The following is a 57,671-nucleotide window of genomic DNA, read 5'->3' on the forward strand; positions in this document are numbered from 1 at the left end:
GGGTTGCAGTATTTCCGTTCATACATATCCTCCTCCTCCTCCCCTACTAGAGGAAGTTCAATGAGTACCTTTTGATCACGAGGATTATTCTTAAGGAGCGGATTCGACATCGAATCTTGAATTCAGCCGGGCCTTCCGGTGCTCACGTACCCAAAACGTACGCTCCGCTTCCTCAGACCCTGCTTCATCCAACCTTCTCGGTGCTGAAAAGTCACTCATTGAACCTTGAAATTGTTTCATTACATTATTGTGGTGAGGTGCGTTATGAAGAAAATTGCGATTATCGGCTCGACGGGTTCGATCGGGACGCAGACCTTGGATGTTGTTCAGCAGCATCCTGAGCAGTTTAGCGTTGAAGGACTAGCTGCCGGAAGCAATGTGGACTTATTCGTTCAACAAGTGAATCGGTTCCGGCCGAAGAGGGCTTCTATAGGGACCAAGCAATTGGCGGAACGGGTTCGCCCTTTGATTCCGGCTGATGTAGAGCTTAGCTACGGAGACGAAGGCTTGATCGAGGTCGCAGCCGGGACTGAGGCCGATACCGTAATCACAGCTGTTGTCGGCAGTGCAGGCTTGCCAGCTACCTTAGCGGCTATCTCTGAGGGCAAGACGGTCGCCCTGGCGAACAAGGAGACGCTCGTCACAGCAGGCCATCTGGTAATGGCTCTGGCCAAGGAGAAGGGGGTTTCCATTCTTCCGGTCGACAGTGAACACTCGGCGATTTTCCAGTGCCTGAATGGCGAGAATATGGGGGATGTAGCAGGGATTACTCTGACAGCCTCCGGGGGTTCTTTCCGCGACTATACTAGGGATCAGCTCGTAGATGTTACGGTGGAGGATGCCTTGAAGCATCCGAACTGGTCTATGGGAGCCAAGGTGACGATTGATTCAGCCACGATGGTCAACAAAGGATTGGAAGTGATTGAAGCCCACTGGCTATTCGGACTCGAATTTGAGCGGATCGGAGTTCTGCTTCATCCTGAGAGCATCGTCCACTCTTTCGTTGAATATCGTGATGGGAGCATTATCGCTCAGCTGGGTACGCCGGATATGCGCGTCCCGATACAATATGCGCTATCGTATCCGCAACGCTGGACTTCGGCTTCACAGCGCCTTTCTCTGGCAGAGGTCGGCAAGCTGCATTTCAGAGAGATGAGTTTTGAGCGTTTTCCATGTTTAAGACTGGCTTTTGAGTGTGGTAAAATAGGAGGTACGGCACCGACAGTGTTTAACGCAGCCAATGAAGTGGCAGTGGCTCGTTTTCTGAATAGAGATATTTCATTCCTCAAAATTGAATATCTTATCGAGACCGTGCTTTCCAGACATGTTGCTCTGGCCGATCCAAGTCTTGAAGCAATCAAGGATGCTGACCAGTGGGCGAGAGAGGTTGCTGAATCACTGTAAATTCCTCGCAGGGCTGCTGACGTCATACTGGAAAAGATTCATTCTTGTATTCTCTTGTGCCTGATCGGAGAATAATGATAATCTAAAAAGAACTTGGACGATCCGTGGCCAAAAGGAGGATGCTTTCGATTGGAACTACTGAAGATTATTTTTTTGACAGTGCTCATGTTTTTCGTCATTGTGGCGGTGCATGAATGGGGGCACTATTTCTTTGCAAAACGCGCCGGTATATTAGTACGGGAATTCGCTATCGGTTTTGGGCCTAAATTATTCGCCTATAAGCGAGGCGAGACGCAGTTCACATTCCGTCTGCTGCCCTTCGGCGGGTATGCCCGTATGGCCGGAGAGGATCCTGAGCTGATCGAGATTTCGAACGGTCAGACGATAGCCCTCCGCCTGGAAGAGAATAAGGTGCGTAAGATCTACCTGGATCGTCTGGATAGCCGCAAGAATGTAATTCGCGGTGAGGTGCAGCAAATCGATCTCGTCGATGATCTGTCCGTCACGCTGGATGTTGACGGAGAGCAAGTGAGATATGAGGTGCATCCGCAGGCGATGCTCGTCGTCAAGGGCAAGGAGACGCAAATCGCACCGCGGGATCGCCAATACGGCAGTAAGACCGTAGGTCAGAGGGCGCTGTCGATTTTTGCCGGGCCGCTGATGAACTTTATTCTAGCCTTTGTATTGTTTGCAGTGTATACACTGATGGCTGGAATTCCGCTTGATCAGCCGAGCCACCTGCAGATCGGTGAACTGGTGAAGGGAATGCCTGCGATTGAGGCTGGAGTTCAGGAAGGCGATATCATTGAGAAAATCAATGGTCAGCCGGTTGGAACTGATGCGAACAAGATGATTGAGGCGATCCAAGCTTCCAAGGATAAACCGATGGTTTGGACGGTGAAACGCGGAGAACAGGAATTGAACTTCACGGTAACTCCCCGTGCGGAAGGTAATGAGCAGTCAGGGAAAGTAGGCAGCACCATTATTACTTTTTTCCCGATGCGTAGCGCTTCTATCGGCGAATCGATCACCAGAGCCGGAACGGATATGGTTGATACGACGAAGCTGATCTTCCTGGGATTCAAGCAGTTGATTAACAAGTTCTCGATGGATGATCTCGGCGGACCGGTAAGAACCTTTGAGGTAACGGGTCAAATTGCCAAGCAAGGGATTGTGCAGCTTACGAGATGGACGGCGATTCTCAGTCTCTATCTAGGCATATTCAACTTGTTCCCGATTCCGGCGCTGGATGGTAGCCGTCTGATCTTCCTGGGGATTGAGACGCTGCGCCGCAAACCGGTAGATCCCAATTACGAAGGATTGGTTCATTTTATCGGCTTTGCTATGCTGTTCCTGCTAATGATAGCAGTCACCTATAACGATATACTTCGATTATTTGGATAATTATGAGGTTTTTTACGGGAGGACAAGAGTTTTTATGGCAAACGAGGAGAAACAATTTGTAACGGAAATTACCCCGCAGAAAGAGGATTTCTCGCGCTGGTATATCGATGTCATCAAGAAAGCGGATCTGATGGATTACTCGCCAGTACGTGGCTGTATCGTGTTCAAGCCGGACGGCTATGAAATCTGGGAGCATATTCAGGCTGAGCTGGATCGCCGCTTCAAGGAAACGGGGCATCGCAATGCTTATTTCCCGCTCTTCATACCGGAGAGCTTCTTCCAAAAAGAGAAGGAGCATGTCGAAGGCTTCAATCCTGAGCTTCCTTGGGTCACTGAAGCAGCTGGTGAGAAGCTGGAAGAGCGCTTGGCGATCAGACCGACCTCGGAGACGATGATCGGCCATATGTACGAGAAATGGATTCAATCCTATCGCGATTTGCCGGTGCTGATCAATCAGTGGGCTAACGTGGTTCGCTGGGAGAAGCGTACGCTTCCGTTCCTGCGCACGAGCGAATTTCTGTGGCAGGAAGGTCATACCGCCCACGAGAATGAACAGGAAGCCCGGGAAGAGACGATGCGGATGCTGGAAATCTACCGCGATTTCGTAGAGAATTTCCTGGCGATTCCGGTCATTACTGGACAGAAGACACCTTCCGAGAAATTCGCCGGAGCGGTGGATACCTTCTCGATCGAAGCGATGATGAAGGATGGGCGCGCCGTTCAGGCGGGAACATCGCATTATTTGGGCACCAATTTTGCCACTGCGTTCAATATCCAGTATTTGAATCGTGAGAATGAGCATGAATTCGTGCATACCACCTCTTGGGGAGTCAGCACTCGCTTGATCGGTTCATTGATCATGGTGCATGGTGATGACCGTGGGCTGGCCTTGCCACCTAAGGTAGCGCCGAAGCAGGTTATGATCATCCCGATCGGGCCGCCGAAGACACGTGATATGGTGATTGCCCGTAGTGATGAATTGTTCACTGAGCTGAAGAAGGCTGGCATTCGTGTAGGCATCGATGATCGTGCGGATGTTCGTCCGGGCTGGAAGTTCAATGAGTATGAAATGCGCGGCGTTCCTGTGCGGCTTGAGATTGGCCCTCGTGACATGGAGAATGGCGTCTGTGTACTCGTATCGCGTATTAGCGGCGAGAAGAAGATCGTACAACAGGATCGTCTAGTGGAAGAGGTACAAATGATGCTCGAACAGGTGCATCAGGAAATGTTCAACCGTGCCAAGACATTCCGTGACGAGCACTTCTATTCCGTTGATACTTTGGATGAGATGAAGGCTAGCATGGAGGAGAAGCGCGGCTTCACACTTGCGGGCTGGTGCGGTTCCGAGGCTTGTGAGCATCAAGTCAAAGAGGAGACTGGAGCAACTAGTCGGAATATCCCGTTTGAGCCAGAGGTTCATAAGACGAAATGCCTCGTCTGCGGCGAACCGGCCAAGCATACCGTCGTTTTTGCCAGAGCCTATTAATTAGTCCTGCCGCAAGAACCGTGTAAGGATGAACTGGACTAGAGTTCAGTAGATATAAAGTTATTAAGGCTTTCCGGCAGAAACGGCCACGACAGGTAATCTTTGCTTCAAGCTCCTGTCCGGCTGTTTCGCGGAGGCCTTAATTTTTGCACCGATGTGCCACTATTTGAGTATGGGGGAGGAAGACATGACCGACGTCAAGGGAAAAAGAACCAGACTTGAACTGTTGATGAAGCAGGCGGAAGTACCGGCTTCACTGATCGATCCCTATTTTCTGGATGGGTATATCGATCAGGTAGAAGTAAGTCGCAGCAACCGCGAGTGGAAAATAACGATCTGCAAACAGACGCTTGTGCCAGCCCAGATGTATAGGACATTCTGCCTGCGCATCCAGGAACGGATGCAGCATATCGCCCGGATTACTTTTGTTTTTCACTATGATCAGGGGTTGACTGCAGAACAGATCGTGAAGGAATACTGGAAGCTGTTCCTGGAATGGGTACAGCGTGAGGTGCCTTCCGTTAACGGATGGATGACCAGGGCGGGCTATGAGGTCGAAGACGATTTTGTTACGGTGTCGCTTAGCGATGCGATGGCGCTGGAACTGGCCCGTAAGAAGAATATAGACCGGGCGATAACCACCTTCTATGAGACTTATTTTGGCCTCGAATTGAGGGTCAAGCTGCATGTTGCTGAGAATAATGAAGAGGCTCTTGAGGAGTTCCAGCAGCGAATCGTAGAAGAAGAGCGTGAAGTGATTCAGCGGATGATGGAGAGTATGGCCGCAGAGACTCCGCCGGAGGAAGACAATGGAGAAGCGGTTAAACTACAGATCGGCTATGACATCAAAGATCAGCCGATTTCGCTGCAGGAGCTTCAGGATGAAGAGAAGCGGGTAACCGTGCAAGGGACGATCTTTGGTCTAGACAGTAAGGAATTGCGTAATGGCAATACTCTATTCATGTTTAATATCACGGATTTCAGCGATTCCTTGCAAATGAAGCTGTTTGCGAAGAATAAGGAAGATCTGAAGATCATGGGGCAATTGGCGAATGGCAAATGGATCAAAGCTCGCGGTAGAGTAGAAATGGACCGCTTCATGAGCATCCCTGAGCTCGTCATGATTCCTTCTGATCTATGTGAGGTTAGCGCTCCGCCAGCTCGGAAGGACAATGCTGCTGAGAAGCGCGTTGAGTTCCATTTGCATTCGACGATGAGTACGATGGATGCGGTAACTCCCATCGGAGATTATGTGAAGACGGCGGCCAAATGGGGGCATAAAGCGATCGCCATTACCGACCATGGTGGAGTGCAGAGCTATCCCGATGCGGCGAAGGCCGCGAAGAAGAACGGGATCAAGATGATCTATGGGGTCGAGGCCAACGTAGTTAATGACAATGTGGCCGTGGTGCTTAACCCGCGTCCTGATGATTTGAAGACGACGACCTATATCGTATTCGATATTGAAACCACCGGGTTATCGGTAACACAGAATAAAATTATCGAAATCGCCGCGGTTAAAATGCAGGAAGGCAAGGAAATCGACCGCTATGCCACCTTTGTCGATCCACATGAACTTATTCCCTATCATATTCAACAGTTGACTAACATAAATGATGACATGGTCAAAGGCGCGCCAGAGGTAGACCAGGTGCTCGAGGAATTTGTGAAATTCGCCGGGGATGCGGTGCTGGTTGCCCATAATGCCCGATTTGACGTCGATTTCGTGAATGCGAAGCTGAAGGAACTGGGCAGACCGACGATGGACAACCCGGTGCTGGATACGCTGGAACTGGCACGGATGATACACCCAAGTCTGAAAAATCACAGATTGAACACACTCGCGGCAAAATACAAGGTTTCGCTGGAGAATCATCACCGTGCGATCGATGATACGATAGCGCTAGCCGGTGTATTACTCGGGCTGATTGAGGACGCTGTTACCCAGGAGAGGATGACTACGCTCGATCGCTTGAACGATAGGGTCGGCAAGGATCTATCCAATACCCGTCCGTTCCATTGCGGAATCTATGCTTTGAATATGACCGGTAAGAAGAATCTGTTCAAGCTGATCTCTATGTCGCATACGGAGTATTTCAAGCGGGTCCCATGTATCCCAAAATCGAAGCTGACTGAAATGCGCGAAGGACTGCTCGTCATCTCAGGCTGTGAGAAAGGTGAGTTCTTCGAGGCTGTACTGAATAAGACGGTCGAAGAGGCTGAGGAAGTTGCTGGATTCTATGATGTGCTGGAGATCCAGCCCATAACCTTCTATATGCATCTGGTTGACAAGGGTCTGGTCGGCAGTGTTGAAGAATTGAAGACGGCGATTCGCAAGGTGGTCGAGATCGGCTTCAAGCTTGGTAAGCCGGTGATCGCTACCGGGAACGTGCATTATCTTGAGCCAAGGGATAAAATTTTTCGCGATATTACGATCCATGGCATTACCGGATTCAGTCCCTTGAAGGATATTCGCAAGCCGGATGCTCATTTCCGCACGACGGATGAGATGCTGGCAGAATTTGAATTCCTCGGTGCAGACAAAGCGTATGAGGTCGTAGTCACGAATACCGCCAATCTGGCCGACTCCTTCGAAGAGATTGAGCTGTTCCCGGACAAGCTGTTCACACCGATTATTGAGGGGGCTGACGAGGAGATTCGCTCGACCTGCTATAATACGGCTCGCTCTATGTATGGAGAAGACTTGCCGGAGGTCGTAGTCAAGCGGTTGGAAAAAGAACTCGAGCCGATTATCAAATACGGGTTCTCGGCCAACTATCTGATCTCGGCAAAACTCGTCAAGAAATCCAATCAGGACGGCTATCTCGTAGGTTCACGGGGCTCGGTCGGCTCCTCGATCGTGGCTACCTTCCTCGGTATATCCGAGGTTAATCCGCTTCCGGCTCATTACATGTGCCGGAATCCGGAATGCAAGTATAGTGAATGGTTCCTGGATGGTAGTGTACCGAGTGGCTTCGACCTTCCTGCGAAGGATTGTCCGAAATGCGGCCAGCCGCTGAAGGGAGAGGGACAGGATATTCCGTTCGAGACCTTCCTGGGCTTTAAAGGCGATAAGGTCCCCGATATAGACCTTAACTTCTCCGGGGAATACCAGCCGGAAGCTCACAATTTCACGAAGGTCATCTTCGGCGAGAAGAATGTATTCCGCGCCGGTACGATCGGTACCGTGGCGGAGAAGACGGCATTCGGCTTCACGAAGAAATACGAGGAAGAGCATCATCAGCATTGGCGCGGAGCTGAGCTGAGCAGGCTGGCGGCTGGATGTACCGGCGTGAAGCGCAGCACCGGCCAGCATCCAGGCGGGATCGTCGTCGTACCTGACTACATTGAAGTCGAAGATGTTACACCTGTACAATATCCGGCTGATGATACGAGCGCGGAGTGGAAGACGACTCACTTCGATTATCATGCTTTTGAAGCCAACTTGCTCAAGCTTGATATTCTCGGCCATGATGATCCGACGATGATGCGGATGTTGCAGGATTTAACCGGGGTTGATCCAACGACGATCCCGATGAATGATCCGAAGGTGATGAGCATGTTCAACTCCACTGAATCGCTAGGGGTTACTCCGGAGCAAATTCGGACACCGGTTGCGACTTATGGGGTTCCCGAGATGGGAACCAAGTTCGTACGCCAGATGCTCGTCGAATCACAGCCATCTTCGTTCGCGGATTTGCTGCAGATTTCCGGATTGTCCCACGGTACTGGCGTTTGGCTGGGTAATGCCCAGGAATTGATCAAGAACGGCACATGCAACATTAAGACGGTGATTGGCTGTCGGGATGATATTATGTTGTTCCTGATCTACAAGGCGGGAATGGATGCTGGACTCGCCTTTAAAATTACAGAAAGCGTTCGTAAGGGTAGAGGCCTGACACCGGAATGGATCGATGAGATGAAGAAATGCAAGGTGCCACAGTGGTACATTGATTCCTGTCTCAAGATCCAGTACATGTTCCCGAAGGCGCATGCGTCCGCTTATGTTATTTCGGCGGTGCGTACCGCTTACTTCAAGCTATATCATCCGATCGAGTTCTACGCGACTTATTTCTCGGTCCGTGGGGAAGATTTCGATATTGAGTTATGCTGTCAGGGATATGAAGCAATATACCGCAAGATCGAGGAGATCGAGCAGAAGGGCTTCCAGGCGCTGCCGAAGGAGAAGGCGATGCTGCCGATTCTGGAGATGGCATTGGAGATGACGGCACGCGGTTTCCGCTTCAAGACGATCGATCTGTATCGTTCCGATGCGACCCGCTTCATCGTGGACGGCGATGCTCTGATTCCTCCGTTCTCTGCCTTGGCAGGGATCGGGGAGAATGCGGCGCGGAACATTGCTGCAGCCAAGGAGGATGGAGAATTCCTCTCGGTGGAGGATTTCCAGCAGAGATCCAAAGCAAGTAAGACGATCATCGAATTGCTCGGCGCGCTGGGCTGCTTCCGTGATTTGCCAGAGAGTAACCAGCTCTCCCTGTTCTGATCCCATTCCTGCAAGTGGCCGTTCAGGTCTGCGGCGGGATGCGAATAAGGACGGTAAAGGTGTTTTACTTGTCACTATTACCAGACTATGTTATAATTTTTTTGGTAATCATGGAGATAGAACCGTTGTCTAAAGAGTGGGGAAACCCACTCTTTACTCTTTGGTATACAGGAAACAATTGATGGAGGTAATGTACTCTTGAGCACACCGAAGATCAAAGCAGCCGTTGAACAGATGGTTATGCCTTATTTAGAGGAGAACGGCTTTGAATTGGTTGATATCGAATATGTAAAAGAAGGAAGCAACTGGTTTCTGCGCGTCTTCGTCGACAAGGATGGCGGCATTGACATTGATGATTGCGGACGGATCAGCGAATATCTTAGCGAGAAGCTGGATGAGAAAGATCCGATCCCTTCCGCCTATTTTCTTGAGGTGTCCTCGCCTGGTGCGGAGCGCCCACTGAAGAAAGCGGAGGATGTTGCCAAGGCTGTCGGCAAGGATGTGTTTGTGACTACATACGAACCGGTGAATGGCTTGAAGGAATTTGAGGGACGTCTTCTCTCTTTTGAGAATGATGAGCTTATCATTGAGATTGGCAAGCAGAAACATATCGTATCGTATAGTAAAGTTGCTAGCGCCAGATTGGCGATTATTTTTTAACAACACTTATTTAGGATTATGAAAGGGGGAACTCGAGGCAAATGAGTATGGATTTTATCGAAGCCTTGAATGATTTGGAAAGGGAAAAAGGGATCAGCAAAGATATACTATTTGAAGCCATTGAAGCAGCACTGATCTCCAGCTATAAACGGAATTTTAATACGGCGCAGAACGTTCGTGTAGATATGAATCGCCATACGGGCTCTATCAAAGTGTTCGCGCGTAAGCTCATTGTTGAAGAAGTTCTCGATCCTCGCACGGAAATTTCACTTCACTCCGCACGCGAGATGAATCCCAACTTTCAGCTGGATGACATCGCAGAGATTGAAGTTACTCCTCGAGATTTCGGACGGATTGCAGCGCAAACGGCGAAGCAGGTCGTAACCCAACGCATTCGTGAAGCAGAGCGCGGACTGATCTATAACGCTTTTGTCGAGAAGGAAGAGGATATCGTTACTGGGATTGTGCAGCGTCAGGATATGCGTAATGTATATGTTGACCTTGGCAAGATCGAGGCCCATCTTCCACTGAACGAATTAATGCCTGGAGAGAAATTCAAGCACGGTGACCGCATCAAAGCGTATATTACAAAGGTTGAAAATACAACCAAGGGCCCGCAAATTTTGCTGTCCCGCACCCATCCGGGCTTGCTCAAGCGCTTGTTCGAGCTGGAAGTGCCGGAAATATTCGACGGGGTCGTAGAAATTCGCTCTGTTGCACGCGAGGCGGGATTCCGTTCGAAGATCGCTGTCTTTTCCCGCAATAGTGAGGTTGACCCGGTCGGTTCCTGCGTAGGTCCTAAGGGTACCCGCGTTCAGACGATCGTAACCGAGCTGCATGGCGAGAAGATCGACATCGTGCGTTATTCTGATAATATCGAGGAGTATGTAGCCAACGCATTAAGCCCTTCCAAGGTGCTTGAAGTGCAGGTATTCGAGGCTGAGAAGATGGCTCGCGTCATCGTGCCGGATTACCAGCTTTCCCTGGCCATTGGTATCAAGGGTCAGAATGCTAGGCTCGCTGCCAAGCTGACAGGCTGGAAGATCGATATTAAGAGTGAGACCCAGGCAGAGGAAGAATTCGGCAGAGAGAGAACCGAGCAGGATGAACTGCCGCAAGACTCCGTATCTATAGACTAGAGACTAGTATTTGATGGAACATAAACAACCTCTTTTGAAGAGAAATAGGCATAACCGGGAGTATGTATGGGGGGCTTGAAATGAAAGCTAAAAAAATACCAATGCGCAAATGCGTGGCTTGCCAGCAAATGATGCCCAAGAAATCGTTGATCCGTGTGGTACGTTCACCAGAAGGTGAAGTTTCGATCGATCTGACTGGCAAAAAATCGGGACGTGGTGCTTATCTTTGCGGACAGGTTGCTTGCTTTAAGCTCGCCCATAAGAACCGCGCGCTGGACCGTGCCTTGAAGGCAACGGTTGGGGCCGAGGTCTACGAACAGTTGGCCCATGATTTCCTGGCGGTGGAGGATGAATTCCTGCTAAGCCAGGAGCGCGAAGAGGAAGATAGCGATGAGTAAAATGTTGTCCCGACTTGGCCTGGCGATGCGGGCTGGCAAGTTAGTGACCGGCGATGAGATCGTAATGAAAACCATCCGGTCCAAGGAGGCCAAGCTGTTTATCGTTGCGGGGGACGCTTCAAATAATACCCACAAGAAATTCCGCGACAAATGCGGCACATACAAAGTCCCTTTGATCATTGGACCAGGCCGGATCAGCCTGGGTTCGAGTATAGGAAAGCCGGAACGGGTTGTAATAGCACTGACGGATCAAGGGTTTGCCGATATGATTCGAGAAGAAGTCGAGAAAACGCCGGAGGTGGAGTATATTGAGTAAACAAGAGAACAAAGATAAACTCAGAGTCTATGAATATGCGAAATCACTTAATATGAGCAGCAAGGAAATTATAACGATTCTTAAACGGCTTAATATCCCGGTTAACAACCATATGAGCGTCATGGAGAATGAATCTGTCACGAAGGTGGAGCAATTCTTCAAGGATATTAAGAGCAACGCTGCAGCCAAGCGTGAAGGCGGCGGGCGCGCAGAAGCGCCGGCTAAGCAGGCTTCGGTCAGCGTGAAGACGGAGACTGCGAAGAAGGGCTCCGGGCAGCAGGAGCAGGGCCAAGCCACTGCTTCCAATCAAGCAACAGGCAGTAACAAAAATCAACAGGAAAAGCAGGTAAGCATGAATAATAAAACAAATTCCAACAGACCATCTGCCACAGGCAGTAATACAGCATCACAACAACGTTCTAACGGGGGAAGTCAGCAAGGCTCACGCCCGCAACAAGGTTCACGTTCACAGCAGGGGTCACGCCCACAACAAAATGCGAACCAACCAGGAAATCGACAAACCGGACGCCCTCAAGGTCAAGCAGGTAGCGGCCAACAACGTAGCAATTCATCACAGCCGGCTCGTAGCAACTCTACTGCATCTACCCAAGGCAACTCGGGTGGTAAGAAGTTTGAGAAGCCAGCATCCAACGGCAGTGGACAGAATCAGGGTGCCAAGAAGGGCAAATTCACGAATAATAACAATAAGTCAAGAGGCTTCGACGACAACCGTCAGGGCGGCTTCAAGAACCGCGGTGGTAAAGGCGGCAGAGGTGGAAGAGGCGGGCAAAATCAGCCTCCGCGCGAGAAGATCGATAATACACCGAAGAAGATCATTGTACGCGGTACGATGACCGTAGGCGAAGCAGCAAAGCTGTTGCATAAGGATGCTTCCGAGGTGATCAAGAAATTAATGCTGCTCGGCGTTATGGCTACGATTAACCAGGAACTGGATATCGATACGATTCTTCTCTTGGCCGGCGACTTCGGCGTAGAAGTAGAAGTGAAGATTCCGGTTGAGGAAGATCGCTTCGAGACGATCGAGGAAGTGGATGATGAAGCTGATTTGAAGGAACGCCCACCAGTGGTTACGATTATGGGTCACGTTGACCATGGTAAGACGACGCTGCTTGACGCGATTCGCTCAACGAATGTATCCAGCGGTGAAGCCGGTGGTATTACGCAGCATATCGGGGCATACCAAGTAGAGATCAACGGCAAGAAAATTACATTCCTGGATACCCCGGGTCACGAAGCATTTACAGCGATGCGTGCTCGCGGCGCCCAATTGACGGATATCACCATCATCGTCGTCGCTGCGGATGACGGCGTTATGCCACAGACCGTTGAGGCGATTAACCATGCCAAGGCTGCAGGCCTGCCGATTATCGTAGCGGTGAACAAAGTCGATAAACCGGAAGCCAACCCGGATAAAGTGAAGCAGGAATTGACCGAGTATGGGCTCGTTCCGGAGGAATGGGGCGGAGATACGATCTTCGTTAATGTCTCGGCTAAACAGAGAATGGGTCTGGAAGACCTGCTCGAAATGATCCTGCTCGTAGCTGAAGTGAATGAATATAAGGCAAATCCTGATAAACGCGCACGTGGTGCCGTGATCGAGGCTGAGCTGGATAAGAACCGTGGACCGGTTGCTCGAGTGCTCGTTCAGCATGGTACATTTAAGGTGGGCGACGCTTTCGTAGCGGGGAATTGCTTCGGACGTGTACGGGCGATGGTCAATGATAAAGGACGCCGTATTAAGGAAGCAGGGCCTTCGACACCGATTGAAATTACCGGTCTGAACGAAGTTCCACAAGCTGGCGATCCGTTCATGGTGTTCGAGGATGAGCGCAAGGCTCGTTCCATCGCTGACAAGCGTGCGACGACAGAACGTCAATCCGCGCTTGGTGCGAATACAAGAGTGACGCTCGACGATTTGTTCCGCCACATCAAGGAAGGCGAGATCAAGGATCTGAATGTCATTATCAAGGCGGACGTTCAAGGTTCAGTCGAAGCACTGAAGGGCTCGCTTGAGAAGATTGAAGTTGAAGGCGTACGAGTGAAGATTATCCATAGTGGTGCCGGAGCTATTACTGAGTCGGATATTATTCTGGCAGCGGCATCGAATGCAATCGTTATCGGCTTTAACGTTCGTCCAGATAGTCAGACCAAGGCGACTGCCGAGGAAGAGAATGTAGATATTAGACTTCATCGCGTTATCTACAATGCGATCGAAGAGATTGAACAGGCGATGAAGGGGATGCTTGATCCGGTCTATAAAGAAGTGGTTATCGGGCATGCTGAAGTACGCAATACGTTCAAGGTTAGCAAGGTGGGAACGATTGCCGGTTGTATGGTTACTTCCGGGAAGATCACCCGTTCTGCAGAAGCGCGCTTGATTCGCGATGGTATCGTCGTCTTTGAGGGCAAGATCGATTCCCTCAAACGCTACAAAGATGATGCGAAGGAAGTCGCTCAAGGCTTCGAGTGCGGGATTACTTTGGATAATTACAATGATGTTAAAGAGGGCGACGTGATCGAAGCATTCGTGATGGAGACCGTCGAACCGAAGTAAGGTGAGGTGTCATCAATGGCCAAGAATCGTACCGGCCGGGTAGGCGAAGAAATTAAAAAAGAGCTTAGCGTCCTGATCCAACGGGAACTGAAAGATCCGCGCATCGGGTTTGTTACAGTGACCGGTGTCGAGGTGACGAATGATCTATCGCAAGCGAAAGTATATCTTAGCGTATTTGGCGATGAAGAGAAGAAGAAGGATACGCTCAAAGGTCTGGAGAAAGCGACGGGTTTCCTGCGGACCGAGATAGGCAAGCGGATCAGATTGCGGCATACGCCTGAGCTGATCTTCAAGATTGACGAGTCTATCGCTTATGGTAGCCGGATCGAGAAGCTGCTCGATGAAATTTCTGATGAAGATCAAAATTGAAAATAGAGGAGACGGCAATGCAAACCAAAGAACGTGAGTTCCAACAGGTCAAACAATATCTGATGGAACATGACGATTTCCTGGTCGTAGCGCATATTCAGCCGGATGGAGATGCAGTCAGTTCCACGTTAACGGTGGGCTGGCTTCTCTCTTGTCTGGGCAAAAATTATACGATGGTCAATGAAGGGCCGATCCCACGGCGCATGAGCTATCTATGGCAGGCTGACCGGATCGTGGATCTGTCGGCCACGCCGCTAGATACTAAATTCCGGCATGTGATTTGTGTAGATTGCGCGGATTTCAAGCGGGTCGGCAAGACCGCCGAGTATTTTACCGAGGACGCTCTTATATTGAATATCGACCATCATCCGACGAATGACGCTTATGGCGCTGTTAACTTCATTATCCCTGATGCAGCTGCGACTGCGGAGATTCTGTATGATTTGCTGAAATATATGGAGATTCCATTGAACTACGAGGTTGCTACAGCGATTTATACCGGATTATTAACTGATACCGGAGGCTTCAGATACTCGAGTACAACGCCGAAGGTCATGGCGATTGCCTCGGATCTGCTAGAATATAAGGTGGATGGGCCAGGACTGTCCGAGCTGCTGCTTGAGCAGATGACCCTGCCGCAATTGAAGCTGTTGACGAGGGCGCTCAATGGGCTGCAGATGACGGAGGATGGCAAGATTGGCTGGGTTACAATTACTGACGAGGATATGAGAGCGACCGGAGCGATTCATGAGGATCTGGAGGGGATTGTCAATTATCCCCGCAATATCCAAGGTGTTGAAGTCGGGATGTTGTTCAAAGTGATCCATGAGGGTGCGGTTAAGGTTAGCCTTCGATCTGCCGGCAAGGTAGATGTGGCGCAGGTCGCCCAGAGCTTCGGAGGAGGCGGACATGTCCGCGCGGCTGGAGCAAGGATTGAGGGAGTGCCTGAGCAGATCGTATCCCGTGTCGTGGAGCAGGTGAAATTACAGCTATGATACCTTATGAAGGAATACTCCCGATCGCCAAGCCGGTCGGTTTCACCTCGCATGATGTGGTGGCCAAGGCACGCGGCATCCTCAAGATGAAGCGGATCGGTCATACGGGTACACTGGACCCGGCTGTGACCGGCGTATTGCCGTTATGTCTGGGCCGGGCGACCAGAATGGTTGAATACCTGCAGGAGCTGCCGAAGGAGTATGAGGCAACGCTGGTACTCGGCATTGCCACGGATACAGAGGATATGACAGGAACGGTGATAGAGCGTGAGGAGCAGGTCTCTGTAGATGCAGAGCAGGTATCTGATGTTCTATCACGGTTCATCGGTACGACCTCCCAGATTCCGCCTATGTATTCGGCCGTGAAGCAAAACGGCAAGCGCCTCTATGAGCTGGCCCGCGAGGGCAAGGTAGTAGAACGCAAGCCGCGTGAAGTGACGATTCATGAGCTGGAGCTGCTCTCGTATCAAGCGGATAAACCCTATCCGGAGCTGTCCTTTCGCGTACTGTGCTCCAAAGGCACTTATATCCGCACGCTCTGTGTGGATATCGGCAAGGCTCTGGGCGTCCCTGCATCGATGCTAATTCTGAAGCGGACGATGTCAGCAGGAATACGTGAGGAGCATTGCCTCACCTTGGAACAGGTATCTGAGCATGTTCAGGCCGGAACACTGCAGTCTTGCCTGCTGCCTATCGATCGGGCTGTTCAGCATTTGCCAGCACATACTGTTCAAGAGGAGAAGCTTCAGGCCGCACTGCAAGGGCAGAGGATATCTCCTTATGCTGTGAAGCCAGCGGCGAAGCGCGGAGACGTGATTCGCTTATATGGCCCCGCGGAGCAATTTTTAGGTATTTTCCGCGTAGGGGAAGAGACCGGGGCGATTACGCCCGTAAAGGTATTTCTGCCCGATGTGGACTAGGCTTCCAGCATGTTTTTCGTCTAATGAGGCTGCGGAGTGAGCGATACTCCGTTTCGTTAGAGAACTAAGGCTTATAAACCGTGAAATTGCAGGTGAGACAATTGTGGAAACAATATACTTGACTTATCCATTAACTGAAGAAGAGATAGCTGAGCATGCCAGAACGCAGGTGGTTGCGATCGGTCAATTCGACGGGCTGCATCTGGGCCATGCGAGCGTCATTGAGTCTGCGGTACGGGTTGCTGCTGAGCAGGGCTTACCTTCCGCTGTCATGACCTTCCATCCTCATCCGAAGGAAGTCATGAAGAAGGGTGACTATGAAGGGTATCTGACCCCGCCGACGGTAAAAGAGAAGATCATCCGCCAGATGGGTGTCGATTATTTATATATTGTGGAGTTTAATGACGACTTCTCACGTGTAAGCCCGGGGGATTTTGTCAACGGCATGCTGCTGCCGCTCGGGATTCATACGGCTGTAGTCGGCTTTGATTTCCACTTCGGCTATCGAGGCGAGGGCCACGCGGAGATGCTGCGTGAGCTAAGCGATTATAAGCTGGGGGTCACGATTGTACCGCCTCTTCGGGTTGAAGGCGACAAGGTCAGCAGCTCAGGCATTCGCCTCGATCTGCAGGAAGGGAATGTGAAGCAGATCCGGCGTCTGCTCGGCCGCCCATACTCCTTGGCGGGAGTAGTGATGCACGGCGAGAAACGCGGGCGCACGATCGGTTTTCCTACTGCGAACCTGAAGCTTGATGAGCACTATGTTCTGCCGAGAAAAGGCGTATATGCCGTCCGAGTGAATCATAACGATCAGGTGCTGCAGGGAGTTATGAATTTAGGCGTTAAGCCGACCTTCCATGCGGATGAAACTGTTCCATCGATCGAAATCCATCTGCTTGATTTCAACGAGGACTTGTACGGCAAGCCTCTATCCGTAGAGCTGATCGATTTCATCCGTGAGGAGCGCAGATTTGCTTCCATCGACGAATTAGTCGCTCAAATCTCTAATGATGCCGGGACGGCGAAGCGAATTTTGTCTAACAAGGATTAACGAGAACAAGCATCATTTACTTTTATCTCTTACCTATGTTATACTGATTTACGTTGCTCATGCAGGTTCTCTTGCATGTCGACATAAACCTTGGCTTGGTTGTCAGGTCTCACCGTCCGACTACTAGGCTAATGGCGATTTCTGCAAAGGAGGTGGATAGGATGGCATTAACTCAAGAGCGTAAACAACAATTGATCGAAGAGTACAAAACTCATGAATCCGATACCGGATCACCAGAGGTACAAATTGCTATCCTCACGGAGAACATCGTGAATTTGACGGATCACTTGCGTTCGCACAAGAAGGATCATCATTCCCGTCGCGGTCTTCTGAAGATGGTTGGTCAACGCCGCAAGCTGTTGGCTTACTTGAAGAACAAAGACGTTAAACGTTACTCCGCGTTGATCGAAAGACTCGGATTGCGTCGTTAATTTCCTTTGTTTGAGAAGCAGCCTGGTAGCCGCCGCGCGCTATTGCAGCGAATGGTCGCTTCCGGGTTGCTTTTTACGAAGGAATGTATAATATTTGGTTCGCAAGTATGATGATGCATATCTGTTTGAAGACAAGCTCCGTGAGGAGCTTTTGTTTTAGGCATAGAATGGGGTATAAAATTTTGTTGCTTTTATGAATTGTATAGAAGCAGGAAATAATGAGAGTTGTAACGAACTTTTATTTGTGAATAAGGAGGGATTGGGATTTCATGGAAAATCATGTAAAAATGGAATTGGGAGGAAGACCTCTTACATTGGAGACCGGTCGTCTAGCCAAGCAGGCTAATGCGGCGGTAATGGTGCGTTATGGAGATACAGCTGTCTTGTGTACAGTAACGGCGTCTGCAGAACCAAAGGATCTGGATTTTTTTCCGCTGACTGTAAATTATGAAGAGAAGCTGTACGCTGTGGGTAAAATTCCCGGCGGCTTCATTAAACGTGAAGGACGTCCTAGTGAGAAGGCAATTCTCGCCAGCCGTTTGACTGACCGTCCAATTCGCCCATTGTTCCCGGAAGGCTTCCGGAATGATGTGCAGATTGTGAACTTGGTCATGAGCGTGGATCAGGACTGCGAGCCTGAGATAGCTGCTATGATCGGTACTTCGGCTGCGCTGAGTATATCGGATGTTCCTTTTAACGGCCCGATTGGCGGTGTTGCAGTTGGACGCGTGAATGGGGAATTCGTCATCAACCCGGATATTGCTCAGCAAGAAGCCAGCGATATCTATGTCGTTGTTGCCGGTACCAAAGATGCGATTATGATGGTTGAGGCCGAAGCGAATGAGGTTCCGGAAGAAGTGATGCTGGAAGCGATCATGTTCGGGCATGATGAGATCAAGAAGATTATCGCCACGATTGAAGAGCTCGTCGCTGTCGCCGGTAAAGAGAAAATGGAGGTTAAACTCCATGCTGTCGATGAGACGGTGAATAGCGAAGTTCGCGCGTATGCATCCGAGCGCTTGGTTGAAGCTGTCAAAATTGCAGAGAAGCATGCCCGTCAGGATGCAATCGATGCGATCAATGACGAGACTGTCGCTTATTTTGAGGAGAAGTACATAGAATCTCCTGAGCTGCTGGAAGATGTGAAGGAAGTGCTGCATGATATCGTCAAAGAAGAAGTGCGCCGCCTGATCACCCATGACAAGGTTCGTCCGGATGGACGGAAATTGAACGAGATTCGTCCGATCGAATGCGACATCAATCTGCTGCCGCGCACGCATGGCTCCGGTCTGTTCACTCGCGGTCAGACGCAAGCGCTCAGCATATGTACGCTTGGAGCATTGGGCGATGTACAGATTCTCGATGGCATCGACCTGGAGGAATCCAAACGCTTCATGCACCATTATAACTTCCCGCCATTTAGCGTGGGCGAGGCTCGTCCGCTGCGCGCACCAGGACGCCGTGAAATCGGACATGGTGCATTGGGTGAACGGGCGTTGTCGAAGGTCATTCCGCCAGAAACGGAATTCCCTTATACGATTCGTCTCGTATCGGAAGTATTGGAATCGAACGGCTCCACATCTCAAGCGAGCATCTGTGCCAGCACGCTGGCTATGATGGATGCAGGGGTACCGATCAAGGCTCCGGTAGCTGGTGTTGCTATGGGTCTGATCAAGGACGGAGAGCAAGTATCGATCCTCACCGATATTCAAGGGATGGAAGACCATCTCGGCGATATGGACTTCAAGGTAGCGGGTACAGCGGAAGGGGTAACTGCGATCCAGATGGACATCAAGATCGACGGGATCGACCGTCAAATCTTGTCCGAAGCACTGGAGCAAGCGAGAGAAGGACGTATGTTCATCCTCGGCAAAATGCAGGAACGCATTCAAGCTCCGAAGGAGCATTTGTCTCCGTATGCGCCTAAGATTACGATCATGAACATCAATCCGGACAAGATCCGCGATGTGATCGGAGCCGGCGGGAAGATTATCAATAAGATTATCGAAGAGACCGGCGTTAAGATCGATATTGAACAGGATGGACGTGTATTTATCGCTTCGACTAATGAAGAGATGAATAACAAGGCCCGTTCCATTATCGAGGGCATCGTGAAGGAAGTTGTCATCGGTGAAATTTACGTAGGTACGGTAAAACGAATTGAGAAATTCGGCGCTTTCGTAGAAATTTTGCCGGGTAAAGATGGTCTGGTGCATATTTCTCAACTGTCGACTGAACGGGTTGCTAAGGTTGAGGATGTGGTTGCCATCGGAGATACGGTTACTGTCAAGGTTACCGAGATCGACCAACAGGGACGGATTAATCTTTCCCGTAAAGCGGTATTAACCGCCGAGAAGGAACAATCACACTCCTAAAATTTCGATTTGAATTCAATACCATTACGGGAAAAGAGACAGAATGATTATTCTGGCTCTTTTTTGTGTTGCTTTTTTAATTATATTTGTTTTTTACTTTGAAGCAGGCTAAGTAATTATGGGATAATGGGAAATATTGTGCTGCCAAGGAAAACGGGGGAAAGACATGTCTAACAAAGAGAAAATATCGATGGGTTGGCTGTTCACCTATTTGAAGCCGGTCAGAGGGAAATTGGTTCTTCTATCCGTTCTACTGCTGGCTTCAACGGCTTTACAACTTATAAATCCGCAAATCATTGCGCGCTTTATCGATACGGCTGCTGAGGGCGGTCTTGTCTCCAGCTTGCTGCTGTTGGCAGGAGCTTTCCTGCTGGTGGCTGTATGTAATCAATTATTTACTGTGGCGGTCAGCTATATCGGTAATGATGTCGCCTGGAGATCGACGAACCAGCTGCGCGGGGACCTGCTCAGACACTGTTTGAAGCTGGATATGCGGTTTCATAATGTGAAGACGCCGGGTGAAATGATTGAACGGATTGATGGGGATGTTACGGGGATCTCGAATTTTTTTGCCATGTTCATCGTACAGGTGATCGGCAGCTTTGTGATGTTGGCCGGGATTCTGGGCTATATGTTCAGTGTTAATGGCTTGATTGCGGGTGTGATGACCTTGTTCACACTGCTGGCGATTCTGTTCATGGTCGTCATCCGAAACCTGGGCGTGCAGTCGTCCAAGAAAGAACGGGAGGCGAGTGCAGCCCTGTTCGGTCTGATCGAAGAGCGGATCGCCGGGATCGAGGATGTTCAGGCTAACGGGCATGTGCCTTATGTGATGAACCGCTTCTTCCGTGCGATGCGTGTGCTGGCGATGAAGGGCCGGAGAGCATGGATGCTGCGGGTCGTTCCCTGGAATACGACGGTCATTCTGTTCGCGCTGGCCGTGACAACGGTGCTGCTGCTCGGAGTTCACTATTATTTATCCGGTAAAATATCGCTAGGCGTACTATTCCTTACCTATCAATATACTCAGATGCTGAATGATCCGATTGAAATGCTAGGGGATCAGGTGCAGGAGTTTCAGAAGGCGAAATCCGGCATGCTCCGCTCCAGAGAATTACTGGCAAGCCGCAGTGAGATTGTGAGTGGGAATCAGGAGTCATTGCCAGAAGGAGCGCTTAGCCTAGAATTTGATGCGGTATCCTTCCGCTATAACGAGGATAAGCCAGTTCTTAGCAACCTGACGTTTCGGGTTGAAGCCGGGGAGCGGCTCGGCATTATCGGTCGTACGGGCAGTGGCAAATCGAGTCTTAGCCGCATTCTATTGCGCCTATATAATATCAACCAGGGCGTGATTCGGGTCGGCGGTATCGATATTACGAAGCTGAAATTGCCTGCGCTCTATCAGCGGGTCGGGATGGTTACGCAGGATGTGCAATTATTCGATGGAACGCTGCGCGATAATCTGACACTATTCAATCCTGAGGTAACGGATGAACGGCTTCTGGAGACGACAGGGCGGCTGGGCTTGAGCACATGGATCGAAGCTCTGCCTGAAGGATTGGATACCCATCTGTCCTCGGGAGGCTCCTCACTGTCGGCTGGAGAAGCGCAACTGTTTGCCTTGACCCGTGTATTTCTGACTGAACCGAGTCTCGTCGTGCTGGATGAACCGTCATCACGGCTGGATGCGGCTACGGAGTCCATGCTGCAGTTGGCCGTAGACTCGCTGATGAAGCGCTGCACAGGCGTTATTATCGCGCATCGGTTGGCTACGCTAGAGCAGGTTGACAAGATTCTGGTGCTCGGCGATGGGCAGATCCTGGAATTCGGGGATCGGAAAGAGTTGGCGAATCGTCCAGACTCACATTATGCCAGATTGCTGGCAACCGGGAGAGAGGAGGATTTGGCATGAATGTGACGGGCTTTATCAGCCGCTTGTTCCGCTACAAGCCATTCTTGTTCATCTTAAACGGGCTGCTGTGGGGAGTGTTTCACTCCATGCCGCTCCTGTTCGGGATTGGGATGCAATGGTTCTTTGACCGCGCGACTGCAGGCTCAGAAGATTATTTATGGCTAGCTGCTCCACTGATCTTTCTGGCGCTGGTGCGGTTTATGCGCGTGGGAACTTTCTTCGTGGCCTTCTATGAATGGGTAACCTATATTTATCATATAGAGGCGATTCTACGTACGAATATGCTGGCGGGAATAATGCGCTGGCCGGGGCGGAATCTGCCTGCATCGCCCGGGGAGGCGATGAGCCGCTTTCGGGATGATGTGAATGAGGTGGTTGAATATATCGAGTCCTGGGTTGATTTCGGGGGACGGCTGGTATTCGCGATCGTATCGGTCGTAATTATGGCTAATATTAATTGGAAAATTACGCTGGTCGCTATTTTACCACTGCTGATTGTAACCTTGTTGAATAATCTGTCCGGCAATAAGGCTCGCAAATATGGTCAGCAGAACCGTGAAGCTACCGGGCGTATTACGAGCTTCATCGCCGAGACCTTCGGGGCTGTGCAGGCGCTTAAGCTCGGTCAGGCTGAGGAGCATGTGCATCGGAAGTTTACCGAGCTGAATGAGCAACGGCGGCGCGCGGCGCTGAGAGATAATTTGTTCAGACAGTGGATGAGATCATTGAATCAGCATGTCCTGAGCATTTGTACCGGGCTGATCCTGCTCATGTGTGCGGCGGAGATGAAGGCAGGGCGGTTTACGGTCGGGGATTTCGCTCTATATACGACTTATCTTACGGGGATTGGCTTCAGCATATCCTTATTCGGTTATATGGTGTATCAGCATAAGCGATTGAAGGTTTCTTTTGACAGGATGCGGACTTTGTTCAGGCCGGGGGAAGAGGATCGGATTATCGAGGCCCGAGAGACTTATCTGAATAGTGAGCCTCCTGAGCTGCCGGTGCGCCAGAAGAAGCCGGAGGAACGTCTGCAGAGGCTGGAGGTCAAGCAGCTAAGTTACCATTATCCAGGCTCGGAGAATGGGATATCGAAGGTGAATCTGCGTTTGAAGCAAGGGCAATTTCTCGTGATTACCGGTCGGATCGGCTCAGGCAAATCGACGCTGGTCAGGGCGCTGCTCGGGCTTCTGCCTAAGCAGGAGGGGGAGATTCTGTGGAATGGCCAGGCGGTAAACGCCGCTGGCTTTCTGATTCCTCCAAGAGCCGCCTATACGCCGCAGGTACCGCGTCTGTTCAGTGATACCTTGAAAGAGAATATCGTTCTAGGGCAGCCGAATGACGAAGCTCTGCAGCGGGCGATCCGTCTGTCGGTTATGGACAAAGATATAGCTGATCTTGATGATGGACTGGACACTTATGTAGGCCCGAGAGGGGTAATGCTGTCCGGCGGGCAAATTCAACGAGCGGCGACAGCACGGATGCTGATGACCGGGTCAGACTTGTTTATTTTTGATGATCTATCCAGTGCATTGGATGTAGAGACGGAGCATAAGGTATGGGAAGGGCTATTCCAGGAAGCGGATGTAACTTGCATTGCTGTATCGCACCGACGGGCGGCTCTGACCAGAGCGGATCATATTATCGTCATGAAAGACGGGCAGATCGAGGCTGAGGGTACCTTGCAGGAGCTACTGGCTACTTGCGAAGAAATGCGTCTGCTGTGGCAGGGAGAGTCCGTAGAATCAGATCAGGAAGCGATGATTGGAAATGTGAAAGTGAGTACGGTATGAGGAAAAACTGAAATTTGCTAGTAAAATTGGACGTACCCGGCGATCAACTCGCCGGGTACTTTTGTATTATGCGCTATTAGAGGTTGTTCAAAAACTCTGCCTTTGATCACGAAGTGAATCAGGAAGTAGACTCAGCATCGAATCTTGAATTCAGCCGGGACTTCCGGTGCTCACGTACCAATTACGTACGCTCCGCGCCTCAGCCCCTAGCTTCATCCAACCTTCTTGGTGCTGAAAACCGAACTTTTTGAACATGAACTTTTAATAAAGCGACTCTATAAATTTAACCTCTGACAGCATGAATGTAACAAGCTTGCTGCACATGGTTCCGTATTTGTGAAGTTCATCAATCGGTACATTGCTTCTAAAACAACAAAAGCCCTGCCTCTCTTTCGTCCTTGCGGCTCCGATGACCGCTCCAGTGTGAATCAGAAATTGCTCAAACGTTCCGTAAACTCATAAAACTCTTACTCTGTAGGGTTATCAAATAGGAATTTTTTTCACTTCTAGATGGATTAGTAGGAAATTTCGAGGAACTTATGAGGTTAAATTTACTCAACAAATGTAATTATAACATATATTTTCTGAAAAATACAGGGCTATTTACAAACTGTGCTTATTTCGCATATTCCGGAACTTGTCTTCATAAGATGAGGACAAAACCCGCTGAAGGGATGGGTCTGTCATGAATCGAAAAAAACTGGCGCTAATCATCGCAACGACCCTGCTCGTCATGATGATGGGGCAGTTCGTCGGGATTCACAAATTTGTAGACGGTGGCGGCCATGAGAAGGGCAGCAAGCTGGTGCTGGGTCTGCTTGAGGAGCATAAAGACGATGATCCCTTGCTGACCCAAATCCGGGCCGAAGCGGAGAAGCGGAGGATCGAGCCTATCGATGCGGTCGTTGACCGGGTGTGGAAGGCTATTCCCGGATACAATGGACGCGAGGTAGATATAGAGAAGACCTATGAGAAGGCCAAGGCGGCGGAGCATGGGCAGAAGCTCGAATTCGTCTATCGCGAGCTGAAGCCGAAGGTAAGTCTGGATGATCTCGGAGCAGAGCCGATCTTTCGCGGTAATCCGAACAAGCCGATGGCTGCTTTTATGATCAATGTAGCCTGGGGAAATGAATATATTATCCCGATGCTAAATACGCTGGATGAAGCCAAAGTGAAGGCTACTTTCTTCTTCGATGGCAGCTGGCTGAAGAAGAATAGCGAGCTGGCGCTGGAAATTCAGAAGCGAGGACATCAGCTGGAGAATCATGCGTACTCTCATCCTAATATGAGTCAACTGGACGATAGCCGGGCCCGGCTGGAAATATCGAAGACCAAGGATTTGCTGAAGGAGAAGCTGGGGGTAGAGAATCGCTGGTTCGCCCCGCCGTCTGGCGATTACGATAAGAGAACGGTTGAGTTAGCGGCGGAGCAGGGGTTAAAGACGGTGCTGTGGACGGTAGATACGGTGGATTGGAGGAAGCCGGCGCCAGAGGTAATCGTACAGAGGATCGCCCAAAAGATAGAGCCCGGCTCGCTGATCCTGATGCATCCCACCGCTTCCTCCCGGGATGCTCTGAAGGGAATGATCGAGGTGATCGAGCGCAAGGGCATCAAGCTGGGCACGGTGGAAGAGACGCTATCTCCCGACCGGGTCGATTCGCCAGAGAGTTGAGCGACTGTCTTTTTTTTGATAGGATAGGATTGCATTTATCAATTCGTGTATTGCTATGTTTTGCTGGGCAAAACTTATAGGAGGATCCTTAGTGAATAAGACGCAATTAAGCAATGGCCTGCGGGTCGTTACGGAGAAAATTCCATCCTGTCGATCTGTCTCTTTCGGGATTTGGGTGAAGACCGGATCGCGGAATGAAACGCCGGAGCAGGGCGGGATTTCTCATTTTATCGAGCATATGCTGTTCAAGGGAACGTCAAGATTCAGCGCCAAAGATATCGCTGAGGAATTCGATGCGATCGGCGGCAATGTGAATGCGTTCACCTCGAAGGAGTATACTTGTTTCTATGCCAAAGTGCTGGATGAGCATCTGCCGATTGCGGTTGATGTACTGTCGGATATGTTCTTCCATTCGCTCTTTGATGCCGAGGAGCTTCGCAAGGAGAAGAATGTCATCCTGGAGGAAATCTCGATGTACGAGGATACGCCAGATGATATGGTTCACGATCTCATTACGGAAGCCGCCTATGGAGATCATCCGCTCGCTCTGCCGATTCTCGGAACTGAGGAGAAGCTGCTGGCGATGACGCCGGATCATCTTCGCCAGTATATGAGAGAGAAGTATACGATCGAGAACACGGTGATTAGTGTCGCTGGCAATATCGACGATTCGCTGCTTGATCTGTTAGAGAAATATTTCGGAGCTTTCGGCAACCATGGCCCTAGTGATTCATTGGCCGTGCCTGAGTTCCTCAGCGGGCTCAGATTCCATAAGAAGAAGACGGAGCAGAATCATATCTGCCTTTCCTTCCCGGGGCTGGCTACCGGGGATGACCGTCAATATGCGATGGTGCTGCTGAACAATGCGATCGGCGGCGGTATGAGCTCCCGCTTGTTCCAGGAGATTCGTGAGAAGCGGGGTCTGGCCTATTCGGTCTATTCCTATCATAGCTCGAGTGCAGACAGCGGGTTGTTCACCGTATATGCCGGCACTGCGCCGAAGCAGACCGAGGATGTGCTGAAGCTGACACAGGAAATTCTGCAGGATGTGGCACATAATGGGCTTACACAGAGCGAGCTTAGCAAGGGCAAGGAGCAGCTCAAGGGTAGTCTGATTCTAAGCCTGGAGAGTACGAGCAGTCGGATGACTCGCCTTGGCAAGAATGAGCTGATGCTGGGACGCCATTTCACGCTTGATGAAATGATAAATCGCATTGATGCGGTCACGATGGATGATGTAAACTATTGTATTAAGGAAATGTTTGGGAGTCCGTTCGCACTGGCTATGGTGGGTGGTTCGGACCGAGCGCTATCTGGATTAAGGAGAGATGAACTTGTCATTTGAAGTACAGTTGAAACGTATGCCTGGAAATGAGGACGTAGAGCTTCCGCGTAAGATGTCGGAGCTTGCGTCCGGATTTGATCTATATGCTGCAGTAACGGAGGAAATCAGACTTCAGCCTGGAGAGCGCTTCCTCGTACCGACGGGGATTGCCATCGCTATGCCCGCGGGGCTTGAGGCGCAAATTCGCCCGCGTAGTGGACTCGCCTTCAAGCATGGTGTCACTTGTCTGAACACGCCAGGAACGATCGATGCCGACTATCGCGGCGAGATCAAGGTGCTGTTGATCAACCTGGGCCACGAGGCCTTTACGATCAAACGGAATGAGCGAATCGCGCAGATGGTGTTCCAGACCGTGCCGGTGGTCAATCTGCTTACCGTGGAAGAACTGTCTGACACAGAGCGTGGTGCTGGTGGATTCGGTCATACAGGAACGAAGTAGAATTATATATGGAACGGCTGTAAGCCAAGAACAAGCATCCAGCCTTCGGTCTTAAATGACCGGGGGGTGGGTGCTTTTTTTATTTAGGGCCAGGGGCCGGGGGGAGAATGACGAGCGGAAGAATGCGAAAAGGATGTTGGTTCCAATCTGTAACGAAACTAGGTATTGCTATTTGGGCTAAAAGGAGCGATTTCAAAATCTAACGAAACAGGGTAGCGCTATCGGGATCAAACAAGGGCTAAATGGCCGATTTCTGCCGAAATAGCGCTACTGAGTTTCATTAGATTTGAGTTGGGGCTGATTTTGTGAAAATAACGATATGGAGTTTCGTTAGAGCTTCGGAAGCTACTAGAGGTTTGTTTTTCTCAGTTTCATCCTTCACCACTTTGTAGGCATCGGCATACTATGCTCTATACTGTATTGCCTGGGAGGAGTGGCGTCCTGATGCTGACCGGTCTTACAATTGTTTTTTTGGGTGGAGATGCTCGGCAGGTCGAGGTGATCAACAAATGTATTGAATTGGATGCTACGGTTCGATTGATCGGCTTCGATCAGCTGGAGAATCCGCCTGCCGGCGCGAAGCATGAAGCATTGTCTGCCGCGGCTCTGCAAGAGGCGGATATTATCGTGATGCCGGTGATTGGCTGTGAAGACAATGGCGTGATTGCCGCGCCGTTCGGAAGCGGAGATTTGGTGATGAAGCAGGAGCTGTTCATGGCTATAAGGGAGGGAGCCCTAGTATACACGGGCATGGCCAAGAGCTTGCTGAGGCGGATGAGTAATGACTATCGATTCCGTCTGATTGAACTGCTCGACCGCGACGATGTAGCGATATACAATTCGATCCCGACAGCTGAGGGTGCCATCATGATGGCGATCCAGAATACCGATATTACCATCCACGGCTCTAACTGTATCGTACTGGGAATGGGGAGAACAGGCTTCACACTGGCGAAGACTTTGCAGGGTTTAGGGGCAAAAGTTCGGGTAGGCGTACGCAAGGAAGCGGATATTGCGAGAGCTGCTGTCATGGGCTGGGAGCCTTTTATGACAAGGGATTTGACCGCTTACACAGGCGAAATTGACTTGATTTTTAACACGATACCGACTATGATAGTCACAGCGCAAATCATCTCAAAATTGCCCAGAAGGACGGTCATTATCGACCTTGCCTCAGCTCCTGGCGGAACGGATTTCCGTTTTGCCGAGAAGCGCGGAATCAAGGCGCTCCTTGCTCCCGGTTTACCTGGAATTGTCGCTCCCAAAACGGCTGGAATTATTATAGGCAACACGTTGTGTCAGTCGATTATGGAAGAGTTCCATTTACGGGGGGATGAAGATTGAATTGGCAGGGGATAACGGTAGGTTATGCGGTAACAGGCTCGCATTGCACGCTTGCTGAGGTGATGCCGCAGATCCAACGTTTTGTAGATGATGGGGCTAAGGTGGTTCCGATTGTATCTCAATCGGTATTAACGACGGATACTCGTTTTGGCAAGTCGGAAGATTGGCAGAAGCAGCTGAAGGATATTACCGGAAACGATATTATCGCTTCAATTGTAGATGCCGAGCCGCTCGGACCTAAGAAATTACTTGATATTATGGTTATCGCTCCTTGCACGGGAACTACAACCAGCAAGCTTGCGAATGCGGTAACGGACAGCCCGGTTCTAATGGCGGCAAAAGCGCAAATGCGTAATGGCCGCCCGCTCGTGGTCGCCATATCTACGAATGACGGCCTTGGCTTTAATCTGGCGAATATCGCTAAGCTTATTATTGCGAAGAATATATACTTCGTTCCATTCGGCCAGGATAATCCGACGGAGAAGCCGAATTCTCTGGTAGCGCGGATGGATCTTGTTCCTGAAGCCTGCCTTGCGGCGCTGGAGGGCAAGCAATTGCAGCCCCTTATCATAGAACGCTATAGATCATAATTCACAGAGCTCTGCTTCATTATCGTATATAGTTGATAAGAGAAGGGAAGACGCGCCAGATGAACGGTGTTCATGGACATTAAGCGTCTGTCTATGCGAGCTAGCTGAGATGATGAACCTGGATGAAAGTGAGAAGTAGCTGTCCGATGCACCGGGTGTTACGCTTGCCATTGAACCGACGAACGCGAAGCGATCCTCTGGCCACTGAAACTGCCGACAAGACGGAGATATTGATGGATAGGCCGTATCTTGTTGTGATTTTAGCAGAATAAAACTTGATTCGATAACAACCTAGAACTTCGGAATAAAGTCAAGCTTTACTCCGCATACGTAAATTGGAGGAATACCGATGCGCATCTTAGTGCAAAAATTCGGTGGCACTTCTCTCTCCACTCCGGAGGCAAGAGATTATGTCATCTCACATATCCGCCGGGAACTGTCTAACGGTTTCCGGCTCGTCGTTGTGGTGTCAGCGATGGGTAGAAAAGGCGATCCCTACGCTACCGACACCCTTCTTGATCTTATCGCCGGCGGCGGTGGAAGCTTGGAGCCGCGGGAACAGGATCTGCTCCTCGCCTGCGGGGAAATGATCTCCGCCTCCATGCTGAGCAGTCTGCTTAATCGAGAATCGATCTCTTCCGTCGTACTGACGGGGGCGCAGGCGGGCTTCCGCACAGACAGCCACTATGGAAATGCGAGGATTCTCGATATCGTTCCTACCCGGGTGCTCGAGCAGCTGGAACAGAAGGATGTAGTGATCGTGACCGGGTTTCAGGGGCAGAATCAGATCGGTGATTTCACAACGCTGGGCCGCGGTGGCAGCGATACATCGGCAACGGCGCTGGGTGCGGCGCTTCATGCAGAAATGGTCGATATTTATACCGATGTCAATGGTATTCTTACAGCGGACCCGAGAATTGTTGAAGACGCACGGCAGCTTGATTATGTGAGCTACGCCGAAATTTGCAATATGGCCCATCAAGGGGCCAAAGTGATTCATCCGAGAGCTGTCGAAATTGCTATGCAGTCCGGTATTCCTGTGAGGGTCCGTTCTACTTTCTCGGAGAGCGAAGGGACGCTCGTTGCGAATCCGGAAGGATTTAAGGATGTACAGCTCGGAATTCTGGACCGCTATGTTACCGGTATTGCCTATGTAGCCAATGTGACCCAGATCAAGGTCGATGCTACGGACAATAATAAGGAACATCTGCAACTGCAGGTGTTCAAGGCTATGGCTGAGAATGCCATCAGCGTCGATTTTATTAATGTTACCCCTTCGGGAGTCGTTTATACGGTGTTCGACTATGATTCAGACAAGGCGATCGAAGTGCTGCAGCAGCTGGAACTTAAGCCGAATGTGCTGACGGGCTGCGCCAAAGTCTCTGTGATTGGCGGAGGGATTAACGGCGTTCCGGGCATTATGGCCAAGATCGTCGAGGCCTTGGCGGAACAGAACATCCAAATTCTGCAATCTGCGGACTCGAATACGACGATTTGGGTACTGGTCAATAAAGACGACATGGCGGCGGCATTACGTGCTCTGCATACGAAGTTTGAATTAGGGCGATAGAAGTTAGAGCTATTATCTTATGGACTTATTGACTCAAGGAATGAAGGAGGAGACAAGGATGGATTTCGGTAGATTGATTACAGCGATGGTAACACCGTTCGATGAGCAGGAACGGATTAACTGGGGCGAGACGGCTCGTCTGATCGATTATCTTATTGAAGAACAGAAGTCCGATAGCTTGGTTGTATGTGGTACGACCGGGGAGTCTCCAACATTATCAGATGAAGAAAAGCTGGAATTATTCCGTTTCGCAGTGGAACATGCGGCGGGAAGATGCAAAGTAATTGCCGGGACGGGAAGCAATAATACGGCCCATTCCATCCATTTATCCAAAGAGGCGGAGAAGACGGGAGTGGATGGACTGCTGCTGGTCGCTCCTTATTATAATAAGCCTTCGCAGGAAGGACTCTATCGTCATTTCTCGACGATTGCGGCTACTACCTCGTTGCCGATTATGCTATACAACGTTCCAAGCCGTACGATGATCAGCCTTAGTGCGGAGACGACGCTTAGATTGGCACAGATTCCTAATATCGTGGCCACGAAGGAATGCGCGCCTCTGAATCAAGTAGCTGAGGTGGCGGGAGCGGCTCCTGCCGGATTCAGAGTATACTCCGGCGATGACTCGGCAGCGCTTCCAGCTATAGCCGTCGGAGCTCATGGCGTTGTCAGCGTAGCGAGCCATATTATCGGCAGCCCGATGAAGGAAATGATCACCAGCTTCCTGGCAGGAAGAGTTGGCGAAGCAGCGAAGCTGCATCAGAAATTGCTGCCGATCTTTAAGGGGTTGTTCGAATGTCCAAATCCGGTTGCCGTGAAATATGCGCTTACCCAACAGGGCTATTCGGTCGGGTCTGTACGCCTGCCGTTGATTCCCCCGACAGAAGCAGAAGCGGAGCGGATAAAGAAGCTGCTTGACTAAATTCCAGACAGCCAAATTTATGATACTTAACCATAAACCGATGCCATTATTAAGGCATCGGTTTATTTGTTGTGGAGCAATGTAGACATATGTGGAATAACGGCTGACTTGTTTTTTATCTTTTTAATCATGTATAATGGATTTCAAGTGACTGGGTGCGGTTAAGTTTTTTATAGTTTTATTTAAATGAGCACTGATCGGGTGCATAACAACAAAATTCAAAATTTATGACGTCCAAACAAATTAGGAGGGTTAGATTCACTTGTCCAAAAAAATGAATAATGATAAACTGATGATCTTTGCGCTGGGCGGCGTGGCAGAAATCGGGAAGAACATGTATGCCGTTCAATATGCCAATGATATCGTAGTTATCGATGCCGGTTTAAAATTTCCGGAGGAAGATATGCTTGGCATTGACATCGTCATTCCTGATATCACTTACTTGACGGAGAACCGTGATAAAGTAAGGGGTATTCTGCTTACCCATGGCCATGAAGATCATATCGGAGGCTTGCCTTACGTTCTCAAGAATTTGAATGTGCCGGTATACGGTACCAAATTGACCTTGGGTCTGGTGGAGAACAAGCTGAAGGAAGCAGGGCTGCTAGGCGAGACGAAACGTATTCTTATCAACGCAGATTCTGAGGTTCAATTAGGATCGACGATGAAGGCTACGTTCTTCAGAACGAACCACAGTATTCCTGATTCCGTAGGGATTTGCATCGAGACGCCGGAAGGCAATGTCGTGCATACCGGGGACTTCAAATTCGATCACACGCCGGTGAATAATCAGTTTGCCGATCTGCATCGGATGGGCGAAATTGGTAAGAGCGGAGTGCTTGCTCTATTATCGGATAGTACGAATGCGGAGAGACCAGGCTTCACGCCTTCGGAGAAGAATGTCGGCATCGTGCTGGACGATATATTCAGTAAGGCGGAGCAACGGGTAGTCGTAGCTACCTTCGCTTCCAATGTTCACCGGATTCAGCAGGTTATCGATGCTGCTTACACGACGGGGCGCAAGGTGACGATTATCGGGCGCAGCATGGTTAATGTCGTATCCATCGCGTCTGAGCTTGGCTACCTGAACGTTCCTGATGGCTTATTGATCGAGCCGGATGAAGTTAACAAAATAGCAGGGGATCGCGTAGTTATCCTCTGTACAGGCAGTCAGGGTGAGCCGATGTCCGCTTTAACGCGGATGGCGCGGTCGACGCATCGCAAGGTCGATATTTTGCCAGGGGATACGGTTATCATCGCTGCTACTCCAGTACCTGGAAATGAGAAATATGTAGGTAGAACGATTGATGAGCTGTTCCGCTTAGGTGCGGAAGTTATATATAGCGGTTCGAATTCCGGGGTGCACGTATCTGGTCACGGCAGTCAGGAAGAATTGAAGCTGATGCTGAACTTGATGCGTCCGAAGTATTTTATCCCTATTCACGGTGAATATCGGATGCTGCGCAAACACGCTTTGCTTGGTCAATCCGTAGGTGTTGAACCTGACGATATATTCCTGGTCGATATCGGGGATGTCATCGAGATCCAGAATGGTGTAGCCCGTAAGAGCGGCAAGGTGCCATCCGGCAATGTACTGATTGATGGACTCGGCGTAGGGGATGTAGGTAATATCGTCCTGCGTGACCGCAAGTTGCTGTCTCAAGACGGAATTCTCGTCGTGGTTGTGACTCTTAGCAAGCAGGATGGCACAATCGTGTCCGGCCCGGATATTATTTCCAGAGGCTTTGTGTATGTTCGTGAATCGGAAGGTCTCCTGGAAGAAGCAAACCGGATCGTCTCCAGCACCTTGGAGAAATTAATGAGCGAGAATGTAAATGAGTGGGCTTCGCTCAAGACCGGTGTCAAGGATGCGCTCGGACGCTTCTTGTACGAACAGACTCGCCGCAGACCGATGATTTTGCCAATCATCATGGAAGTATAATATTAGCGTAAACCATATAGCATAGACAAACGAATAAATTTAGATTGTATAGGCACACAGTCGCCTCTCTCCCAAAGGTAATATTGGACGGTTCCCGTGGGAGGGGGGCTTTTTTTGCGTTGTATGGCTCTTTGTGTTATGGCACTTCTGTATAGAGGCGTGAAGGATATCGGCATACTAAGCTTTATGGACATACAGTCAGATCATAGACTCAATGAGTCGGAAGGAAGTGTGCTGTAATGAATAAACAGAAAGATTCAGATTCAGTGAAGCAGAGCAAGCAGGAAATGGGCTCAGAGACAAAACCTAGCGCGCAGCCTGAGGTTCAGCCCGAAGCTCAGCCAGCTCCAGCTGACAAGCAGCAACCGGATGTAACCGCCTTGATTCAGCAGCTAGGGCAGACGGCTGTACCTACGCCGGGAGAATCCAATATTTATTGCCTGACGATTATCGGTCAGATCGAGGGTCATTTGGTGCTGCCTCCCCAGAACAAGACGACTAAATATGAGCACTTAATTCCGCAATTGGTGGCCGCCGAACAGAATCCGAAAATCGAAGGGCTGCTGATTATTTTGAATACAGTGGGTGGTGATGTGGAGGCAGGGCTGGCGATCGCCGAGATGATCTCCTCATTGACAAAGCCTACGGTAACGGTTGTGATCGGTGGGGGGCACAGTATCGGCGTGCCTATTGCCGTGGCCTCCAAATATTCGCTAATCGCCGAGAGCGCGACGATGACCATTCATCCGATCCGAATGACTGGACTGGTGATCGGTGTGCCGCAGACTTTTGAATATATTGAGAAAATGCAGGAGCGCGTAGTGCGGTTCGTGACCTCGCATTCTCGTATTAGCGAACAGTTGTTCAAGGAGCTGATGTTCAAGACTGGGGAGCTTAATCGGGATATCGGGACATCGGTCGGGGGAAATGATGCGGTGAAATACGGTCTGATCGATGCGGTCGGTGGCATTGGAGAAGGCTTGCTTCAATTGAATAACTTGATTGATTCGCGAAGGAAGAATGCCGAGGGAGGGACGATGCAATGACGCACTATACGATTATTCCGGAGGAAGAATATTGGGCGCAGCCTGAGGTTCAGGAGACGTACACGGAAATTGAAATGGGAGGCATTCTGATGCAGGTGCGGATGGAGCCGGGTAACCGGGCCACGATCATCAGGCTGCTGCGATGCAGTCTTGATGATTATTTGAATCCAATGCTCTCCCCCGGACAGCAGATCGTTTATATGCCAGTGTTGTTAAACTGAGTTTTCACCCCGGGGCATGTGTGTGGACGGGACATAGGCAGATACTTCTCCGCGAATAACGCCGTAAAGAAAGGTTACGGGTATACCCGGTGAATATGGTATAATATTCATCTGGGGGGTGTTCCTGTTTTGGCAAAAAAACGGAAGAAAAAGAAGACTGCTGCGATAGGCAGCCTGCTTAAATATGAAATATATGGGATCATCCTGATTACATTGTCAATTATAGCGCTGTCTGGCGAGGCCGCCGTGGGCAGAACTTTATCTAAAATGTCGGCGCTCTTGCTGGGCAAGTTCTATTTTGTTATTCCTTTAATCGGTGTATATGTTGGACTAGCAGTTATGATCAATCGCAAGTGGCCATCGCGCTGGACGGCAAGACGGAGCGGGATTGTTCTTACTGTGCTTGCGCTCGTTCTGATGAGCACTATTATATCTATGCATCAACGACTGGAGCCGGTAGTCCCGATGACCTTCAGCAATATTCTGAAGCAGATTCATCTTGACTTGCGAACCGCATTGTTCCAGCCGTCGACAATGGATATGGGCTTCAGCATTATCAACTTGAATATTAGCGGAGGCTATATTGGCGGTATCGAGTTTGCCCTGCTCTTTTCCCTATTCGGGATGGCTGGGGCTACGCTGATTATGATCGTTATGCTAGCGATCAGCTTCATGCTGGTTACAGGCTTGTCCTACGTGGATATTATTCGTCTTGTACGCAGCAAGCTGGGAGAACTGGGCAGACAAATGGGGCAGAAGGTGCGTATGCTGCGTCCCGTTCCTGTGAAGAATCGAAGCCGCCAAGTGAATAAACCGGTAGCGGCGGTAACCGATGATGTTGAAGAAGATGAGCTACTATATTCTCACGCTGAGACGGAGCAGATCTCTCTTAATCAATCGGAAAAGAATTCGAAGCCGCAGAAGTCGCCATTGAAATCGGTTCTGTTTCAACTCTTCGGCTTTAAGGGGGCAGCAGGCAAGGCTGTGACGGCACCGGAGAATGACTTCGATGAAGAAGTTCTGGAAGGAGCTCAGGGAGCGGAGCCTGCACAAGGCATTAACTGGAATGAATTGAAGTATCAGTCCAGTGACCCTCGTTCGGAGGAGGAGCGAGGTCCGATTATCCGCGACTTCTTCGATAATATCCAGCGTGAGACCAGTCTTCATGATGGAGATCTAGATGAAGAGATGGAGGAGTACCCTATCCACGGGATGGACTGGTCGGAAGAAGAGACTCCGATACCAGACGGTTCCAGCGATGAGGGTATCATTGCAAGCGAAGAGGACGGAACCGATGCGGAGGGGACGATAGAAGAAGGCTCAAATGCGTCCGCGGAAGGAGAAACAGCGGAGGCAGAGGCAGCACCACCGCCGAAACCTGCGCCGAAGCCATATAAATTGCCATCCTTCCGTTTACTGGCGAAGCCGGCAGGGGCAGGAAAATCCGGAGATCAGGCGGATTATATGCAGACTGCTCGCAAGCTGGAGGCTACGCTCGAGAGCTTCGGGGTGCGTGCGCGCGTGCTTGAGGTTGTAAGGGGACCAGCGGTGACCCGTTACGAAGTGCAGCCGGATATCGGCGTGAAGGTGAGCAAGATCGTCAATCTGACGGATGATATAGCTCTTGCCCTCGCAGCCAAGGATATTCGGATGGAAGCGCCGATTCCCGGAAAATCGGCAATCGGGATCGAAGTGCCGAATAATGAAGTCTCGCTCGTTACGATGCGCGAAGTGATGGAGACCCCTACCTTCGTGAACTCGGAGGCTCGACTTACTATTGCATTTGGTCGTGATATATCGGGGCAGACGATCGTCGGCAACCTGGCGAAGATGCCGCATTTGCTCGTAGCTGGTGCGACCGGCTCGGGGAAATCAGTCTGTATTAACGGGATTATCACGAGTATTCTATACAAAGCGAAGCCGGATGAAGTCAAATTCATGATGGTCGATCCGAAGATGGTCGAGCTGAATGTCTATAACGGAATTCCGCATCTGCTGACTCCGGTCGTTACAGATCCACGCCGGGCTTCGCTGGCGCTGAAGAAGATCGTCGTCGAGATGGAGAAGCGTTATGAGCTGTTCTCGAAATCCGGCGCCCGTAACATTGAAGGCTATAACCATATGGTGCAAGATAATCCAGAGGCGGTACTGCCGTATATCGTTGTCATCGTGGACGAGCTGGCGGATCTGATGATGGTCGCGGCCCATGATGTCGAGGACGCCATTGCCCGTCTCGCCCAAATGGCGCGGGCCGCCGGTATTCATTTGATTATCGCTACACAGCGACCTTCGGTGGATGTCATCACCGGTGTCATTAAAGCGAATATCCCGTCGCGGATCGCCTTCGGCGTCTCGTCACAGGTCGATTCCCGCACTATTCTGGACATGGCTGGCGCTGAGAAATTGCTCGGACGCGGCGATATGCTCTATATGCCGATGGGCGCATCGAAGCCGATCCGTGTCCAAGGCGCGTTCATGAGCGATCAGGAAGTCGAGACGATCGTCTCCTATGTAAGGAGCCAGGGCCAGGCTGAATATGACGAGAGTCTGGTACCGGAAATCGATGAGGAGTCGACGGAGCCGGAAGAGGTGCTTGATGAATTGTATGATCAGGCCGTGCAGATTGTACTGGAAGCCAAGCAGGCCTCCGTGTCCTTGCTGCAGCGGCGGATGCGCATCGGATATACCCGGGCGGCAAGATTGATCGACTCGATGGAAGCGCGCGGGATCGTAGGCCCTTATGAAGGAAGCAAGCCGCGTGAGGTGCTGATCACAATGGAGCAATTTAAAATGAATAACAAAATTTCATCCTAATCATTCAAAGCAGACGGAGCAAATTTGCTTCGTCTCTACCTTTTTTGGAGTGCATAGGAAGTGGCAGGGCTTGTCATACTAAAGTCAACCATCCATGTTAATCCACAACAGAAAGGTAGAGCTAAACGAATGAGAAAAGCGAAAATATGGTATGCTGCCGGTTTAGTGCTGCTTTTATTCGGCATCGGGTTCGGGATATATCATCTCCTCCAGACTGACGATGTGAAGGCAAACCAGGAGATCCCCAAACAAGCAGTACCTGTATTCAGTGAACAGGTCATCGATTATGGCGCATTTGGTCAGGATGTATATGAGCTTCAAGGCCGTCTGGCTTTTTTGGGTTTTTATTACGGGAAGATCGACAGTAAATTCGGAGACAAAACCCGGGATTCCTTAAAGTGGTTCCAATCTGAATTCGGCCTCAAGGTGGATGGTTTAGCGGGTCCGAAGACGAAGCTTATGTTGTATAATGCGACGAAGCAGTGGAAGCCAGGAATGGAATCCAATCAGGGTACAGCGAAGGCTCCGGCGAAAGAGACGGAGAAAGGCAAGACTTCCAATGAGGAGTTATCTCCTTCCAATGCGATGGGCCTCTCGGAGAATGATCTGAACATTATGGCGAATGCGGTGTATGGGGAAGCGCGCGGTGAGCCTTTTGAAGGTCAGGTCGCGGTCGCTGCCGTCATTCTGAACCGGGTCAAATCGCCGAGTTTTCCGAATACAGTTTCGGGGGTTATATTCCAGCCTGGAGCCTTTACAGCGGTCGCTGACGGGCAAATCTGGCTGACTCCGAATGAAAATGCGAAGAAGGCGGTGCAGCAAGCGCTGAACGGATGGGATCCTTCAGGAGGCTGCCTCTATTACTTCAACCCGGAGACGGCGACCTCCAAATGGATTTGGACCAGGCCTCAGGTCAAAACGATTGGAAAACATATTTTCTGTATGTAAAATATAGACAAATGGGGGGGCAGCCGCTTGCTTTACGGGCGGTTGCTTCTTTCCTTTCCAATGGTATAGAATGGAACTAATTCAGCCTTATTGAACCACCTGAACAAATTGAACAACCTCTATTATTTAAGTCTTACGTAAAGGAGTTTTGGTCTTGAACAAGATAATGTTTGAACGGGGCAGCGTGGGCCAGATCCGGATTCACGTGATGCCGACTACGAGATTCAAGACGTTTGCTGTCTCGCTATATGCGGGTATTCCGCTGGCCGAAGAGACAGTGACTACGACAGCTCTAACCCCGTTTGTGCTTCGGCGCGGTACAGTATCGCATCCGGAGACGATTCAATTCAGAGAGCAGCTGGAGCGCTTATATGGCGCTGGATTCGGTTTTGATGTATATAAACGCGGTAATTATCAAATCGTTCAGTTCAGAATGGATACGATTAATGATTCCTTCGTGAATAGCGATCAGTCGCTATTGGGACAGAGCTTCGGGTTCCTTGGCGAAGTCGTGACGAGACCTGTTACGGAGGACAATGCCTTCCGCGCATCTTATGTAGCTTCCGAACGGGAGAATGTGCGCAAGAAGCTGGAGGCTATTATTAATGATAAAATGCGCTATGCGGCGGAGCGCTGTCTCGAGGAAATGTTCCGCAATGACAGCTATCGGCTTCACCCGCTGGGAGAACGCAGCGCGCTTGAGCAAATTACTCCTGAATCCTTATATAACGCTTACCAGGACTGGTTGCAGAATGCCAGCCTTGATTTATACGTGGTAGGAGATACGACACTGGCGGAAGTAGAGGAACTGGTGGAACGAAACTTCCATCTCCAGCGCACTTCTTCTCCGGGCTACGAGCCAGAACAAGTGAAGTTGACGGATATTGAGCCGCGGACGGTAACGGAGCAGCTTGATGTGAACCAGGGCAAGCTTAATTTAGGGCTGCGCACGTCCATTACCTATGGAGATGATCGGTATGCAGCGGCTTTGTTATATAACGGGATCCTCGGCAGCTACCCACATTCGAAATTATTCGTGAATGTGCGGGAGAAGGAGAGCTTGGCTTATTACGCGGCATCGCGATTCGATGGACATAAAGGGATGATCGGCATCCAGTCCGGGATCGAGATCGCCAATTATCAGAAAGCGCTAGATATCATCAAGGCGCAGCTGGCCAGTCTTGCGGCTGGCGAGATCAGTGAACTGGAAATGACGCAGACCAAGGCGATGATCCGCAACAGTCTGTTGGAAATGCAGGATTCTGCTTTCGAAATGATCGCTTATGATTTCAACCGTATTCTGTCCGGCAAGGATCGTCCGGTAGAGCAATTGTTAAGCGAGATAGAACAAGTGAAGCCAAGCGATGTCGTAGCAGCGGCCGATTCGGTGCGCCTGAATACGATATACTTTTTGACGGGGCAGAAGGAGGGATAATCCGTGGAAGCTATCACTTATGACAGGCTGCAGGAGACTTTGTATCACGAGACGATGAGTAACGGTCTGCAGGTATATGTTCTTCCCAAGCCCGGTTTTCAGAAGACCTATGCTACCTTCTCCACGAAATATGGCTCGATTGACAACCATTTCAAGGTAGAGGGTGAGTCTGAGATTTCGGTTCCTGACGGAATAGCGCATTTTCTTGAGCATAAAATGTTCGAGGAGCCGGAAGGCGATATTTTTACTCAATTTGCCATGCAAGGCGCTTCAGCTAACGCATTCACAAGCTTTGACCAAACGGTCTATCTGTTCTCAGCGACGGAGAATATCATCAAAAATCTGGAGACGCTGGTTAACTTCGTGCAGCATCCTTATTTCACAGATCAGAACGTGGAGAAGGAAAAGGGAATTATCGGCCAGGAAATCGGCATGTATGCGGATAATCCAGATTGGCGCGTCTATTTCGGGCTGATCGAAGCGATGTATGCCACTCACCCGGTAAGAATCGATATTGCCGGAACGGTAGAATCGATCTCGGCGATTACGAAGGAGACGCTATACACTTGCTATAACGCCTTCTACCATCCGAGCAATATGCTGCTGTTCGTCGTAGGCGGAGTCGATCCGGAGGAAGTATTCCAAATGGTCCGGGATAATCAGGCCAGCAAGGATTACAAGCCTCAGGGCTCCATTGACCGCTTATTTGAACAGGAGCCTACCTCTGTGCATCAGGCGCGCAAAGAATCCAAACTGCCGGTATCATTGCCCAAATGTCTGTTCGGCTTCAAGGAAAAAGAGGTCGGCCTAAGCGGAGAAGAGCTGCTGCGCCGCGATTTGACGACGAAGCTGGCCCTGGATTTACTGCTTGGATCAAGCACGACGATATATCAGAAGCTGTATGATATGGATTTGATCTCCGACGGCTTCTCCTACGAATATAACAGTAATCCTCACTATGCATTCTCAGCGATGGGGGGAGATACGAAGGACCCGGATCAACTGCTGGAAGTGATTAAGGCAGAGATCGAGGCGGTGAAGTCGATCGGCTTCCGCGAGGAGGATTTCGAGCGGGCTCGAAACAAGAAAATCGGCGGCTATCTGCGAATGCTGAATTATCCGGAGAATATTGCCCATGAATTCACGAGGTATAATTTCCGGGGCGGAGACTTGTTCAAGGTATTGCCGATCTATGAATCTTTAACATTGGACGATGTCAATCAGCGGCTACGTGAGCATATCGATTGGAATCAATTGGCCGTATCTTTAGTGGTGAGTCCTTAATATGACAGTGCAGCATGGGAGCGAGAAGAGCATCGGGGAGATGACCGTGCTTGTCACGGGAGCCAGCCGCGGGATCGGAGCGCAAATTGCGCTTCGGTTCGCCTCGGTTGGAATGAATGTAGTGATCCATTATTTGAAATCGCATGAAGCAGCGAATGAGGTTGCCAGACAATGCATGGAAATGGGCGCGAAGGTGCACACCATTTCTGCGGATTTGCGCAGCAGTGCGGAGATCGAGCGGATGAAGGAGAGGCTGGAGGCCTATGGACTGCGTCCCGATATTCTAGTGAATAATGCCGGCATTTCGCATTATGGTCTGCTGAGCGATGTCAAGGAGTCGGAATGGGACGAGGTTATGGATGTGAATCTGAAGAGTGTTTTTCTGTTAAGCCAAGCCTTCATGCCATATATGATATCTCAGCGGTTCGGTCGAATTATCAATGTATCTTCAATTTGGGGGATTTCCGGCGGTTCCTGTGAGGTGGTCTATTCTGCGGCCAAAGGAGGCGTCAACGCTTTTACGAAGGCGCTGGCCAAGGAGGTTGCCCCATCCGGCGTTACCGTCAATGCGGTTGCACCTGGTGCAGTGAAGACCGATATGATGGAGCGATTTGACGCGGAGGAATTGAAGCAGCTAGAGGAGGATATTCCTGTCGGACGACTAGCCACGCCTGAGGAGATATCTTCATTAGTTTATTTCCTGGCTCTGCCAGAATCTAGCTATATTACAGGGCAAATTATCAGTCCTAATGGTGGATGGGTTACCTAAATATAGCTACGCTTTTAGGGTGAATAAATGAGCAGGGAGTAACGAATATTACAACTGTTGATTATAATTAGTGCCACCAAGGAGGAGTTAAATATGTCAACAGTACTCAAAAATTTTGATACTTGGAAGAAGTTCCTGGGTGAACGTGTAAAACATGCGGAAAGTGCGGGCTTCAGCGAGGAAGCGATCGCTAATCTTGCTTATGAGATCGGGGGATTTCTGGAAGAAAAGGTCGATCCGCAGAATGATTCCAACCGTGCCCTCAAAGAACTCTGGGATGTTGGAGATGAAGCGGAACGCAAAACAATCGCCCGTCTGATGGTCAAGTTAGCGAAGAAAAACGCATAGTTATTCGCCTGGAAAGCTCCCGAAACATGGGGGCTTTTCTCCCATTTTTTACAACTACTTGCCTTTCAAAAAAATTTTCTTTATTATTAGACACGTATTGTTTTATATATTTCACGAAATAGAGAATAATTTTATGGTGAAATGCAGGACATTTGACTAATTTTGTCGAAAGAGTGTGCTTGGTAAGGAAGTATAAGAAGGTGTAGGTTTTATGGGACAAAAACAATGGTATTTGGAATATAGAATACATAAAAACCGACCGGGCCTATTAGGGGATATCGCATCGATGCTCGGTATGCTGGAAGTTAATATTCTGACGATCAACGGGGTGGAAGGAGATACGCGCGGACTGCTGCTGGAAAGCGATGACGACGAGAAAATCGAGCAGATTGGAAAGATGCTGGCCAAAGTGGATAGCGTTACTGTAACAGCGCTCCGAAGCCCACGGTTGGTGGATTTGCTAGCGGTTCGCCATGGACGGTATATCGAGCGGGACTCTGACGACCTTAAGACATTCCGATTCAGTCGGGATGAATTAGGTCTTTTGGTAGATTTTCTAGGTGAAGTGCTCAAGAAGGATGGCCATCAGGTCATCGGTCTAAAGGGCATGCCTCGCGTAGGCAAGACGGAATCTATTATCGCCGGAAGTGTATGCGCGATGAAGCGCTGGACATTCGTATCCTCCACATTGCTGCGCCAGACGATACGAACACAGCTTTCTGAAGAGGAAAATAATCCACAGCATGTATTTATTATAGATGGAATTATAAGCACGATGCGCTCTAATGAAAGGCATAACCAATTGATCAAGCAAATTATGGAGATGCCTGCGACGAAGGTGATTGAGCATCCAGATGTGTTTATCGAGCAGACGGAATATAGTTATGACGATTTTGACATAATTATTGAATTACGTAACAATCCGGAAGAACAAATCGTTAATGATACGTTTAACACGATTTATCCGGATGATTTATGAGAATAGCTAGGATATGTGCGATTATGTATATGATTAGGGATTGAATTGACGGCGAAATGTCAATTGGTGTGATAGAAGAGGGAGTACAAATATATCAGGAGGTGATGGTCGTGTCGGATTTGGGCCAACAGCTAAAAGAAGCTCGTCTATCCATGGGCCTATCATTGGATGACGTTCAGGAAATAACAAAAATTCGCAAACGATACTTGGAAGCCATCGAGGCGGGAGATTATAAGGTTTTACCGGGAAGTTTTTATGTACGGGCATTTATCAAAACATATGCAGAAGCAGTAGGCCTCAACGCCGATGATCTTCTTGCTGAACATAAACAGAATGTACCGGAAGCGGCACCAGACACCACCATGGAGCCTGTCCTTCAGAAGCGGCGTAGCAGGCAGAGCGCCGAGCGTAATTCGAAGTGGCTGACTACCGCCTTAATGTGGTCTTTCTTCGCGTTGATTATTATCGTCATTTATTTATATTTCACGGTATGGAGCCAGCACGGGGATGAAGCGAATACGAAGCAGCCGGACTCGACAGCAATTACGAGCAATACGGAGAATCCGCAGGACGCGGCAAAGCCTAATCAGGACGCAGGTGCGGATCAAAATGGCGCGAAAAATGCAAATGCCGGAACGGATGATCAGACCGAGACGCCTGACAAAGGGAAAGACACGAATGCGAACACGCCAGATGCCAATGAGACGGAGACGGCTAACAAGGAGGTTGTCGTAGCTCCTGACGGCAAGGAAGGCAGCACTACGAAGTTCAAGGTTCAGCCAGCGGGCAGCGAGCCGGTGAAGGTTGTCATTTCGGCTACAGGCAACAGCTGGGTTGAAGTTCGCAAGGGGGATAAGCGCGGTGAGAAGCTGTACTTCCAGACGATGAAGGAAGGCGAAGTGCTGAACTATGATCTCGGCTCGGAAGGGCTGTTCATCAAGTCCGGGGCATCACCTAATACGTCGATTACGGTTGGCGGTCAGGTCGTGGAGGATGGCAAGAATACTTCGCGCATTCAATTAAATCTGGGCACTGCTGACGATGCCACCGATTCACAGGGGACAAACTCAGCAGAGAACAGCACAGACGGAAGCACGAACGGAACTGGAACCGGACAATAAAGCATATCGCGGGGGCTTGCTGAGCGAATCGTTCAGGGGCGCCCGCTTTTTTTAGGGGATATTGAGCGGATATCTTGTCGTCTATACTCGACTTTGTTAAATTTATTACATATAATTAGTAGATATAGAATTATAGCGAGTGTTCAGAAGCGGAACTTCTGAACCTCTTATAGAAGGGAATGTGAACTAATGGCTTCAGAGAGCTCTTTCGATATTGTATCCAAAATGGACATGCAGGAACTATCCAATGCCATTGACCAGACGGAGCGTGAAATCGCCAGCCGCTATGACTTTAAAGGCAGCAAGAGTGAATTGAAGGTGGAGAAGGACGTATTGGTCGTTACCTCTGATGATGAATACAAGCTGGGGGCTGTCATCGATATTCTTCAATCGAAGATGATCAAGCGTGGTTTGCCGATCAAGAATCTGGATTATGGCAAGGTCGAGCCAGCATCCCTGGGAACCGTCCGCCAACGTATTAAATTGAAGCAGGGGATCGATCAGGACAATGCCAAGAAAATTAACGTACTGATCCGTGATTCCAAGCTTAAAGTGAAAAGCCAGATCCAAGGGGATCAAATTCGTGTAACTGGCAAGAGCAGAGATGATTTGCAGCAAATCATCCAAATGCTTCGCAAGGCGGACCTTACCGTCGATCTGCAGTTTACAAATTTAAAATAATGATTCGATAGGATAGTTCATAAACATGCGGTCTCTCGTGGCGCTGGACGCAACGTGGGACTTTTTCATGTTTTTGACAGCGCTATTCATGAAATATTATACTTAGACAGGGTATTATGGCTGTAAAATGGAGGGGCTCAAAGCATGATGACTGAAAAGGTAAAGATCGTTACATTAGGCTGCGAAAAGAACATGGTTGACTCCGAGATCATGTCCGGTTTAATTGATCAGCGCGGGTATTCACTCGTTGACCAGGCGGAGGATGCGACCGTGATTATCGTTAATACTTGCGGCTTTATCGATGCAGCTAAGGAGGAATCGGTAAATACCATCCTCGATCTGGCGGAGCTAAAAGAGACAGGCAAGCTGAAGGCACTGATCGTATCGGGTTGCTTGACCCAGCGCTACAAACAGACATTGATGGAAGAAATGCCGGAGATCGACGGGATCGTGGGTACAGGGGATTTCTATAACATAAATCAAATCGTCGATGAAGCATTAGGAGGTAAGAAACCGGCGTATGTCGGGAATCCTGTATTTAATTATGAAGAGATTCTGCCCCGTAAGCTATCGACGAAGAAATATACAACCTATGTTAAAATCGCGGAAGGCTGCGATAATAACTGTACTTTCTGCAGCATTCCGATTATGAGAGGGGCATTCCGTAGTCGCTCGATCGAGTCTGTTATTAAGGAGGTTACCGGTCTTGCGGCCCAAGGGGTGAAGGAGATCAGTCTGATCGCCCAGGACACGACCAACTATGGAACCGACTTATATAATGGGGAGTATAAGCTGGCAGAACTGATCAACCGGGTCAGCGAGGTTCCGGGCATTGAGTGGGTTCGGCTGCATTATGCTTATCCGGGCTTCTTCACCGACGAGTTGATCGAGACTATCGCTTCCAACCCGAAGGTTTGCAAGTATATCGATATGCCGCTGCAGCATAGTGAGGATGCGGTATTGAAGCGTATGCGCAGACCAGGACGGAACCGTGATACACGAGAGTTGATCGCCAAAATCCGCGAGCGTATTCCAGGCGTGGCATTGCGTACTTCGCTGATCGTGGGCTTCCCGGGGGAAACTGAGGAGGATTTCGAGCGGCTATGTGATTTCGTCAGAGAGATCAAATTTGACCGTTTAGGCGTCTTTACTTATTCCAAGGAGGAAGACACGCCTGCTTCGCGGCTGCCGAATCAGATTGATGAAGAGGTCAAGGAATGGCGAGCCAATACACTGATGGAAATCCAGCGTCAGGTGTCTAATGAGAATAATGGAAAATATATCGGAGAGGTGCTAAATGTACTGATCGAGAGCTATGATGGACGCAGTGATGTGTTCGTCGGCCGTTCGCAGTATGATGCACCGGAAATTGACGGAGATGTCTACGTCTCGAATTGTAAAGTAGAAATTGGCGATATTATACCAGTACGGATCACACATGCGTATGAATACGATATGTCCGGGGAGGGTGTACTGTGAATTTGCCCAATCGCATTACTCTAGCTCGCATTTTCATGATCCCGCTGATGCTTGTATTTTTGCTGTTTGATTTTGAGTGGTGGTCTCATGAACTGAGCCTGGGTAGCTATTCACTGCCCGTGAATCATCTGATTGCAGCATTGCTGTTCATCATCGCGGCGAGCACGGATGGTATCGACGGTCATATCGCCCGCAAGCGTAATCTTGTTACGAATCTCGGTAAGCTGCTCGATCCGCTGGCTGATAAGTTGCTCGTAGCGGCTGCGCTTATTTCGCTGGTTGCGCTCGATAAGGCGAATGGATGGGTTGCGGTCATCATCATTAGCCGCGAGTTCGCAGTGACGGGATTACGCGAGGTTGCTCTGCTTGAGGGCTCGGTAATCGCCGCCAGCAAATGGGGCAAAGCGAAGACGGTTACCCAGATCATAGCTATCTCGGCCCTGCTGCTGAACAACTTTCCGTTCGAATGGATCGCTTTTCCGTTCGCGGATATTATGATTTGGCTTGCGACGATCATCACCGTGTACTCGGGGATTGATTATTTCGTCAAAAATAAGCATGTGCTGAAGTTCTCCAAAATGTAACCTGAACTTCACAAAGGGAGAAATGAATAATGAAAGCGGAAATTATTGCCGTAGGGACGGAGCTGCTGCTGGGACAGATCGTGAATACCAATGCACAATATCTGTCTCAGGAACTGGCCTCGCTAGGGATAGATGTCTATTTTCAGACTGTGGTAGGAGATAATACATCCCGGCTGAAGCAAGCGATCCAGCTGGGCACCGAGCGGGCGGATTTGCTTCTTTTTACAGGTGGGCTTGGGCCGACCCAGGATGATCTGACGAAGGATGTTGTAGCTGAGATACTGGGCCGATCTTTACATATCGACCGGATGGCCATGGATAATATCGAGCGGTTCTTCAAGGACCGGAAGGTGCCGATGACGGAAAATAACCGCCGACAGGCGCTGTCTATCGACGGGGCCACTCCACTGTCCAATGAAACGGGCCTTGCCGTCGGCAATGCGTTTGCTGAGGGCGGCAAGTTCTATATTCTATTACCCGGGCCGCCGAATGAAATGAAGCCGATGTTCGAGCAGCAGGCGAAGCCCTGGATTATGCAGCATGTACTGACGCATGAATTTCCAATCTATTCGCGGATGCTCAAATTTGCCGGTATCGGTGAATCGGCGCTGGAGACGAAGCTGCTCGACCTGATTGAGAAGCAGACCGATCCGACCATTGCCCCTTATGCCAAAGAGAGCGAGGTCACGATCCGCATCTCGACGAAAGCGGAGAGCGAGAGCGCTGCTATGGGCAAGCTGGATGTATTGGAGCTGCAGATCGCTGCCCGCTTGCCTGAGCATTTCTACGCTAATGAAGATGTGCCGATCGAGAAGACGATCATCGATATAATGACGGAGCGGAGCTTGACGCTTAGCTGCGCGGAGAGCTGCACCGGCGGGATGCTGATGCAGACACTGACGACGATTCCCGGCAGCGCCGCCGTCTTCCTCGGCGGAATCGTATGCTATTCCAATGAGATGAAGGAGAAGCTGCTCAACGTTCCGCATGAGCTGCTGGAGGGCGAGAATGCCCCGGGTGCGGTCAGCGCCGAGACGGCCAAAGTGCTGGCCGAGCAGGTGCGGATGATCGTGGACACCGATTTCGGCCTGGCCGTCACGGGCGTAGCAGGCCCTGCATACTCCGAGGGCAAGCCGGTCGGCCTGGTCTATATCGCGATTTCCCGCCGCCACGGCGAGACCAAGGTGTACGAACTGCACCTCAAAGGCAACCGCAGCACAATCCGCCTGCGCTCCACCAAAACAGTCCTCTACCAACTGTGGAAGCAGCTTAAACTGAACGAAACCCGGACAGACAAATAAAGTTGCCTATCCACTAAATATTGGATATAATCGAATTACGGAAGAACCGTAGCTGAACTTTGTTCGAGTTGTCGCTACGGTTCTTTTTTTGTTTATTTTGGGGAGAGGGGAGGGCATAGGGAAAGCAGATCGAGGTTTGGCTGGGAGTCGAGGGGTTGGGGAGTAACTTTTGTATGAGGTAACTTTTGTATGAGGTAACTTTTGCTTTGCGGAGTAACTTAGGGGCAGAAGAGCTGAGATCAGATCCAGGGAATGCGGGTTTTCAGTAGCCCCATCGTCCGCGCTGCGCAAAAGTTAGCGCTGGGCTTGGCTATTGGCTCGGCTGTGTGGCTCGGTTGCGGTTGGGGAGAGGGAGTTGGGGGCGTAGGGCAGCGGCTGTAGTGGGAGTTGAGATGGGGGTTCAGCCCAAGGTGGAAATTGAGTAACTCTTGGTTGAGTTAGAGATTGAAGCTGGGATGAGGCTGAGTGGGATGCGTTTGAGTGAGGTAGTGGTTAGATCGGGTCTTGACCCCGGGCTGGCCGGCTTGGTAGGTGCGGGTTGGGACGAGTCAGGTTGGAGGAACGAGAAATTCCTGCAAATATGCATCTTTTTCCTCCAATTCGGCCTCATTATTAAAGAAATAGCCCAAAAGCCTGCATATTTGCAGGAATTTAATAAAAACAGGGGCTATGAGCCCTAAAAGCCTGCATATTTGCAGTTTTTTGCTAACGTAGCAGGATAGCAGGACGGACTCTTGCTTTCGCTCCATAGCCACTTTTTGAAGTTGTCACATAGCCAGTTCGTTAGTAACACTTCCGCCAAAGTCAGCGATTCCCGCAGGGAGAGCGCCATCCGATGTTCGCAGTCACTCCCCGTGCTCCCGCCAAAAGCGAGCGATTCCCGTTTAGGGAGAGCGCCGGAGAACGCACAACCGTCACTCCCCAGTGCAGGAGAGCAAAAAGTAGAGCGTGCCCGAAGGGCGACAAGCGGCTGTTATAGCCTAAAGTAACCCGGGAGCGTTCGAAAGCAGCAGTCCCCGAACACACTCATGCCAAGTAACTCATCCGCCCAAGCAGCGATTCCCGCAGGGAGAGCGTCGTTCAAGGTTCGAAGTCACTCTCCAGCGCCCCCGCCAAAAGTCAGCGATTCCCGCAGGGAGAGCGCCATCCGATGTTCGCAGTCACTCCCCGTGCTCCCGCCAAAAGCAAGCGATTCCCGTTAGGGAGAGCGCCGGAGAACGCACAACCGTCACTCCCGGGGGCAGGAGAGCAAAAAGTAGAGCGTGCCCGAAGGGCGGCAAGCGGCTGTTATAGCTTAAAGTAACTCGGGAGCGTTCGAAAGCAGCAGCACTCCCCAGCATGTTTTCAGGTAACCAAGCACAGCCAAAAGTAAGACGTACCCGAAGGGGGAAAAGCGTTCCACGTGCCCAAATAAGAGCTCTCCCGAGGGGAGAGCCGCCTAAGGAGCGCCTCAGCACCATCCATCGTTAGTCCAGTTGCGGGGAGTCCAGAGGGCTGCAGGGCCCTTTGGAGCCCTCCCTTACAGTAAGGGAGGGCTTGGGAGGGTTGAGACTACGAATGTATGTTCGAAAAAATGCTTGGCAAACGTTTCAAAACAAGGTACAATTGTAGTATAAAAGAATGAACTCTTAATTATTAAGAAGGATGTGAGCTGATTGTCAGACCGCCGTGCTGCGCTGGAAATGGCGCTTCGTCAAATAGAAAAGCAATTTGGGAAAGGTTCGATCATGAAGTTGGGAGAATCCACACATATGCAGGTGGAAATCGTACCCAGTGGATCATTAGCGTTGGATATTGCACTTGGAACCGGGGGACTCCCTCGGGGAAGAATTATTGAAGTATTCGGACCGGAATCTTCCGGTAAAACAACGGTAGCTCTGCATGCGATTGCGGAAGTGCAGAGGGTGGGCGGACAAGCCGCCTTTATCGATGCGGAGCATGCGCTTGATCCTTCTTATGCGAGCAAGCTTGGTGTAAATATCGATGAATTGCTGCTGTCCCAGCCGGATACAGGTGAGCAGGCACTGGAAATCGCCGAGGCGCTTGTACGGAGCGGTGCGGTAGATATTATAGTTATAGACTCCGTAGCGGCCTTGGTTCCTAAAGCGGAAATTGAAGGGGAAATGGGTGACTCCCATGTCGGCTTGCAGGCCCGCCTGATGTCCCAGGCGCTGCGCAAGTTGTCAGGGGCGATCAGCAAGTCCAAGACGATTGCCATCTTCATCAACCAGCTTCGTGAGAAGGTGGGCATTATGTTCGGTAATCCAGAGACTACTCCTGGTGGACGAGCACTCAAGTTCTACTCGACAGTTCGGCTTGATGTCCGCCGGATAGAGACGATCAAGATGGGGAATGACATGGTCGGTAACCGGACTCGGATCAAGGTCGTGAAGAATAAGGTAGCTCCACCGTTCAAGCAGGCTGAGATTGATATTATGTACGGTGAGGGGATCTCCAAGGAAGGCAGCATTATCGATATCGGCGTGGAGCAGGATATCGTGGATAAGAGTGGCGCTTGGTATTCCTTCTCTGGTGAGCGTCTCGGTCAAGGACGCGAGAATGCGAAACAGTATTTGAAGGAACATCCGGAAATTTCGAATACAATTGAACAGAAGATCCGGGAGAATAGCAACCTGACGACGACGGTTGCACCTGCATCTGCGAATGAGCAGGAAGACGAAGTCAAAGAAGAGCAGGCACTTTTCGAAGAAGAAAAATAATAATTTGGGAGCGCTCTGCCACCAGAGATAGGTCTGGTTTGGCCAGAGCGCTCTTCGTTTAAATAAAGGAGCGGAATCTTGGTGGAGCAACGATTTGAAAATCGCAGAACCAAGCCATATGCCCGGGCCAGAGAGGATAGCGAAAATAGCGAAATCGTGGATATTTCTGAACAGGGCTCCTGGGAGGACAGGTATGCTTTCAAGGAAGATCATAAAGAACGACGTTCCTCTTCCGATTCGTTAGAAGTAGAGAGCTATGATCTGTCTGTATTTCCCGAGGACGAGGAGCTGATAATTACTACGGTACAGCTTCTCAAATCGCCTAAGTTTCGGTACAGGATCAGTTTCGGCCCCTATTCGATGGATGTTCATGAGGATATTATGATCAAGTATCGCATGATCAAAGGGGCTGTATTTACCAAGCTTGAGCTGGAAGAGATTATTACGGCGGATGAACGTCAGCGGGGCTATGGGGAAGCATTGAAGTATCTTAGCCGTAAGCCGCGAACCTCCTTTGAAATTGCTTGCCGGCTGAAGGAGAAGGGCTGGGGTGAAGAGACGATCGCTGAGGTTATCGAACGGCTTATCCAGGAGCGTTGGATTGATGACGCCGCATACGCACAGGAGTGGGCAGCACAGCGCGTTCGCAGCCGCGGGAAGGGTAAGGCATGGATCAGACATGAACTGCGTCAGAAGGGCATTTCCAAGCCTCTGATTGAAGAGGCGCTAGGCCAGGTCAGTGAAGAGGCGGAATACGATAGTGCTATGCAGCTCGCACAGCGCAAATGGCGGACGACCTCTGGCGAGACGGTGGACAAGAAGCGCAAAGTGGGTGCTTTTTTGATGCGCAGAGGCTTCTCGGGCGGGCTTGTATCCAAAGTAGTCCGCGAGCTTGCCCAGCAGGATGGTATGGAATATGAGGAAGAATGGGAAGAATTATAAATTCAGAGAGATGGTAAATGAGGCAGCTTGCATAAACTTGTCCGTTGCTTGACAATTTCTTTCACTAAATAATAAAATGGTCATGAATCTATATCATAAAGATCCTTATTCCTTCCAAATGATGGATCTAAAGATTCTATTCGCAATCATGGGGCCAAGATTCCGGCATCTTAACGGAATTCATGCTGATTTGGCGTGATGCCTAGTCTGAATCGGCAAGAAATCGATTCTTTGTATGATGATGAATGAAAAATGAAAACTAAAATGCATCCCAGGGAATGCCTTGGAGGAAACAGCGGGGAGGTGAACAGATGCCACAAGTTATCTGGACGATCGTTCTCGTTGCCGCCGCTTTATTCTTTGGGTTCGGGATCGGATATTTTATTCGCAAATCTCTTGCAGAGGCTAAAATTTCCAGTGCGGAACATGCTGCAAGTCAAATTTTGGAAAGCGCGAAAAAAGACGCAGAAGCACTGAAAAAGGAAACGGTTCTTGAAGCGAAAGACGAAATTCATAAACTGAGAACCGAAGCTGATAAAGACATTCGTGAACGTCGGAATGAAATTCAACGACAAGAAAGACGATTGTTGCAAAAGGAAGAGTCGCTGGATAAAAAAATTGAATCACTGGAACGTAAAGAAGAACAAGTAGCTGGCAAAGAGAAAAGAATTGAAGAAACCCAGCAACAGATTGATCTACTCTATAAGAGTCAGGTTCAGGAGCTTGAGCGTATCTCCAATTTGAGCATGGAGGACGCCCGCACGATTATTCTTAACAATGTCGAGCAGGAGGTTCGCCACGAAACGGCTCAAATGATTAAGGACATTGAGTTGCAAGCGAAGGAAGAAGCGGATAAGAAATCACGTGAAATCATTACACTTGCGATTCAACGTTGCGCTGCGGACCACGTTGCTGAGACGACGGTCTCGGTAGTTGCTCTTCCGAACGAAGAAATGAAGGGCCGGATTATCGGACGGGAAGGCCGTAATATCAGGGCACTGGAAACGTTGACCGGAATTGATCTGATTATCGATGATACACCGGAAGCAGTCATATTGTCCGGGTTCGATCCAATTCGCCGTGAGATTGCCCGTACAGCGCTGGAGAAGCTGGTTGCTGACGGACGGATTCACCCGGCTCGGATCGAAGAAATGGTTGAGAAATCGCGTCGTGAAGTGGATGAGAGAATTCGTGAGTACGGTGAGCAAGCGACCTTCGAGGTCGGTGTTCACGCACTGCATCCGGATTTGATCAAAATTCTGGGACGTCTAAAGTTCCGGACAAGCTACGGTCAGAACGTGTTGAAGCACTCGATGGAGGTAGCGTATTTAGCCGGACTTATGGCAGGCGAGTTGGGCGAGGATATTGCTCTCGCCAAACGTGCAGGATTGCTGCATGACATTGGGAAAGCGCTGGATCATGAAGTGGAAGGATCTCATGTCGAAATCGGCGTGGAACTGGCGAAGAAGTATAAAGAACATCCGGTTGTTATCAACAGTATCGCCTCTCACCACGGAGATTGTGAAGCAACTTCAGTTATCGCTATGCTGGTTGGTGCAGCTGACGCATTGTCGGCAGCCAGACCGGGCGCTCGGCGTGAAACATTGGAAACCTATATTCGCCGATTGGAGAAGCTGGAAGAAATCTCAGAATCGTTCGAAGGTGTGGAGAAATCGTTTGCTATTCAAGCAGGCCGCGAGGTACGTGTTATGGTGCAGCCTGAGAAGATCGATGATGCCGAAGCGTTCCGTCTGGCGCGTGACATAACGAAGAAGATCGAGAGTGAGCTCGATTATCCGGGCCATATCAAGGTTACGGTTATTCGTGAGACGAGAGCGGTTGAATATGCGAAGTAAAGGTTAAGCTGATGAAAGTGGCCCCCTGTGGGCCGCTTTTTCATTGAAGCTGCAAGATGGAATCTCTAACGAAACTACAGATCGTTATTTCACCAAAAACAGTGGCAAAGAAAATCTAACGAAACACCATATCGTTATTCTGGAGAAATTCCTGCATTGAGCTGCTCATTTGCTTAAATAACGATGTCTAGTTTCGTTAAAATTTTTAGCGGCCTTTATTAGGCTGAATAGCGATATCCTGTATCGTTAGAGTATGATGACATAGGTTTAAAGATGCAGGGCAGCAGTGTATGGAATGGAGGAGGAGTTATCATTAAATTACTGTTCATTGGAGATATAGTTGGCAGCACAGGACGGAATGCGGTGCGGGAATCACTCCCCCGCTTGAAATCTAAATATAATCCTCACATTATTATCGCCAATGGCGAGAATGCGGCAGCGGGAAGAGGAATTACCGAGAAGATCGCTAAGGAATTCTTCGATATGGGGATTCACGGGTTGACGATGGGCAATCACACCTGGGATAACCGTGACATCTTCGAGTTCATCGATCGCGAGCCACGTATGATTCGCCCGGCGAACTACCCGCCAGGAACACCGGGAAGCGGACACACGGTCATTAAAGCGAATGGCAAGGAGCTGGCTCTCGTCAACTTGATGGGTCGCACCTTCCTGCCAGCGATTGACGACCCGTTCCGGAAAGCGGATGAGCTTATCACCGAGCTGGCGAAGAAGCATAAATGCATCATGGTTGATTTCCACGCGGAGGCCACCTCGGAGAAGATCGCGATGGGCTGGTATTTGGACGGCAGAGCTTCCTTGGTGGTAGGAACGCATACGCATGTGCAGAGCAATGATGATACGATTTTGCCGCAGGGAACGGCCTATTTGACGGATTGCGGTATGGTTGGATCGCGTGAAGGTGTGCTCGGGATGGAGCGCTCGGCGGTGATCCGCAAATTCACGACCCAGCTTCCGGTTCGCTTCCAGGTCTGTGAAGGGAAATGGCATTTCCACGCTGTGTTCGTGGAGATCGATGAGTCGACAGGCAAAGCGACGAAGATCGAGAAGATCAGATGGCTTGAAGATGAATGGATCATGGAATAAAAGGATGTAAATCACGCTCGATCACTTTCATAGGCGCCTCCCCCAAAAAAGAAGGAATTATTTGGCCGTTCACGAATATCTTCTAAGTAGTGGAGTCAAACCATTATTCCCAGGGAGGTACTTACTATGGAAGTATTAAAAGTTTCAGCAAAGTCCAATCCTAACTCCGTTGCCGGTGCTCTAGCTGGAGTTCTTAGAGAGCGTGGTGCTGCTGAACTTCAGGCTATTGGAGCGGGTGCACTGAACCAGGCCATTAAAGCGGTAGCCATAGCCCGGGGATTCGTTGCGCCAAGCGGCGTAGATCTGATTTGCATTCCGGCTTTTACGGATATTGTGATTGATGGTGAGGATCGTACAGCGATCAAGCTGATTGTGGAACCTAGATAAACGGTTGATAGAGGTAGAAGTGAACCTGTTTACACTCAGTAGACAGGTTTTTTTGCATTTTTTCAAAGAAGTGAATAAAGAAGCCGAATATGAATAAGTAAGATTTGAAATATACTGTTAAAATAGTGTGATCGAGGAGGGGATGGGCTTGAAGATTGTTGACTTCCATTGTGATGTGCTCAGTAAAATACAGCTGAACCACCAGCTTGATTTTAAAAATGATGATCGGCTTGATGTGAATCTGCGACGTATGGAGCAAGGTGGGGTTCAGCTTCAGTGCTTCGCAATATTCCTATCAGAGCGATTGGGGCCGCCGGGTATCGAACATATTATGGAGCAGCTCGACCTCTATCAGGAGCGTGTGGCTATCGAAGACATCGGGCTGGTCAAGAGCAGTGCGGACCTCGAGCGGGTCATAGCCACGGGGGAGCGGGCCGGATTGCTCTCGATCGAGGGAGCGGATGGTCTGGAGGGGGATCTATTCTATTTACGGCTGTGCTATGAACGCGGAGTGCGCTTCCTCGGAATCACCTGGAATTATGCGAATTGGGCTGCAGATGGTGTGATGGAGCCGCGAAATGGCGGCTTCACGTGTAAAGGGCTTGAGCTGGTCCGTGCTTGTCATGAGCTGGGGATTATCCTCGATGTATCTCATTTATCGCATAAGGGCTTCTGGGAGCTTACAGAGCTCGCTGAGCGCGCACAGCGCCCTTTTATAGCTTCTCATTCTAATGCCTATCATATTTGCCCGCATGAACGGAATTTGCAGGATGAGCAAATACGAGCGATAATAGAGAACGGTGGCCGAATCGGAATCACCTTCGTACCTTGGTTTGTAAAAGACGGCCCAGCGGTATACAGCAAGGATCTTCTGCCGCATCTCGATCATATTTGCCAGCTTGGCGGCGGGGGGAATATTATGTTTGGCTCGGATTTCGATGGAATCGATACTCATCTTCATGATTTTCAGCATGCGGGGGAATATGAGCAATGGGTGGATACCCTTCTAAAATATTATCCAGAGGAGCTTATAAATGGGTGGTTGTCCGGGAACGCTCTTTCATTTTTGAGAAAATGGCTCCCAAAAGATGAGTAAGCGCTTTAATTAATCCAATTACGAGATCGTTATGATCGAAAACAACTATATGAAAAAGGGTGGAAAACGCTTGCTTTTTACATGTCTTCGACATAAAATTGACATGACTCTGAAACAGAATGTTCACAACTATCATGGAAATCTGTGACAGTTATTACGTTTTTCATTCTGTGAGTACATTTATTATTTTGTCTCTATGTTTTTATAGTGCGATACGATTAAAGGGGTGGCGATCTTGATTAGTCAATTGTCTTGGAAGATCGGTGGGCAGCAAGGTGAAGGGGTTGAAAGTACGGACCGGATTTTTTCGACAGCCTTGAATAGACTGGGGTATTATTTGTACGGATACCGTCATTTTTCCTCGCGTATTAAAGGTGGTCATACGAACAACAAAATCCGGATTAGTACCAAGCCGATTCGAGCTATTTCCGACGACTTGGACATCTTAGTCGCTTTTGACCAGGAAAGTATCGATCTGAACGCGCATGAGCTCTGCAGCGGCGGAGTAATTGTAGCGGATGCTAAATTTAATCCGACGGTACCCGAAGGGGTCGATGCGAAGCTGTTCCCTGTTCCGATTACGAGCATTGCCGAGGAGCTGGGCACTTCGCTGATGAAGAACATGGTTGCTTCCGGGGCGTCTTGGGCTCTCCTGGGCTTGCCGCTGGAAGTGTTCAACAAGGCGGTGCAAGAGGAATTCGGCCGTAAGGGCCAGGCTATCGTTGACAAGAATATCGAAGCGGTGAAGCGCGGCGCTGATTTTGTGCTTGAGCTTGCCGGAGGACCGCTGGATCAATTCAAGCTTGAGCCGGCGGATGGCAAGCAGAAGCTGTTCATGATCGGTAATGATGCGATTGGATTGGGTGCACTTGCGGCAGGCTGCCGAATTATGAGTGCTTATCCGATCACACCAGCTTCGGAAATTATGGAATATTTGATTAAGAAATTGCCTAAGTTTGGTGGTACGGTGGTACAGACAGAGGACGAGATTGCAGCC

At 49.9% G+C, this 57,671-nt stretch carries 46 protein-coding genes (1 of these 46 cut by a window edge); all 46 read left to right on the forward strand.

The window, feature by feature from the left end:
* Positions 1 to 264 precede the first annotated feature (264 nt).
* Positions 265 to 1,404 carry a 1-deoxy-D-xylulose-5-phosphate reductoisomerase gene (locus tag BFJ94_RS03790; protein WP_120461353.1) on the forward strand — a complete coding sequence of 380 codons (1,140 nt, stop codon included), beginning with the start codon at positions 265 to 267 and terminating at the stop codon, positions 1,402 to 1,404.
* Positions 1,405 to 1,533: 129 nt separating this feature from the next.
* A complete protein-coding gene (gene rseP, locus BFJ94_RS03795) occupies positions 1,534 to 2,808 on the forward strand; it encodes an RIP metalloprotease RseP (protein WP_120461355.1) in 1,275 nt (424 codons plus the stop codon).
* Between the two features lie 34 nt (positions 2,809 to 2,842).
* On the forward strand, positions 2,843 to 4,294 hold the full coding sequence (gene proS, locus BFJ94_RS03800; protein ID WP_120461357.1) for a proline--tRNA ligase: 1,452 nt from the start codon (positions 2,843 to 2,845) through the stop codon (positions 4,292 to 4,294).
* Between the two features lie 187 nt (positions 4,295 to 4,481).
* The gene (locus BFJ94_RS03805; protein WP_120461359.1) at positions 4,482 to 8,798 is read left to right on the forward strand and encodes a PolC-type DNA polymerase III; all 4,317 of its coding nucleotides are present in this window, start codon (positions 4,482 to 4,484) and stop codon (positions 8,796 to 8,798) included.
* A gap of 198 nt (positions 8,799 to 8,996) precedes the next feature.
* Positions 8,997 to 9,458: a ribosome maturation factor RimP gene (gene rimP, locus BFJ94_RS03810; RefSeq protein WP_120461361.1), complete on the forward strand. Its 462-nt coding sequence runs from the start codon at positions 8,997 to 8,999 to the stop codon at positions 9,456 to 9,458.
* A 41-nt stretch (positions 9,459 to 9,499) separates the two neighbouring features.
* Complete coding sequence (gene nusA / locus BFJ94_RS03815) at positions 9,500 to 10,597, forward strand: transcription termination factor NusA (RefSeq protein ID WP_120461363.1); 1,098 nt, start codon at positions 9,500 to 9,502, stop codon at positions 10,595 to 10,597.
* A gap of 80 nt (positions 10,598 to 10,677) precedes the next feature.
* Positions 10,678 to 10,995, forward strand: coding sequence for an RNase P modulator RnpM (gene rnpM, locus BFJ94_RS03820; RefSeq protein WP_120461365.1), 318 nt, complete (start codon positions 10,678 to 10,680; stop codon positions 10,993 to 10,995).
* Positions 10,988 to 11,311 (forward strand): L7Ae/L30e/S12e/Gadd45 family ribosomal protein, encoded by a 324-nt coding sequence (locus BFJ94_RS03825; RefSeq protein ID WP_120461367.1) that lies wholly within the window; start codon positions 10,988 to 10,990, stop codon positions 11,309 to 11,311. The genes rnpM and BFJ94_RS03825 overlap by 8 nt, the downstream gene beginning before the upstream one ends.
* Entirely contained in the window at positions 11,304 to 13,886 is a 2,583-nt protein-coding gene (infB, locus tag BFJ94_RS03830; RefSeq protein ID WP_120461369.1) for a translation initiation factor IF-2, read from the forward strand. The genes BFJ94_RS03825 and infB overlap by 8 nt, the downstream gene beginning before the upstream one ends.
* Positions 13,887 to 13,901: 15 nt before the next feature.
* Complete coding sequence (gene rbfA / locus BFJ94_RS03835) at positions 13,902 to 14,255, forward strand: 30S ribosome-binding factor RbfA (RefSeq protein WP_120461371.1); 354 nt, start codon at positions 13,902 to 13,904, stop codon at positions 14,253 to 14,255.
* Positions 14,256 to 14,272: 17 nt separating this feature from the next.
* Entirely contained in the window at positions 14,273 to 15,250 is a 978-nt protein-coding gene (locus tag BFJ94_RS03840) for a DHH family phosphoesterase (RefSeq protein ID WP_120461374.1), read from the forward strand.
* Positions 15,247 to 16,170 (forward strand): tRNA pseudouridine(55) synthase TruB, encoded by a 924-nt coding sequence (gene truB, locus BFJ94_RS03845; protein ID WP_120461376.1) that lies wholly within the window; start codon positions 15,247 to 15,249, stop codon positions 16,168 to 16,170. The genes BFJ94_RS03840 and truB overlap by 4 nt, the downstream gene beginning before the upstream one ends.
* A 103-nt stretch (positions 16,171 to 16,273) precedes the next feature.
* The gene (locus BFJ94_RS03850; protein WP_120461378.1) at positions 16,274 to 17,221 is read left to right on the forward strand and encodes a bifunctional riboflavin kinase/FAD synthetase; all 948 of its coding nucleotides are present in this window, start codon (positions 16,274 to 16,276) and stop codon (positions 17,219 to 17,221) included.
* A gap of 161 nt (positions 17,222 to 17,382) precedes the next feature.
* Positions 17,383 to 17,652: a 30S ribosomal protein S15 gene (gene rpsO / locus BFJ94_RS03855; protein WP_120461380.1), complete on the forward strand. Its 270-nt coding sequence runs from the start codon at positions 17,383 to 17,385 to the stop codon at positions 17,650 to 17,652.
* A 269-nt stretch (positions 17,653 to 17,921) separates the two neighbouring features.
* Complete coding sequence (pnp, locus tag BFJ94_RS03860; protein WP_120461382.1) at positions 17,922 to 20,027, forward strand: polyribonucleotide nucleotidyltransferase; 2,106 nt, start codon at positions 17,922 to 17,924, stop codon at positions 20,025 to 20,027.
* A 166-nt stretch (positions 20,028 to 20,193) separates the two neighbouring features.
* A complete protein-coding gene (locus tag BFJ94_RS03865; RefSeq protein WP_120461384.1) occupies positions 20,194 to 21,939 on the forward strand; it encodes an ABC transporter ATP-binding protein in 1,746 nt (581 codons plus the stop codon).
* Positions 21,936 to 23,732: an ABC transporter ATP-binding protein gene (locus BFJ94_RS03870; protein ID WP_120461386.1), complete on the forward strand. Its 1,797-nt coding sequence runs from the start codon at positions 21,936 to 21,938 to the stop codon at positions 23,730 to 23,732. The genes BFJ94_RS03865 and BFJ94_RS03870 overlap by 4 nt, the downstream gene beginning before the upstream one ends.
* 685 nt (positions 23,733 to 24,417) lie before the next feature.
* Complete coding sequence (locus BFJ94_RS03875; protein WP_120461388.1) at positions 24,418 to 25,404, forward strand: polysaccharide deacetylase family protein; 987 nt, start codon at positions 24,418 to 24,420, stop codon at positions 25,402 to 25,404.
* 91 nt (positions 25,405 to 25,495) lie between these two features.
* Complete coding sequence (locus BFJ94_RS03880) at positions 25,496 to 26,749, forward strand: M16 family metallopeptidase (RefSeq protein WP_120461390.1); 1,254 nt, start codon at positions 25,496 to 25,498, stop codon at positions 26,747 to 26,749.
* On the forward strand, positions 26,733 to 27,188 hold the full coding sequence (gene dut, locus BFJ94_RS03885) for a dUTP diphosphatase (RefSeq protein ID WP_120461392.1): 456 nt from the start codon (positions 26,733 to 26,735) through the stop codon (positions 27,186 to 27,188). The genes BFJ94_RS03880 and dut overlap by 17 nt, the downstream gene beginning before the upstream one ends.
* Before the next feature lie 444 nt (positions 27,189 to 27,632).
* Positions 27,633 to 28,532, forward strand: coding sequence for a dipicolinate synthase subunit DpsA (gene dpsA / locus BFJ94_RS03890; protein WP_120461394.1), 900 nt, complete (start codon positions 27,633 to 27,635; stop codon positions 28,530 to 28,532).
* Positions 28,529 to 29,122: a dipicolinate synthase subunit B gene (locus BFJ94_RS03895; RefSeq protein ID WP_120461397.1), complete on the forward strand. Its 594-nt coding sequence runs from the start codon at positions 28,529 to 28,531 to the stop codon at positions 29,120 to 29,122. Before dpsA ends, BFJ94_RS03895 begins: the two co-directional genes overlap by 4 nt.
* A 349-nt stretch (positions 29,123 to 29,471) precedes the next feature.
* The gene (gene dapG, locus BFJ94_RS03900; RefSeq protein ID WP_120461399.1) at positions 29,472 to 30,692 is read left to right on the forward strand and encodes an aspartate kinase; all 1,221 of its coding nucleotides are present in this window, start codon (positions 29,472 to 29,474) and stop codon (positions 30,690 to 30,692) included.
* Between the two features lie 58 nt (positions 30,693 to 30,750).
* Entirely contained in the window at positions 30,751 to 31,614 is an 864-nt protein-coding gene (dapA, locus tag BFJ94_RS03905; protein ID WP_120461401.1) for a 4-hydroxy-tetrahydrodipicolinate synthase, read from the forward strand.
* Between the two features lie 262 nt (positions 31,615 to 31,876).
* The gene (locus BFJ94_RS03910) at positions 31,877 to 33,556 is read left to right on the forward strand and encodes a ribonuclease J (protein ID WP_120461403.1); all 1,680 of its coding nucleotides are present in this window, start codon (positions 31,877 to 31,879) and stop codon (positions 33,554 to 33,556) included.
* A gap of 239 nt (positions 33,557 to 33,795) precedes the next feature.
* Positions 33,796 to 34,602 (forward strand): ClpP family protease, encoded by an 807-nt coding sequence (locus tag BFJ94_RS03915; protein ID WP_438803685.1) that lies wholly within the window; start codon positions 33,796 to 33,798, stop codon positions 34,600 to 34,602.
* Positions 34,599 to 34,823: a YlzJ-like family protein gene (locus BFJ94_RS03920; protein ID WP_120461405.1), complete on the forward strand. Its 225-nt coding sequence runs from the start codon at positions 34,599 to 34,601 to the stop codon at positions 34,821 to 34,823. The genes BFJ94_RS03915 and BFJ94_RS03920 overlap by 4 nt, the downstream gene beginning before the upstream one ends.
* Before the next feature lie 129 nt (positions 34,824 to 34,952).
* Positions 34,953 to 37,637, forward strand: coding sequence for an FtsK/SpoIIIE family DNA translocase (locus BFJ94_RS03925; protein ID WP_120461407.1), 2,685 nt, complete (start codon positions 34,953 to 34,955; stop codon positions 37,635 to 37,637).
* Between the two features lie 129 nt (positions 37,638 to 37,766).
* Entirely contained in the window at positions 37,767 to 38,585 is an 819-nt protein-coding gene (gene sleB, locus BFJ94_RS03930; RefSeq protein WP_120461409.1) for a spore cortex-lytic enzyme, read from the forward strand.
* A gap of 154 nt (positions 38,586 to 38,739) precedes the next feature.
* Positions 38,740 to 40,020, forward strand: a complete 1,281-nt coding sequence (gene yfmF, locus BFJ94_RS03935) for an EF-P 5-aminopentanol modification-associated protein YfmF (RefSeq protein ID WP_120461411.1) — start codon at positions 38,740 to 38,742, stop codon at positions 40,018 to 40,020.
* Between the two features lie 3 nt (positions 40,021 to 40,023).
* Complete coding sequence (gene yfmH / locus BFJ94_RS03940) at positions 40,024 to 41,304, forward strand: EF-P 5-aminopentanol modification-associated protein YfmH (RefSeq protein WP_120461413.1); 1,281 nt, start codon at positions 40,024 to 40,026, stop codon at positions 41,302 to 41,304.
* 1 nt (position 41,305) lies between these two features.
* Positions 41,306 to 42,073, forward strand: coding sequence for an elongation factor P 5-aminopentanone reductase (ymfI, locus tag BFJ94_RS03945; RefSeq protein ID WP_120461415.1), 768 nt, complete (start codon positions 41,306 to 41,308; stop codon positions 42,071 to 42,073).
* Positions 42,074 to 42,166: 93 nt separating this feature from the next.
* Positions 42,167 to 42,421 carry a DUF3243 domain-containing protein gene (locus BFJ94_RS03950; RefSeq protein WP_120461417.1) on the forward strand — a complete coding sequence of 85 codons (255 nt, stop codon included), beginning with the start codon at positions 42,167 to 42,169 and terminating at the stop codon, positions 42,419 to 42,421.
* A gap of 211 nt (positions 42,422 to 42,632) precedes the next feature.
* Entirely contained in the window at positions 42,633 to 43,400 is a 768-nt protein-coding gene (locus BFJ94_RS03955) for a DUF3388 domain-containing protein (protein WP_120461419.1), read from the forward strand.
* Positions 43,401 to 43,510: 110 nt separating this feature from the next.
* Positions 43,511 to 44,521 carry a helix-turn-helix domain-containing protein gene (locus tag BFJ94_RS03960; RefSeq protein ID WP_120461421.1) on the forward strand — a complete coding sequence of 337 codons (1,011 nt, stop codon included), beginning with the start codon at positions 43,511 to 43,513 and terminating at the stop codon, positions 44,519 to 44,521.
* A gap of 189 nt (positions 44,522 to 44,710) precedes the next feature.
* Positions 44,711 to 45,202, forward strand: a complete 492-nt coding sequence (locus BFJ94_RS03965; RefSeq protein ID WP_120461423.1) for a YajQ family cyclic di-GMP-binding protein — start codon at positions 44,711 to 44,713, stop codon at positions 45,200 to 45,202.
* Between the two features lie 147 nt (positions 45,203 to 45,349).
* Positions 45,350 to 46,681: a 30S ribosomal protein S12 methylthiotransferase RimO gene (gene rimO, locus BFJ94_RS03970; protein WP_120465072.1), complete on the forward strand. Its 1,332-nt coding sequence runs from the start codon at positions 45,350 to 45,352 to the stop codon at positions 46,679 to 46,681.
* Positions 46,678 to 47,265 carry a CDP-diacylglycerol--glycerol-3-phosphate 3-phosphatidyltransferase gene (pgsA, locus tag BFJ94_RS03975; RefSeq protein WP_120461425.1) on the forward strand — a complete coding sequence of 196 codons (588 nt, stop codon included), beginning with the start codon at positions 46,678 to 46,680 and terminating at the stop codon, positions 47,263 to 47,265. Before rimO ends, pgsA begins: the two co-directional genes overlap by 4 nt.
* A 29-nt stretch (positions 47,266 to 47,294) precedes the next feature.
* Positions 47,295 to 48,566, forward strand: coding sequence for a competence/damage-inducible protein A (locus tag BFJ94_RS03980; RefSeq protein ID WP_120461427.1), 1,272 nt, complete (start codon positions 47,295 to 47,297; stop codon positions 48,564 to 48,566).
* Between the two features lie 1,655 nt (positions 48,567 to 50,221).
* A complete protein-coding gene (gene recA / locus BFJ94_RS03990; protein WP_120461431.1) occupies positions 50,222 to 51,286 on the forward strand; it encodes a recombinase RecA in 1,065 nt (354 codons plus the stop codon).
* An 81-nt stretch (positions 51,287 to 51,367) separates the two neighbouring features.
* Complete coding sequence (locus BFJ94_RS03995) at positions 51,368 to 52,228, forward strand: regulatory protein RecX (RefSeq protein WP_229716943.1); 861 nt, start codon at positions 51,368 to 51,370, stop codon at positions 52,226 to 52,228.
* A 311-nt stretch (positions 52,229 to 52,539) separates the two neighbouring features.
* Positions 52,540 to 54,084, forward strand: coding sequence for a ribonuclease Y (gene rny / locus BFJ94_RS04000; protein WP_120461433.1), 1,545 nt, complete (start codon positions 52,540 to 52,542; stop codon positions 54,082 to 54,084).
* Positions 54,085 to 54,396: 312 nt separating this feature from the next.
* Positions 54,397 to 55,191: a TIGR00282 family metallophosphoesterase gene (locus tag BFJ94_RS04005; protein ID WP_120465074.1), complete on the forward strand. Its 795-nt coding sequence runs from the start codon at positions 54,397 to 54,399 to the stop codon at positions 55,189 to 55,191.
* 126 nt (positions 55,192 to 55,317) lie between these two features.
* Positions 55,318 to 55,578, forward strand: a complete 261-nt coding sequence (locus BFJ94_RS04010) for a stage V sporulation protein S (protein ID WP_006286829.1) — start codon at positions 55,318 to 55,320, stop codon at positions 55,576 to 55,578.
* A 142-nt stretch (positions 55,579 to 55,720) separates the two neighbouring features.
* Positions 55,721 to 56,674 (forward strand): dipeptidase, encoded by a 954-nt coding sequence (locus tag BFJ94_RS04015; protein ID WP_120461435.1) that lies wholly within the window; start codon positions 55,721 to 55,723, stop codon positions 56,672 to 56,674.
* Between the two features lie 235 nt (positions 56,675 to 56,909).
* Positions 56,910 to 57,671, forward strand: the start of a protein-coding gene (locus tag BFJ94_RS04020) for a 2-oxoacid:acceptor oxidoreductase subunit alpha (RefSeq protein ID WP_120461437.1). It continues 1,014 nt past the right edge of the window; 762 of the gene's 1,776 nt are visible here — the first part of the coding sequence; its start codon is at positions 56,910 to 56,912; its stop codon lies off the right edge, out of view.

Source organism: Paenibacillus aceti, from assembly GCF_003614185.1.
In the GTDB taxonomy this organism is placed as follows: Bacteria; Bacillota; Bacilli; order Paenibacillales; family Paenibacillaceae; genus Fontibacillus; species Fontibacillus aceti.

Coding starts and splice junctions, on each gene's coding strand:
- rimO (WP_120465072.1), top strand. CDS start 45,350: ATGACTGAAAAGGTAAAGATCGTTACATTAGGCTGCGAAAAGAACATG.
- ymfI (WP_120461415.1), top strand. CDS start 41,306: ATGACAGTGCAGCATGGGAGCGAGAAGAGCATCGGGGAGATGACCGTG.
- BFJ94_RS03865 (WP_120461384.1), top strand. CDS start 20,194: ATGTCTAACAAAGAGAAAATATCGATGGGTTGGCTGTTCACCTATTTG.
- rnpM (WP_120461365.1), top strand. CDS start 10,678: ATGAAAGCTAAAAAAATACCAATGCGCAAATGCGTGGCTTGCCAGCAA.
- BFJ94_RS03915 (WP_438803685.1), top strand. CDS start 33,796: ATGAATAAACAGAAAGATTCAGATTCAGTGAAGCAGAGCAAGCAGGAA.
- BFJ94_RS03920 (WP_120461405.1), top strand. CDS start 34,599: ATGACGCACTATACGATTATTCCGGAGGAAGAATATTGGGCGCAGCCT.
- rny (WP_120461433.1), top strand. CDS start 52,540: ATGCCACAAGTTATCTGGACGATCGTTCTCGTTGCCGCCGCTTTATTC.
- sleB (WP_120461409.1), top strand. CDS start 37,767: ATGAGAAAAGCGAAAATATGGTATGCTGCCGGTTTAGTGCTGCTTTTA.
- BFJ94_RS03955 (WP_120461419.1), top strand. CDS start 42,633: ATGGGACAAAAACAATGGTATTTGGAATATAGAATACATAAAAACCGA.
- dapA (WP_120461401.1), top strand. CDS start 30,751: ATGGATTTCGGTAGATTGATTACAGCGATGGTAACACCGTTCGATGAG.
- BFJ94_RS03980 (WP_120461427.1), top strand. CDS start 47,295: ATGAAAGCGGAAATTATTGCCGTAGGGACGGAGCTGCTGCTGGGACAG.
- BFJ94_RS03825 (WP_120461367.1), top strand. CDS start 10,988: ATGAGTAAAATGTTGTCCCGACTTGGCCTGGCGATGCGGGCTGGCAAG.
- BFJ94_RS03965 (WP_120461423.1), top strand. CDS start 44,711: ATGGCTTCAGAGAGCTCTTTCGATATTGTATCCAAAATGGACATGCAG.
- proS (WP_120461357.1), top strand. CDS start 2,843: ATGGCAAACGAGGAGAAACAATTTGTAACGGAAATTACCCCGCAGAAA.
- BFJ94_RS03805 (WP_120461359.1), top strand. CDS start 4,482: ATGACCGACGTCAAGGGAAAAAGAACCAGACTTGAACTGTTGATGAAG.
- dut (WP_120461392.1), top strand. CDS start 26,733: ATGAACTTGTCATTTGAAGTACAGTTGAAACGTATGCCTGGAAATGAG.
- BFJ94_RS03875 (WP_120461388.1), top strand. CDS start 24,418: ATGAATCGAAAAAAACTGGCGCTAATCATCGCAACGACCCTGCTCGTC.
- BFJ94_RS04010 (WP_006286829.1), top strand. CDS start 55,318: ATGGAAGTATTAAAAGTTTCAGCAAAGTCCAATCCTAACTCCGTTGCC.
- BFJ94_RS03950 (WP_120461417.1), top strand. CDS start 42,167: ATGTCAACAGTACTCAAAAATTTTGATACTTGGAAGAAGTTCCTGGGT.
- rpsO (WP_120461380.1), top strand. CDS start 17,383: ATGGCATTAACTCAAGAGCGTAAACAACAATTGATCGAAGAGTACAAA.
- BFJ94_RS03870 (WP_120461386.1), top strand. CDS start 21,936: ATGAATGTGACGGGCTTTATCAGCCGCTTGTTCCGCTACAAGCCATTC.
- truB (WP_120461376.1), top strand. CDS start 15,247: ATGATACCTTATGAAGGAATACTCCCGATCGCCAAGCCGGTCGGTTTC.
- BFJ94_RS03790 (WP_120461353.1), top strand. CDS start 265: ATGAAGAAAATTGCGATTATCGGCTCGACGGGTTCGATCGGGACGCAG.
- BFJ94_RS03840 (WP_120461374.1), top strand. CDS start 14,273: ATGCAAACCAAAGAACGTGAGTTCCAACAGGTCAAACAATATCTGATG.
- dpsA (WP_120461394.1), top strand. CDS start 27,633: ATGCTGACCGGTCTTACAATTGTTTTTTTGGGTGGAGATGCTCGGCAG.
- BFJ94_RS04015 (WP_120461435.1), top strand. CDS start 55,721: ATGGGCTTGAAGATTGTTGACTTCCATTGTGATGTGCTCAGTAAAATA.
- nusA (WP_120461363.1), top strand. CDS start 9,500: ATGAGTATGGATTTTATCGAAGCCTTGAATGATTTGGAAAGGGAAAAA.
- pnp (WP_120461382.1), top strand. CDS start 17,922: ATGGAAAATCATGTAAAAATGGAATTGGGAGGAAGACCTCTTACATTG.
- dapG (WP_120461399.1), top strand. CDS start 29,472: ATGCGCATCTTAGTGCAAAAATTCGGTGGCACTTCTCTCTCCACTCCG.
- rbfA (WP_120461371.1), top strand. CDS start 13,902: ATGGCCAAGAATCGTACCGGCCGGGTAGGCGAAGAAATTAAAAAAGAG.